The sequence below is a fragment of the Cupriavidus sp. USMAA2-4 genome, from assembly GCF_001854305.1.
Taxonomy (GTDB): domain Bacteria; phylum Pseudomonadota; class Gammaproteobacteria; order Burkholderiales; family Burkholderiaceae; genus Cupriavidus; species Cupriavidus malaysiensis.
This window is the reverse complement of the sequence record NZ_CP017748.1, coordinates 443,874-501,544: the sequence shown is the minus strand read 5'-3', so window position 1 is coordinate 501,544 and position 57,671 is coordinate 443,874. Positions and strand designations below refer to the sequence as shown.

Here is a 57,671-nt window from a genome sequence, read left to right as displayed (position 1 = left end):
CGGCGACGAACTCAAGGCGCGCGAGATCAGCGTGTCGGTGGACGGTGGCAAGCTCACCGTGGCCGGCACCATCGACGCCAGCGGCGAGCAGGTCGGCAGCATCCGCCTGGCCGCGCGCGACGGTGTCACCATCGGCGGCGGCGCGCTGCTCGACGCGCATGGCACGGTGCTGCGCGTGGACAGCTACGGACAGGTCATCGAAGCGCCCAACCGTGCCACCATCGAGATCAATGCCGGCGCGGGGCGGCTTACGCTGGAGAGCGGGGCGCGCATGGACCTGCGCGCCGGCACCGGCGCCGGCGCCGCGCCGTTCGGCACGGTCGAGCTCAATGCGCCGCGCCTGGGCGGCGCGACCGGCAACGATATCGATATCGACGCCGGCGGCGCGCTGCGTATCGACGGCGTGCGTTCGCTCACGGTCAACGGCTTCTGGTCCTACAAGGATGCGGCCTGGGGCACCGACCCGGCCGTGGACGGCCGTCCCTACCAGGTCGTCAACCAGGCCTACCTGGATGCCAAGCACGCCGACAGCCTGGTGTTCATGGACCGCGCGCTGGCCAACGGCGATCTGATGAACCGCAAGCTCGCCGGGCTGCGCCGCTTCACGGACGCCTTCCACCTGCGCCCCGGCGTGGAGATCCTCAGCGCCACGCCCGACGGCGACCTGCATATCGATGGCGACATCGACCTGTCGCGCTACCGCTATGCCAGCGTCAATCCGCACACGCAGCGCAGCGGCGTCTATGGCTCCGGCGAAGCCGGTGCGCTGGTGCTGCGCGCGGGCGGCAACCTCAACGTCCTCGGCAGCCTGAGCGACGGCTTCGACGCCTCGGCGCTGCCCGCCACCCCGGACGACCAGGGCTGGGTGCTGGTCAAGGGCAGGGTGCCCTGGGGTGGCGACGTCGTCATCCCGCAGGGCCGACTGGTCACGCTGGCGGAAGGCACCTTCTTCGTGTCGGGGCGGACCCTCAACTACGACCTGCCGATCCAGGCAGTGAGCCTGCGGTCCGGCACGGTGCTGCCCGCACGCGCCACGCTGGCGGCGGAACTGGTGCTGCCTGCCGGCACGGTGCTGGGCGGCGCGGTGCGCGACGCGCAAGGCCAGGTGGTGCTGGCGGCCGGCACGCTGCTGTCGCGGCCGCTCACGCTGGCCAGCGGCATGCAGCTCGACGCCGGCAACCGGCTGGCCGGCGGGGCCAGCGTGGCGGCCATGACCTGGCCGGCCGGCGTGCCGTTGCCGCAGACCGACACGCGCGTGGAAACCGTGCCCGGTGTCTACCTGGCGGGCGCGCTCGCCTTGCGCAAGGGCGCGGTGATCCCGAGCGAAACGGTGGTCAGGCTGCCGGGCGACGCGCTCATGGTGTCGCTGCGGCCTGGCGACGCCAGCGGGAACCAGGGCCGCAACTGGGCGCTGGCGCCGATGCTGGCCGAAGGCTCGCAATCGTGGTCAGTGCGGCTGGCGAGCGGCGCGGACACGCAGGCCGCGGACACCCGCGCGCTGCAGGCGCGCAGCAAGCAGGCCGGCCTGCTGCTGGCCGATACGCACTACGGCCTGGTCTCGGTCAACGTCGTGTTGCCCGGCACCGGCCTGCCAGGCGAATACGTATGGACGGGCAACTCGCTGGAAGTGATCGGGGAAGCGCCCGGCACGCCGATCAACCTCGCGGATTGGGGCGGGGAAGAAGAGGTCAAGAACTTCAACGAGCTGGGCTATGGCGAGCTGGTGCGCAAGGTCAAGGATGGCATCCCCCCGGTGTACCGGGCGGAGCTGCAGCCGGCCCGCCAGCAGCTCTTCAGCGTGCTGCGCACCGGCACCGGCGACCTGGACCTGGTTGCCGGCGGTGATTTCACCATGAGCTCGCCCTTCGGCGTCTACACCGCCGGGACGCAGTCGGCAGGCGTGGGTGCGGCCTACAACCTGCCGCGTGCCACGGCGCGCGACGGCACGCTGCTGGGCCCGGATGGCACTGCGTTCACGCCTTACATCGACGGCGGCGGCCAGAGCCTGTACCGCGCCTGGTATCCGGAGCACGGCGGCAATGTGCTGGTGCGCGCCCAGGGCGATGTCAAGGGCGACCTGATCGGCGCCGGGGGCGGACGGGTCGATGCGATCGGGACCCTGCGTCCCCAGCCCGCTTCCACGGCCGTCGGCAACTGGCTGTGGCGCCAGGGCACCGGCACTGCGGTGACGGGCGCCGAAGGCGTGCCTGCCGCCTGGTGGATCAACTTCGGCAGCTATGTGGCCGGCCCGAAGGATGGCTACGCGCTGTTCTCGGGCGCTCCGTTCCTGGTCGGCTTCACCGGCATCGGCACGCTCGGCGGTGGCAACCTGGTGCTGGAGGCGGGTGGCGACGCCGGCATGCTGTCGTCGCGCATGAGCGCGTCGGGCAACGCGGTGTCCCACAGCCAGGGCCTGAACCTGGTGGTGGCCAGCACGGGCCGGGTTTCCACCGACGGCAGGCAGCTCGCCCTGGCCGGCGGCGGCGACCTCGACATCCGCATCGGCGGCGGGCTCAATCCGGTGGCGGAAGTGCGCGCGCCCAGCTCGCAGGCAGGCGATGTCACGCCGGCGACCCGCTACGCGGGCGTCTACAGCGATATCAACAGCACCGTTGTCAACCTGCGCGGGGCGCTGCGCATGGAGGCCGCATCAGTGGGCGGCATCGAGCTGCGTTTCGACCGCGCCGATCCCGCCGAATCGCGCGCCTACGAGGTGTACAAGGCCACCTCCTCCATCGCCAGCGGCGGCCCGGTGCTGGTACCCGGCGATGCCGGCGTGCGCATCGACACGCGCGGCGACCTGGTGCTCGGCGGCGTGGGCGACGCCGGCCGCGTGGCGCTGCCCAACAACGGCACGCCATTCCGTGCCAACGGCGCCCGCTACGGCGGCGACGGCTGGACCTGGTTCTCGCTGTGGACGCCGGGCACCGCCATCGACCTGTTCAGCGCGGGCGGCAACCTGACGCCCTCCACGGCGGCGGCCGATGACCGCGCCGGCCTCAACCACTCGGCCACCGACGGGCGCTTCATGATGCCGTCGGTGCTGCGCGCGGTGGCTGGCAGCGGCAGCTTCTACTACGGCAATTCCAGTACGGGCGCCATGGATGAGACGAACCGGCCGGTCCGGTCCAGCACCACGCTGATGCTGGCCCCGTCGCCGGTGGGGCCGCAATACGCCCGCCCGGGCGCGGGCCAGCTGGAGCTGCTGGCGGCCGATTCGATCTACGCCGGCGGCTATGGCATCACGCAGTCGGGCGCCGATCCGAGCGCGTTGCCGAATCCGTTCAACCCCGCTTTCAGCGGCAGCACCGTGAAGATCAACTACGGCACGCTGAAACTGAGCAATATCAGTCCGGACGGGCTGGCTGCCAGCGTGTTCCTGGCGAACAACGACGGCGCGGCCACGTTCCAGGCCTACCCCCTGTTCAGCTTCACGCCGCCCACGGCGTCGGGCCACACGGCCCCCGGCAGCCAGCCGGCGCGCTTCTATGCGGTCGATGGCGATATCGTCGGCCTGCGCACGGGGTCCATCATTTCCCGTGCCAACGGCGTCGGCTCGAGCCTGACCTTCGGCAACTGGTACGAAGGCAGCGGCCCGGTGGCGATCCGCGCGGGGCGCGACCTGGTCAATGCCGGCACCGCGCTGGGTGAAGCCGAGAACGTGCCGGAAGGCGGCCACGGCTGGTACCTGCCGCCGCGTCGCGGCGATGGCACGCTCGCCGAGAAGCCGACGTCGGTGCTGAATGCCAGCGCGCGCGGCAACCTGATCGTGCACAACAACGCGGACGATGTCTCGGTGGTCTCCGCCGGCCGCGACATCCGCTTCAGCAACTTCTATGTGGCCGGCCCCGGCTTGCTGGAAGTGACCGCCGGGCGCGACCTGTACATGGCAGACCGGGCCGAGCTGAAGAGCATCGGGCCGGTGGTCAACGTGAGCCCCGGCGGCCGCGGCGGCGGCGCCAGCATCGCGGTGGCGGCGGGCGTGGGCCGCGAGGGGCCGGATTTCAACGCCTTTGCCCGGCGCTATCTGGATCCCGCCAACCTGGCCGATGCCGGCCGCGCCCTGGCCGACCAGCCGGGCAAGGTGGCGGCGGTCTATGGCGGCGAGCTGACGCTGTCCGGCTGGCTGCGCGCCCAGTTCGGCTATGCCGGTGACGAGACCGGTGCGCCGGCGTTCCTGCAACGCAAGCAGGCGAAACTCGACGCGGCGCGCCAGCAGGCGCCGGCTGCCGGCGCGGACGCCGCCAGGCGGGACCTGCAGCGCGAGTATGGGCTGGCCAGCCAGCTGTACCTGGTCAACTGGCTGAGCGGCCGCTTCGGCGGGCCCAACGGCTCGGGCCTGCATTTCGACGCGGCCGGCATGGACGCGCGGCAGTTCTTCACGGCGTTGCCGCCCGCGCAGCAGCGGGCCTACCTGCGCAATGTGTACTACGCCGAGCTCAAGGCCGCCGGGCGCGAGTACAACCAGGCGGGCGGCGCGCGCCAAGGCAGCTACCTGCGCGGCCGCGAGGCCATCGCCACGCTCTTCCCGACGCAGGACGCGCAGGGCAACGCGCGGGCCTACCAGGGCGACCTGACCATGTTCAGCAGCGCCAATTACTACGCTCCGGTGTCGGGCGCGCCGGCCACCAAGCGGCCGCTCAAGGGCGTCCCCTACCTGCGGCGCGATGAGCACAAGGCGGCCGGCAACCCGTACAACATCGGTGTGTACGACCTGCTGGACGCCGGCATCCACACTGACTTCGGCGGCGACATCGACATCATGACGCCGGGCGGGCGCACGCTGGTCGGCGTGGACGGCGGCTTCATTCCCGGCGAGGGCTCGGGCGTGCTGACGCAGGGCGCGGGCGAGGTGCAGATCTACGCCAGGGACAGCATCCTGCTGGGGCAGAGCCGCATCTTCACCACCTTCGGCGGCAACATCCTGGCGTGGTCGGCGCAGGGTGACATCAACGCCGGGCGCGGCGCCAAGTCCACCGTGGTCTACACGCCGCAGCGGCGCGTGTACGACAACATCGGCCTGGTCACCTTGTCGCCGACCACGCCCAACACCGGCGCGGGCATCGCCACGCTCAACCCGATCCCGGAGGTGCCGCCGGGCGACATCGACCTGATCGCGCCGCTGGGCACCATCGACGCAGGCGAAGCGGGCATCCGCGTATCCGGCAACGTCAACCTGGCCGCGCTGCGGGTGGTCAACGCCGAGAACATCCAGGTGCAGGGCAAGGCCACCGGGATTCCGGTGGCGGCGACAGTCAACGTGGGGGCGCTGAGCAATGCCAGCGCGGTCGCCTCGCAGGCGGCCGGTGCCGCGCAGGAGGCGCTGCAGCGCGAGCGCAGCGCGGCCCGCCAGGGCCTGCCGTCGATCTTCACCGTGCGCGTGCTCGGCTTCGGCACGGACGGCGACGAAGGCGGGCGCAAGGCACGCGAAGGCGGCCGTGCCGCGTCGGCCGGCTACGATCCCGCCGGGGTGGTGCAGGTGCTCGGACAGGTGGAACTGAGCGAGGCGCAGCTCAGCCAGCTGACCGCCACGGAGCGGCGCAATCTCCGGCGCTGAACTCCCGGCCCGCGCCGAGGCGACCGCCGCGCGCCCGGGCGCGGGCCGCCGGCGCGCGGCGCCGCTGCAATGGCGCAGGCCGTGGTGGGCGTGGCAAGCCTTGTCCTGGGGGGTGGCGACGCTGGGGGCGCCCACCTTCCTGACCATCGGCCTGCTGCTGGCGCGCGATGCGCGCAGCGATCATCCGTTCTTCTGGCCATCGCTGCTGGGCATCGTGGCACTGTCCAATGCGGTGGCCATCCTGCGCGTCAACCAGTCGCACCGGCGCGCCGCCTTCGCGCGGCGCTCCGTGCTGGCGCTGTGCTACCTGCGCGCCGGCATGGCCGCGGGGTGCGCCATGTTCGTGGTGCTGGGCTGGAGCACCGGCGCGCTGCAGGAGATGGTGGCGACACTGGCCGAGATGCTCGATGCCTCCGCGCCCGCCATCGCCATCGTCATGGGCACATGGAGCCTGGCCTTGGCACTGGCACTGGCCTTCGGCCTGGCCTCGTTCGCGCATGCGGGGGCGCTGCACGCGTGGATCGCCTTCCGGCGGGGCGCGCCCGGTCCTCGTCCCGGCGCTTGATGGGGGCTCGAAGACACGGCAATTTGTTTGCGGGTTCCCTTTTCCACAATCGCCTTTTTCTGTGCGGTCTTGAAGGGTCGGGGCGCGGGCTCAATTCAAATGTCGGCACGAGCGTGCGCTTTGCGCGGGGTTGGTGTCTTTTGCCAGGTCGCCGTGGCGCGGTGGTGCTGGCCGGAGATGGCCAAGACCCGGGCAAGGTGGGGCGGTGGCCTCGCGGTAGGCCAAGTTCAACTGTCCGCATGCCGTCGGTGGCCCGCGGTCGCGTGATCAGAGAATCTTTTTCATCGACGGTGCAGGGTGCAGCGCGAAATCCCGACTCTCATAGAACGAAACGGCTTCTGGTCTCGCGTCGAGAAACACCGCACTCATGTCGCGTGCGCGTGCGTCAGCTTCGGCGTAATCCATCAGGGCGTGCCCTGCGCCGCTTCCTCGCGCTTCCGCCACGACGACTAAATCATCGACGTGCAGATACGCCCCGCGTGCCAACGTGTGGACCGGCCGCATGCCCAAGACGCCGATAAGTTCGCCGCCTCTGAACGCTCCGACCAGCTCGTAGCCGGAATACGATTGCCTGAGGGTTCGCCTGAGAAACTCAGCCTCGTCCAGCTTGCGCAACTGAGAGATAACAGGGAAGGCTTGCGGCCATTCGACTGGCAAAAGCCGTCGAATGGATATAGCGGCGCGGAGACTCGCATTCATGGATCAGTCGAGTTTGAATAGACGCGTAATTCTTACACATAACCGACCATTTTCGCTCCCGTCAAATGTCCGGTATCGAGTGGCGCGAGAGGGCGCTGTGGGTCGGTAGCCGCCCTTCGGCGTCGGGCGGGCCCGGCATCCGCTATCGTGCAGCCAGCGGCCAATCAGGGCCGGGGCGTGCCCTTGATTGCCCGCTCCGGGTCCAGCCGGTTGATCCGCCGCTGACTCACCAGGCGGTCCTGCAGCGTGCCGTTCATCCGTTCGACGCGACCCTTGGCGTGACTGGAGTTGGCACAGAAGATGTCGACATTCAGCTCGCACAATGCGCGCCCGAACTGCGCGGTGGAAGTGTGTCTTTGAAGAGGGCAAACGCATCCTGCAAGAGCCTGTTGAAGCGACTGGCGTCACGTCGCGGTTCCGCCTGCTGACCACCGGGAACCAGTGGCTGCGAGTCAGCTGCTCACAGGTCTGCGCCATACAGACTGTGTATGGTGCGATCTGGATTGCTACGCTGCGAACATTAGCGTAGACCGCCGCTGCATTTTGCACTGCAGCGCTTTTCCGGGAGTTCAGCTTGAAAGGAAAAGGATTCGCACTGGTCACGTTCGACCAATTCACCGAGATGAGATGACCATGTCCGACATCGACGCCCACCCGTTGTCCGGGTGGTGGAAGATCCTATCTTTTCAGGTCGAGTTCGAGGATACAGGCGAGCGCGCGGACACATACGGTGTCGAACCACTCGGCCATATGGTCATCGAACGCGACCGGATGATGTCGATACTCACATCCAGAGAGCGCCCGAATAGCGATCCGGCGGCCCTTTTCGAGACGATGATTGCTTATTCTGGTTTCTGTCGTGTCGAGGATGAGGACAAACTCATCATCAAGGTCGACACGGCTTGGCATCCAGCCTGGATTGGCACCGAGCAGGTTCGGTTCTTCAAAGTCGATCGCGGCGTCCTGGCGATGACAACTGCGTGGCAGATCCATCCATCGTTCCCGGGGCGAACGGCTCGCGGTGTGCTGATGGCACAGAGAAGCCATGTCTAGCGCAGGCTCGCGCTCTACCCAAACCATGGAGAGATTGGTTGATGATCAATGCCCATAAAGCTTATGCGATACCCATGCCATCCGACAGCATCCTGGCGCCGCTTTATCGGGGCGCGGACTTGCTGGATGCGTATGCGGTTCAGTTGCCGGCGGGAGCCAGCGATGATCTCGAAGTGTTGGCGCGCGCTGGATTCGAGCGGCAGGCGTGGTGGATTCGTGCGCTGACGCGGGTACGGGACACGATTATGGCGACAGTCGGCGTCAAATCGTCTCGTGCGGTCGGCGTTGCGGCGGCGGCGCGAGGGCCGGTGATCGGTTTCTTTCCGCTGCGGTCGAAGAGTGCAGGGGAGCTGGTGATGGGCGAGGACGATCGCCATCTCGACTTCCGGCTCGCGGTCCAGCTGCGCGCGGATGCGGCAGGCGGCAGGGAACTCGTCCTGGTGACCGTAGTGCATTGCCATAACTGGCTGGGACGGACGTACCTCGCGGTAATCACACCGTTCCACCGTGTCATCGCGCGGGCTAGTCTGGAACAGGCGGCAAGGAAGCAAACTACGGCACGGGCGTGCCCTTGATCGCCCGCTCCCAGGTGCAGCCGGTTGATCAGCCGCGAGCGCTTCACGTACCCCGGCGGGTGCTGCGGCCGCGGCGGCTCGCCCTGCAGCGTGCGCGCGCCCGAACTGCGTGTAGCCGCAGCCTTCGGCATTGGCCTTGGCGCTGACCCGGAACACGCTGAACTGATCCGAATAGAACGCCTGCGGCTTGCCGTGCCGCTCGAGGTGGGCCCGGGTGGCGATGAAATAGGCGGGATTCGTAAGGATGCGTTCGTTGACGCCAGTGCACTGCCGACCTTTCCGAGAAGCAGCGACGAACCGGCCATCTTGCAGGCGCGCGATGCCTTGTGCCGTGCCATGGCGACCGAGGTAGCTGTCTGCCCTGGCCCAGGGCATATCCGCCTGGAGGTTGATGCAAATCAAATCGCCTCGTCTCCGCAGGGAATGAGCACTAGATCATGAGATTTCCTCAGTCACAAATAGAAATCCTCTTTTACTATTGGCCAGGGATCAAAGGAGGGTCGCATCCCTTTGGCGCCGAACTCCTGCTTACCAACCGTGAGAGGCTGAACAGGTGTTCCCGTGCCATACGATGTTTGACTGTTTGAGCGCTGGAAGGCCTCATCGGGCCGCCAGCGCTGGTGATAAAGATCACGGAAGGCGGCAGCCGGATGGTGGTACCTGCCGAACAGATAGGTAATGTGCAGGCTGGCGAGATCCGAGGGATGCACCGATCAAAACCGCTACCGTCGCAGAACGATGCTGTGCGCAACGAGACCACAGGCTGTTGCGGCAGCCGCCCCTTCCGCCCCTAGGAGATAGATGATGTGTTTCGCCTGCGTAAATCTCTCATTGGTCCCGCTGTTGAACGTCGACCCCGATAGCGAAGCCGAACTCGATGGGCAACCGTTGCAGTTGTCACGGCGTCGCGCCATTGCGTTTGGACTAAGTGCTGTCGCTGGCACTCTCCTTGGCGTACCGTACCGCGCCAATGCAGCCGACCAGAGTCAAAACGATACGATAACTATCTTCCGCAACGGCAAGATCTATACGGTCGAACAATCGCAACCATGGGCTGAAGCGGTAGTCGTCAAAGGCGAGCACATTGTTTATGTTGGCGACAACCAGGGCGCGACGCAGTTTTCCGGAACGACAGCGACTGTTATCGATCTTGAAGGTCGCATGATGTTGCCTGGGTTCATCGAGTCTCACAGTCATTTGTCGACATTGGGTTTTGCTGCAGGGGTCTGGGTCAACCACGAAGACCCTGAAGAAATATATGCGGCAATACGCGAGTATGCAAAAAGCCATCCGGATCAGCAACTTATATCTGGCTTTGGCTGGATGGCCTCAAATTTTCCCGCCACAGGCCCGAAGAAGGAAGCACTTGATGCCATCGTGGCCGACCGCCCAGTCCTTTTAATCAGCAATGACCTGCATAATTATTGGGCAAATTCAAAATTTCTCGAAATGGCCGGAATTACCAAGGACACGCCACGTGATGTCGTACCTGGCCAGTCATGGTATGAGAAAGATGACAGAACCGGCGAACCAACTGGCTTTATAAGCGAGGTCCCGGCCCTATTTTCCGCACTAGGAAAACTAAAGCGAGAGCATGGTATTGATTTCCTCCCCACCGAAAGTGTGGCCAGTGCCATCGAGGACTGGCAGCTTCGGCTGGCCAGTGCAGGAATTACCACCGTTTTTGATGCTGGATTCGTCCTCTGGCCAGATAGTCAACATATCGGATACGAAATCTTCCAGAGTATCGAGCGACGGGGAAAACTGCGCCACCGGGTCATCGGTTCGTACTATCACAACAATCCGGATGTCGATCCATTCCCTATCCTGAGGAAACATCGCCAGCGCTATCAAAGTAAGCTTGTGCAGGCCAGCGTGTTAAAGCTACTGGCAGATGGGACAGAACTAACGCGTACCGCTTACTATCTACAACCTTATGCCAATCAACCGGACTGGCGGGGAGAGCCGATATTTCCACAGGCGACCTTAGATCGCCTGATTCGAGAAGCCGATGCCGAGGGAATCGACACGCACATCCATTGCACCGGCGACGCTGCAGTGCGGATGTCGCTGGACGCAATCGAAGCCGCGCAGAATACGCGTACTGGTAAAGGCTCGCGTCATACGATCTGCCATGCTTTCCTCACCGATCCCGCAGATATTCCACGCTTTAAGAAGCTCGGCGTCGTCGCTAACACTCAGATTCAGTGGGGTGTCTACGACCCCTACCAACTAAAGGTGCGCGATATTCTAGGCGAAGATCGCTGGCATCGCATGTATTCTTTTAAGTCATTCTTCAAGGCTGGTGCCACGGTTTCACTCGGCACCGATGCCTTGGCGACAGGCTACAAGGTGGTCTACAAGCCTCTTGAAGTCATCCAATCTGGCATGACTCGGCAAACAGTAGGTCGAGAAGATGGTCCATTTCTACCGCCAGCCACAGAGCGATTGAGCTTGGCTGAATTGATTCATGGCTATACCATCAATGGTGCTTATCAATTGCGACGAGAGCACGAATTGGGTTCGATCAAAGCGGGAAAGCTGGCGGATCTTATTGTGCTGGAGCGCAATCTTTTTGAGGTCTCCACCCAGGAGGTCAGTAAGGTTAAGATCCAATTAACCATGATGAATGGAGGGATTACACACCGTGACGGCGTCTGATCGGGTGGTCTGGAGGCTGGCCATGCGCTACAGAGGGCATGATGCGATCGGCTACTACCACGCCTCCGATATGTGGGGCGGTTTCAAGTGCGAAGTGCAACACCCCTCAGTTATTGAACAGGAAGCCGTCCGTGGGATTGACCAGAACCTGCGCGAGGACTTGTAGCGGGGAGTGCCAGTTCAGGGTTTTGCGCGGCCGGCGTTGGGCCGAAGTCGGTGTAGTGCTCCCGAATGAAGTCGAGCGCCGCAGCCTCTCGCTTCACCGGCAGTCGATTGTTGCTGGGCCGCCCGCGTCGGCGAGAAACCAATCCCGACGCGCCTTCCTGCCGGTAGCGATCCAGCAACCGCCGGAATTGCCGACCTGTGATCTCTAACCGCTCAGCGGCCACACTGGGCCGCAATTCGCCGTCTACGACCGCCTGGACGGTCTTGAGCCTGTCTAACTCGCGCATGCTTACCGCAATGACCTCAGATCTAGCCATCGCTTGGCGTCTCCATCGCATCTAACCGGGCAGGCTGGATACCATGAACGACAGGCTAGGCGGACATTTCTACTTAGCCAGATCCGGACATTACAACTTAGCCGTAACAGTTAGTGTCCAGGCGGTTCTCAGGTGTCGTGTGGCTGGCTACATTCAAATGTCGGCACGGGCGTGCGGTTTGTGCGGGCTTGGCGGGCTTGGCGGGCTTTGGCTGGGTTGCTGTGGGGCGGTGGGGCGGTGGGGCGGTGGGGCGGTGAGGCTGGCCTGACGCGACGGAGACCCGCGCCGGGTGGGGGGGTGGCCGCGCGGTGGGCTCAGTTCAACTGACCGCGTGCTGGCGGGGGGGGGCTGCGGGGCCGCGCGCTCAAGCCGGCGCTTCGAACCGGCCAGGGCGGTCAGCTGCGCTTCTTACCGGTCGGTGACAACCGTCCATGCCCGTCGTCGATCCTCGAACGCTGAGCTGATGGCCGAGATCAACCGTTAGCCGTCATTTAACGCCATGCCCCGGCTTCGCGTCACCTCGGGTTGAGCGGTGTCGCGCTATGGCGTTGGTCTGAATGTACTGTCTAGGTACCGACGAGGCGAAAGCCATAATCGACTGGGGGGTCCCAAGATCCCAAGCCAACCGTTCCCGCCGCAGCCCCAGTGAAACGCTCGAAAAGCTCGGAAGCATTCGCATGGAGACAAGGACCATCCGCTAGTCTAAACTTCGGACCCAGTTCTTGCGAAAATTTCAGAGTACGATCGCCGCAGGCAGCCGAAAGGGATGCAATTCTTCCCATCACTGCGATACATGCGAAATCGACTTCATCGTCATCCGCACAGATAGACAGGACCGCTTGATCTAGACCAGCTGAAAGAAGTTCTGCCAAATTTATGTAAGCGCGTTTTATACCATTGGCGGAGCCTCCAGCGCGCACCAGCTCATATGCATCGGTGAGCATGCGCAGATGATCGCCGAGGTCTAGCGACAGGTCGGTCACAGGAATGGCTTTGGTAAATGGATAGGCAGGCGGCTTGAATAAGGCGAACAGGTCAATGCCGTAGATGTTGGCCGTTTCGTTGTAGTAGATAGAGAAGCCAATGGAAGCGGGCAGTATAGTGCGAAGGACTGCATCATCTGGCCGCTGCTTAGTGATATGAGCACATATCAAATATCCCATTAAACGCTCCTTGGCGCCTTCCACAGGTCGGTGGCCACGAGGGGCCGACGACGTAGTATATCCGGTGCTCGCTGTGACCGCGATGGCACTGGCAGACTAGTCGCCATGAAGCCACCTGGATGACCAATCGCAGGAGCCGCGATTGCCCGCTTTGGGTTGGAATCGGAAACTGCAGTTGCGGCGAGCACGGCGACCGGCGAACGTCCGCATTCGGCCAATAGCGGTCGCTCCCGATGTCCGCATGCATAATGGGTAGCATCACAACGCAAGATCTATGGCGACGACGAGCGTGTGAGAAGCGGATTTTTCATATTGCGCCGACGATACCCCATTGGTGTCGTATCCCCAGGGCATTCGCTGTCGCATCGGCGCAAAGCCGGTGAGACGCATCCGAGGAGGGCCCCTTGTCGCGCGGGATGTCCGATCGCCCTATTTTGAAATACCCCTATGGTCGGCCAGAGACGGCTGCAGGTTCGCAGCGGGGATCCGGCCGCGGCCAGCCAAGAGGGGACATTCGGCCAAAGTTGCCCGGGAACGCGTGCCGTTCTAAGCTGTATCGAACCGGCAGCCATAACTTGCAGCCTGACATAGGAAGAAATGAAAAAATGCGGCGATTCTCGGCTACAGGCCAAGCCATCTGCTGGACTCGGATTGCCGCAGCGACGGCATTGGCCTGCTTTGCCAGGCACAGCGCAGCCGGAGATCCGAAAGCCGCGTGCCATTATTTCCGAGACCAGATTGCACGGTTCGAAAGGCAGCACCCGACCGAACACATCGCTAGGCGCGACAGCATCAACCTGTGTTTCGAACGCTTCCAACGCTGCTCCACGGGTGACATCGTTGCCGAACGATTTTGGGAGACGGCTCGGCCACGGGCGGCAGCAGAATCGATTAAGGGTGCACTGATGCAGTATATGGAGTTCGCCGGACGCGTAACGCGCATTTCCGTTACCGGGCATGCGGAGCCTATAGTGAGAGTCTCAGGATATGCCGGTGCCGCGAACTGCATCAGGGATGTCTACTTAGAGCGTGATGGGAAGGGTTATCAAATCGTACGCAATCAGTCTCTCGACAGGCTGTCGCAGGAGGCCTCCTATTGTAACGGTGATTACCTTTTTTACCGCAACTGGCGCGGCAATACGTACGCAATACTGTCGGAATTCTCCGCGCGTGACAGTTCGCTCACGGTCTTTCGGATGACCGCCAAGCTAGAGTTGGAGAGCGTATGCTCGGTGCGGTGGTCGGAATGACCCCTGTGGGTCGATACCCGCCATCTCATCGAGATGGCCTGGGGTCCGCTATCGGGACGCGACCGGCTTACCAGGGCAGGGGCGCCCTTGATCGCCGCGCCCGATGACGTCAAGAGCAGATCGCCTCGTCGCCGCCTTTAGCCAGGCAGCGACGGGGTGGGCGTGCAATGTTGTTGTAAGCAGTGCGGGAACCGTCGCTCAGGACGTGGCCTCTGGCACATTGGTGCCCATGCCTTCGGGTAGCAGCGGCACGATCTCGGCCATTTCGTCCGCGTCTAGGCGAAAGTCTGCCGCCCCAAGGAGCCCATTGATCTGCGCTGGTCGGCGCGCGCCAACGATGGCGCCGGTCACTGCCGATTGCCGCAATACCCATGCGATGGCGACGGCCGCGGGCGTCAGCCCGTGGCGCTCCCCGATCCGGCGGAAGGCTTCGACCAGCGCGAGATTCTTCGTCAGACGCGGCTCCTGGAAGTCCGGGCTGCGGGTCTTGCGCCATCCGGCATCTCCGGGAGGCACTTTTTCCAACGGCATCGCGAAACGATGAGTCTTCCGGGCATCGTCGAGGTCGATCCAGCGAGCTGGCCCGGTCACCGGCCGTTGGTGGAGATTGCATCTGCATCAGCAATCGTGGCCCTTGTCCAGCTGAACGTTGTGGAATTTCACACCGCCAATGCAGCGGCGGGGAATTTCGACAAGCCGGATCGCCTTGTCTTCGATCTCGATCCAGGCGAAGGCTTGCCATGGCGATCCATGATCGAAGGCGCGATATTGGTGAAGACGCTCCTGGATGAACTGGGCCTGGCCAGCTTCGTGAAGACAAGTGGGGGAAAGGGATTGCATCTCGTGGTGCCGCTGCTGGCGCGTCACTCGTCGGAAGAGGTCAAGGCGTTCGCTACCGCGGTCGCGCACCATATCGCCCGGACCATTCCAGAACGATTTGTCGCGACGAGCGGGCCGCGCAACCGAGTGGGGAAAATCTATATCGACTATCTGCGCAACAGCCACAGCGCTACGACCGTCGCGGCTTTCTCCGCTCGGGCACGGCCAGGACTCGGCGTGTCGATGCCCATTGCTTGGGAGGAGTTGCCCGAAGTGAAATCGGGTGCGTTCTGGACCGTGGCTACGGCGCCGGCGAGGATCGAGGAGGTCGGGAGGGCAGACCCGTGGGCGGCGTACGCGCGCGCACGGCGAAGCCTCGGAGCGGCAAGCCGGCGTCTTGGTAGGTGACGACGGCTCACCTGATCATTCGATCGGCGGAGTACCGCCGCCGGCGCGGCTGCCTACCCGAGGTGAGCGCGGGGCAATGGTCCTGCGAGGCCGGGCACCCTCAGCCTGGCCCCGGCATACGCCTGGAAGAATGTAATGCAGTGAATTAAGTCATATTTATCTCTGGAGTTAATCAAGAAGCCCAACTTTGGGAGGGTGGATTACTCGCAAGCGCCACATTTACCCTGCAAATCGTTAGCTAATCGTAAGAGTTAGCCACTTCACAGGGGGGGCCAATGAGAAATTGGCGCAAAGCAGCAATCTCGGCGGGAGTGGTCGCGCTTGGAGCCGCGACCGTATTCGTCACGACCAAGCTTGTGGCAGAGCCATCGACCAAAGAGGTCGGCCGTGCCGGGAACGGAAATCGGGCGACTACGGCATCCTCCGCCGAACGGCGGCCCGGAGAGCTCCTTCGCCGTGGAATGGTCAAGGTCGAGGACCAATCAGGGAGACCCGGCGTCAAGTCGAAGGATTTCACTGAGACGGTCGAAGGGATCGATGCCGACAAGAACGGTATTCGGGATGATATTCAGATTTATATTGAAGCGACATACAAAATCCTCCCGCAGCGAGCTGGGATGCTTCAATACACTCGTGCGGCGGAGAATTTCATGCTCCGCGCAAAAAATCTCGACGAACTGAAAGAGTATTGGCCGGCCTATGCGAAGAGCGCCGACTGTCTTAAGTCGCTGTTTGGTGATAGCTGGGTAAAAGAGGCGGGTGAGATTCAGGCGCAAATGATGAACACCCCACCGCGGATAGAGGCATACATCGAGACGCGGCGCATGTCGAAAAACAATATTTGGCGGCTCTATTCCGGAGATAAACCATGCGAATGAAGGATGGGCGGATTGTTAGGGTGCTGGCCGTTTTCTTGTTGTTCTTTCAGATCGCCATGTCGGCAGCGGCCCAAGCGAATCGGTACTGTAGCTCGGAATATCTGATTCTCTTTGGGAATGGAGTCAACACGATATTCCCGGATTGGGTGCAATCCGTGCAGGCGCTTCGGGATATCGCCGAAGATTCACATAATGAGGTGCCCGTTAATTACGGACTCGCAGAAAATCCATCCGATGGTGTCCTGTTAGATCTCTATCAAGTCTACCAACAGAAGGTAAGCGAGGATCCTTCGCTCTCGTGGGAACTGTTGATTCGCGTATTCGCGGGGGCGGTTGATGGCTTGACGTTCGGGACGATCTCGAAGGTGCAGGCGCTGATCACGGATACGGCGGCGGCGAGCTCGCAGCAGCTTCAAGCCAAATTTCAGGCTCAATACAACTACACCGACGCCGATGTGGTGGCGCAAAAGGCGCTGGTGATCGACGGGCTAAAGAACCAGGGGAACCGTGTCCTATTGGTGGCTCATTCCCAGGGGAATCTTTACGCTAATGCAGTGCACCGGGCGGTTTACAATGACCCTGACGTTACACCGGGCAGTTTCTCACTGGTGGCTGTCGCGACGCCGGCAAATTTCGTTCCGCAAGGCGTGCCCTATACCACCTCGGACAATGACGTGGTGATCAACTCCTTGCGTCAGTTGATTTCTTCAAACGTGCTTGCAGCGAATGTGTCGGTGCCGTTCCGTTTCGATGATGTGTCGGGACATTTCTTTACTGGCACGTACCTTAATGCGAGCTACGCAGCCAGAGCGAAGATCTCGACAGATATCTTTGCCTCGATGGACAAGCTTGTGCGTCCGGAAGACACGTACGAGTATGAGGTGCGCGCTATGTTAGTGGGGGCTGGCTCTGCGGATCCGATATTTGGGCCTTTGCCAACGGGAGTTTTTAATAGCTTAATTAATGCTTTCGATCAAATAAATCCTGGTCTTCGAGATAGGGTAATGTCGTCGCCCTTGGATTCGGTAAATATGTGGTCGGTCCGTGATTCAAGTAAGAGAAAGCTCGATCCATATTATGCGGGTGATGCGCAGTTAGCTCAGGTGGCGACGTCGGAGGTAAAAAGGCGCCTAGCAGTGTTCCGGCCGAATGCGAACGTATCAGGGAGCGCCTTGGCAGTGTTTCTCAGTGGAAAGGGTCCCTACTATAATGCTTGCTACAGTTATGCAAGTCCCCCTACTTGGCCGGTGGCAACGTTGACTCCTATGGGATATGATTTGAGCGGTCCGACGCTTCCACTAGACATTTCATTTAGTGGGGCCTGGAACTGTGGGTCGCCGAAGTATCCGTATGGCTCTATTCGACTACCGGGAGAGGTTTTTCGGGACTTCTATATGCAGCCGGTTCTTGATGAGCTCAAGCAAATTCCAAAGGAAGTTGCCCAACTTGAACTGACCCCTAACTCGATCAGTTTGAAAATTTGTCGGCAACCGATGATTTAATCGGCTGCGCGGTGGCACTGGAGATCGATCTCCCCTTCAGCAGAAATTTCGGCTGGTGGTCTCCAGCTCGCCCAGCATCCACGACAAGTCGACCACGCGCTGGGCGATCAAGTGCTTCACCTCGCCCTCGCATTGCCACCGCCCGTAGACCCCAACCATGCCGGAGCCCAGGATCTCCTTGCGAAAGCGCTCGAACACGTCGGGCCAGATGATCACGTTGACGACTCCGGCTTCGTCCTCCAGTGTCATGAAGACGACCCCATTCGCCGTGCCCGGGCGCTGGCGCACCGTCACAATGCCGGCGGCGCGCGCGGTCTGGCGCGCCTGGTAGCCAGCCAGAACGTCGGCTGGCACGAAGCGCCGCGCGGCCAGCAGCGGCCGGAGCAGGGCAAGCGGGTGGCGGCGCAGCGTCAACCCCATCGCGCGGTAGTCCCCCGCGATCTCCTCGCCTTCCGTGGGAGGCGCCAGGGCGGCAGCTTCCTCCTTCACGTCGGCCGGGCGCAGCAGATCCTTGTCGGGCACCGCCGCCGCGGCCTGCCACAGCGCCTGCCGCCGCCCGCCTGTGAGCGACGCCAGGGCATTCCCGCCGGCGAGCACCTGCAGGTCGTGGCGGTCGAGCGCGGCGCGGCGGGCCAGGTCCGCCGCGCTGGAGAAGGGCCGGATCGCGCGCGCGTCCTCGATGCGCTGGGCGGCTTCGCGGCGCATGCCCCGCAACAGCGACAGGCCGAGGCGCACCGCTGGCGTCGCGCCGTCGGCTGGCCGCTCGAGCGCGGAATCCCAGCCGCTCGTGGCCACGTCGGCGGCCAGCACCGTGACCCCATGCCGCTTAGCGTCCTGCACCAGCTGCGACGGTGTGTAGAAGCCCATCGGCTGACTGTTGAGCAGCGCGCACAGGAAAGCAGCCGGCTCATGGCGCTTCAGCCAAGCCGAGGCGTAGACGAGGAGGGCGAAGCTGGCCGCGTGGCTCTCGGGGAAGCCGTACTCCCCGAACCCCTGGATCTGCCGGAAGATACTTTCGGCGAACTCGAGATCGTAGCCGCGGGAAAGCATGCCGGTGACGATGCGCTCGTGGTACTTGCCCAGGCCCCCCTTGCGCTTCCACGCCGCCATGGCGCGACGCAGCTGGTCGGCCTCGCCGGCGGAGAAGCCGGCCGCCAACATAGCCACTTGCATCACCTGCTCCTGGAAGATCGGCACGCCGAGCGTGCGCGAGAGCGCCTTCTCCATGTCCGGGCTGGGGTAGGAGACCGGCTCAAAGCCCTGCCGGCGGCGCAGGTAGGGGTGCACCATGCCGCCCTGTACCGGGCCTGGCCGCACGATCGCCACCTCGATCACCAGGTCGTAGAATGTGCGCGGCCGCAGGCGAGGCAGCATCGACATCTGCGCGCGCGACTCCACCTGGAACACGCCCATGCTGTCCGCGCGGCACAGCATGTCGTAGGTCGCCGGGTCTTCGGGCGGGATGTCTTGCAGCTCAAAGGCCTCGCCGCGCTGCTCGGCCACCAGGTCGAGCGCCCGGTGGATGGCCGACAGCATGCCCAGGGCCAGCACGTCGACCTTGAGCAGGCCGAGTGCGTCGAGGTCGTCCTTGTCCCACTGGATCACGCTGCGGTCCGCCATCGCGGCATTCTCGATCGGTACCAGGCGCGACAGCTTGTCCTTGGCGAAGACCAAGCCTCCCGAATGCTGCGACAGATGGCGAGGAAAACCCAGCAGCTGCGTGGCCATGCTGGCCCAGCGCTGCGTGAGTTCCGCTTTCGTGTCGAGCCCGCATTCGGCGAAGCGCCGCATCAGGTCGGCCTTGCCATCGAACCAATGCTGCGCCTTGGCGACCAGGTCGACGATCGCCGGGTCCACGCCCAGGGCCTTGCCGGATTCGCGCAGCGCGCCGCGCGGCCGGTACGTGGACACTGCGGCGGTTAGTGCTGCGCGATCGCGCCCGTATTTGCGATACAGGTACTGGATCACCTCCTCGCGCCGCTGGTGCTCGAAATCGACGTCGATATCCGGCGGCTCGCCGCGCTCCTTGGAAATGAAGCGTTCGAACAGCAGGTTGCCGCGCGCGGGATCGACCTCGGTGATGCCCAGGCAGTAGCAGACTGCTGAGTTGGCGGCGGATCCCCGGCCCTGGCACAGGATGCCTTGCGAGCGCGCGAACTTGACGCAATCGTAGACCGTGAGGAAGTAGGGCTCGTATTGAAGATCAGCGATCAGCGCCAGCTCGTGCTCCAGTTGCTGCTGGACGGCCAGAGGGATGCCTTGAGGGAACCGGCGGTGGGCGCCCACGTACGCCTCGTCGCGAAGGTAGTCGGTGGGCGAGCGGCCGTCCGGTACCAGTTCCTCGGGATACTCGTAGCGCAACTCGTCCAGCGAGAAGTTGCACAGATTGGCAATATGGACCGACTCGGTCAGCAGCCGATGCGGGTAGAGGTTGGCGAGGCGCAACCGCGAGCGCAGGTGCTGCTCGGCATTCGGCGTCAGGTCGTAGCCGCACTGCGCGATCGGCCGCCCTAAGCGAATGGCACCCAGCACATCCAGCAGCGGCTTGCGCGAGCGCACGTGCATGAGCACGTTGCCGGCCGCCACCAGGCGCAGGCGATGGCGGGCCGCAGCCGCCTCGACGCCGGCGCGGTGGATGTCGTCGAGCGGGCGGTAGAGCAGGTGGAGCGCCATCCAGGCGCGACCGGCGAAGGTCGCGGAGATCCAGGCGGCCTGTGCGTCCAGCTGGTCGGCCGGCGCGCAGTAATCGGGCGTGAACAGCACCAGGCAGTCGGGCAGGCCCCGCAAGTGGGAGTAGGGCGCCTCGGGCGCGGCCAGGTCCCGCATGGTCAGGTGGTAGCTGCCCTTGGCGGCCCGGGTGCGCGCCAGCGTGATCAGTTCGCACAGGTTGCCGTAGCCGGCGCGGTTGCGCGCGAGCGCGACGAAGGCGAGGGCCGGGCTGCCGTCGGCATTCTTGAGACGGAAGCTGGCGCCGACCACCAGCTTCAGGCCGTGCTGCTTGGCGACCGTATGGGCGCGCACGATGCCGGCCAGCGAGCACTCGTCGGTGATCGCGAGCGCTTGATAGCCCAGCGCCACGGCGCGCTCGGCCAGCTCTTCCGCCCGCGAGGCGCCATGCAGGAAGGAAAAGTTCGAGAGGCAGTGCAGCTCGGCGTAGTCGGGTAGGCCGACGCCGGAAGGTTGGGGAAGCATGGCGAAGCCTCAGCCAAAGAGCCCGTGCAAGTACCAGCGCGCGGCGTCGCCCTCGCGGCTGCCCATGCGCTCCTGGAACACCCAGTAGCAGGTGTGGTCCTGGCCCTCGGCAACATAGTAGTCCCGCGTTACCACTTCGCCGGCCCACCAGCCGGCCTCGATGCGTTCGGGCGGCGAGACCATGCGCAGCGGCGAGCCGTAGTACGGGCGGTGGTCGCGCTCCAGCAACGGAATCGGCTTATCGAGCAGCCAAGCCGGGCGGGGCAATGCCGGCGCAGGCCCGCCCGCGGCCACCCTGGTGCCGGCGGGCACCCAGGTGTTGGCGACCTCGGGCCGGTAGTCTGCCTGCAGGGCGGGCTGCAGCACGCGCTCGGCGCCCAGCCGCGCGGTGAGCAGCTCCAACAGCCGGGCATGGTCCTAGGGCGTTCCGCCTGGCTCCGGGAACAAGCTTTCGCTCGGCGGCGCCAGCGGTTGCGTGTCGACGGCGGCCAGGGCGACCGCAATCATCGGTGCGTCGACAGCCAGCCGCGCGAGGCGCTCGCGCAGCAGGCGGTTCAGGTGAGCGGCGTGCCAGCTCCGCTCGGCCAGCGCTACCTCGACCACGGTCGGCGGGATGGCCTCGCGGCCGCGCTCGTGCTGCAGCGACACGGCGAAGCGGGTCACGGCCAGGTGCCGCGCCGTGAGCCATCCCACTAGCTGCTCGATCAGGCCGCCGGCGTAGGCGAGGGTGGCCTCGGCGTGTTCGATGCGGTCGGGCAGTTCCACGCGCGCGGCGAACGTTGGCGGCGCCTCCAGCCAGTCGAATACCTCGGCGGCCTCGCCCAGGGCGCGGTCCAAGGCCTCATTGATCGCCGCGCCGCAGCGGCGCTGCAGGCCGGCCCGCGGCAGGCGGCGCAGGTCGCCCAGCGTGCGGCAGCCCAGACTGTCCAGCCAGTCGGCGTGAGGCCGTGCCTCAGATAGCACCGCGGCGGGAAGGGTCGCCAGCTGGCGGCCGAGACCGGCCGGCTTGAGCGCGACGCCGCCGCCGGCGCGCGCGAGCAGCCAAGCGCCTTGGGCAGTCGGCGCGCAGCCAACCGCCACCGTGTACCCGAGCGCTTCGGCCGTGGAGCGCATGCGCGCGCGCAGCCGGCGCGCGCCGCCGAACAGACGCAGGCTGGCCGACACGTCGACCAGGACGGCATCTTCCTCAGCTTCGACCACGGACGGTGAGAACTGGAGGAGGGCGAGCGCGAAGGCGCGAAGGCCTTCCGCCTCGCGTGTGGGTGCCCGTTCGAGGAGCACGGTCTGCGGGGCGATGGTCTGCACGCCGCCGCGGCGCATCTGCGACCGCACGCCGGCGGCGGCAGCCAGCGCGGAGGCCAGATGGACCCGATCCTTGTCGAGGACCGCGACGGCCAGCTCAGTGGACCAGCGTGGCCGGAAGACTTCCAGGCACAGGCGCGGTAGGCGCAGGCAGATCCAAAGGCGATACATGGCGGCGAAGCAGGATGGGCGAGGGTTCGAGCGGGACTAAGACGGGCTTGTCCTGCTGCGGCCCGCGCCGCTTGAAGAAGGTCAGCTCGGCGCCGCCGGCAGCCGGTGCTATGCCGATGCGTAGCGGTGCCGGCGACGCGTCGCGCGCACAGGTGGCCGGCCGCATCAGGTAGAACAGCGTATCGCCAGCTTGGGCGGCCAGATTGAGACGGCGCAGCGCATCGTTGCGCAGATGCTGCGACCAGAACAGCAGGGCGCCGCACGTGCCGGCGCGCAGAATCTGCTCGGCCGACCACAGGGCGTCGGCGGCGCGCTCGCTGCGCAGCCACAGCAGCTGAGCGGGCGGCAGTCCCCAGTTGGCCAGGGCCAGCCCCTGCGGCGCGTGGGGCGGATCCAGGAGTACGATCGGGCGCGGAGCTAGGCTAAATACTGTTCAGATACGAAGCACCGGCACTGGCTGATGCCGCAAATGGAGCGCTGCGCCGCGATGCCGAACATTGAAGTTGCTCATCTTGCGCTTGACGCCGCGCGGGTTCAGGCGCCCACGACTGCTCACGCAGCGCCCGCGCGCGATCTCGGCCAGCAGGGCCTCGCGCCAGGCAGGCAAACGCTCAGGGGGAAACGGCCGCAGCTTGCGGCATCTTGCGCTTGATCACGCGCACGGCGTGCATGAAGCTCAGGCGATCCGGATCGAGTTCGCGCGCCCAGGCCGCCTGCGCCATCAACTGGCGAATCGCAAAGTGCGCCAGCAGCAGCCCCCACAGCTCCTGCTGCACCAGCTCGGGCGTCTTGCTGCGCAGCACCGTGCTGTTGGCGCGCAAATGCGTCTTGAACTCATCGAACACCCCCTCGATCTCCCAGCGCTCGTGGTACAGCGCGGCCAGCTCCAGGGCCGGCGCCGCATCGGGGTCCAGGAGGTTGGTCAGCAGCCGGTAGCTGCCCTGCGCCGGCGTGGCCGAGCCCTCGAGCGCGTAGTCGATCACACGCACCGTTTGCCCTGCGCGCCGCGCGCGGTCGTCGCTGTCGAACACGCGGCTCAGGTACGAGCCATCGGGCAACATCTGCTCTACCGGCAGCTTGAGGTTGGATTTGACCCGCCAGGCCAGCTTGGCGCCCGTAGCGCAGGCGGTCTGCCAGAGCTTGAAGCCGTAGAAGTTGCGGTCGGCCAGCACCAGCATCTCGGGCGTGAGCTTGGCGGGCAGCAACTGGGCGGCCATGACCTGCTCGCTGTGGCCGTAGGGTGCGATGCCGGCTGCCACCACCGCGTGCGTGCCGCATTCCACCAGGCCCAGAACGCGCGCCTGCGGGAAGGCGCTTTGGCCGCGCGAGGCGCCCGGGTAGCCGAAGAACTTGGCGTTGGCCGCCTCGTCGGCCACGTCCATGCAGCTGCCGTCCAGGGCCATCACGCGCAATCCCCGGTACCACGCCCCTGGCGCCCCCGGCGCGGCCAGCGGGCGCAGCACCCGATCGGCCAATTGGCGCATGACCTCGGGGCCCAGCCGGCTGCGCGCCTGCGAGATCGCGGACTTGCTGGCCTGCACCGCCTCAGTGTGGCCGCCGCCGAGCCATTGCAGGCCTTCGCACACCACGCGCAGCACTTCCTCCAGCGGCGCTTCGCGCCACAGCGCCAGCGCCATCACGTAATACACCACTGCCGGCGCGGGCAGCAGCCGCTCCCGCTGGCTGGCCTTGCCGGTCTCGGCCAACACTTCTTCGATCAACGTCCGTGGACACACGCTGGCCAGCACCCCGGCGCTGATCAAATGCGCAACGTCAACTCTCGACGGCAGCGTCTTGCGTGTTCTGGCCATCACCCTCATCCATTGAAGCTTCGATGGATGAGGATTATGGCTTTAAAAATACTATCTGAACAGTATTGGAGCTAGGCTGGCCAGCGCTGGGCGCAGCAGGCGCAACTCACCCACGCCCGCTTGGCGCACCAGCAATTCCACCAGCGTGCCCGTCGGCCAGCCCCCGCCCGGCAACTCGCCGGCCAACGCGGCGTAGCCGGTGGGCACGGTGCGGCCGGCTGCCCGCGCCAGTTGCGAGGCGAGCCAAAGTGTTCTTCCCCCCAAGTCGGAATGCATAGTTCCGTCGAGTAACGCCTCAATGGACCGAGCCCGTTCATCGGGGGCGCGTATCTGACAGGGAGAAGCGGGGACGGTGCGACTCATGCGACACGCTCACTTTATACTGTATAAATATACAGTATTCTAGCGCAGGATCACGAAATCGCTAGGGGCGTCTCAGCGGGGCTTCTGCAGGAAATGGCGTGCGGCATGGCGAGGCGGAGCAGCCACGCCGGACCGCTGCGGGTCATCCTCGGCGGATCCCCTGGCCTCCTGGCTAACGCGCATGGAGTGCTGCGTCGTTCACGACGTTTGTGCCTATAGTGCGGCGTGCGGCGCGGATCATGTTGCATCGTCCAACATCGAGCGAAGTTGCCAAGCCGTCGCAGTTCGCCGTCCCAGCCATCAGGACCCCGAGAGACTTTTAAGAAACTCAATTAGGTCCATCTTCTCATCGGGGGTCAGAATAATCGGCCTCATGGTCTGTGCCGACCGGTAGTAGACCTCTTGCTCCACAGCTTGCTGCAACGAACCGACACTGCCATCGTGCATGTAGGGGGCAGTCAATGCGACGTTGCGTAGGCTCGGCGTACGGAACTGTCCAATCTCGGCCGGATTGAGCGTTATGAAGAAGCGCCCGAGTTCCGAGATGTCTTCCTCGCTGAGGACCGTCGCATCGGGACGGGGATTGCCGCTCTTGGCGGCAACAGCGCGCATCGATAGCTCTGGGAGTCGTCCCTCAATTTGGTCCATTCCAATGTGTAGGCTATGGAACTTCTGATCCGTGAAGGTGGCTGCCGTCGCCCCGACTTCGTGACATGTCACGCACTGCGCGCGCCCCATGAATAGCTTGAACCCGCGCTGAGCGGGCGGTGCCAAGGCGGTTTGGTCACCGGCAAAATAGAAGCGATCGAACGGTGAATTGCCTCTGGCGAGGCTTCGCACATAGGTCGCGAGCGCGTTCGCGACGTTCCGCGCGGTGACAGATGGCGATCGCGTACCGAATGTTGAGTCGAAAAGCTCTTGGTACGCGTCGTCGGCCTTAATTACTGACAGTAGTTGGGCTAAGTCCGTGAGTCCCTGTTCTGCCGGATTCACGAAGGGATCCAACACCTGCTCCTCCAAGCTGGTCCTTCTGCCATCCCAAAACAGGGTCGTCATCAGCGCGGCATTCAGGAGTGTCGGAGCGTTACGAGTACCCAGTCGCCCCCCGATTCCTCTCGACCTGGCCATGCCATCGGAGAACGCCAGATCGGGCTGGTGACAACTTGCACAGCTGACAGTGCCGTCGGCGCTCAGTCTCTTATCGAAAAACACCTTCTTCCCGAGATCAATCTTCTCTCTCGTTGTCGGGTTGTCAGTGGGGACCTGAACAGCCGGCAAGCCAAGCAGGGCGCCGTCCTGCGCGGCCACGAAGACTGCTGGATTCACGGCGCGACAAGCTAGAGCGACCACTAGGGCAGCAACCGCCCTCGATCTGTGTCGAGACTTGCCTTCTAGTTGAAGGCAGTCTTGGGCAGGGGAACGACTAAGATAAGCCATCACCGTCCTCCGACTGCGCAGACATGGTGCACTGCGCTAGTACGTTGAGAGCTTCGATAGTTGTCGCCTGGATGACGACCGCTACTGACCTTGGCCTCGGGAATCCGCGGGCAATGGGATGGAGGCCGGGCCAGGCCCCACAGAATAGAAGAACTCCCAGTCGGCATATGACTCCTTCCCTTCGAAAATCTGAAAGGGCTGAGGGAAGTTCTCGATCTTGATGGGAACGCTGGTTGATGCACTATGTACTCCCATAATGCCGCCCTCTGGCGCCTGTATCAGCACCCAATCCACCTTGCCAGTCAAAGGGTCTGCGTATAGCCGCCTCAGATGGCGGATCACGCTCGGATACCGCGGATCTCGAAGGAGATCCTGAAGCAAGACCGGGTACCTTGGAAAGCCGGCTGGCGTTGCCCGGTAGTAGCTCTCTATTGCAGCACGATACTGTCGACCAACAAAGAGCAATTCCTCTTCATTCAACCGCCGCTGCACGATAGACCCGAGGACCAGCGCGGCCGCAGTCGTTACACCTAGGATCGCAATCAGTATCAAGGCACCGAAATAGGTAAAGCCGACCTGCTTCGGCACATTGGACCTAGAAGTCCGCATAAGGTGTACCGTCCTGCGCCTGACCTATCGCGGGGCTCTTGATGGAGAACACACCACCTTTCCCCGGATCCTCGGGTGGCACGATGACCCACGTCGTGTTGCTCTGCGTTATCGGATCCATCGGCAGAGCGCGAAGATAGTGACGATCCACCAGTTCTTGCAGACTGTCTGGATACCGCCCTCGGTCATCGAAGTACTTATCGATAGTCTCTCTTGTGATGCGAAGATTCTCCCGAAGAATGGTCTCCTTGGATTTGTCGATGCTCTGAAAGTACCTAGGCAAGGAGAGCGTAAGGAGAAGCGCCACGATTGCCAGTACCACCAGCAGCTCAATGAGCGTGAAGCCTCTACAGGGCGACTGCGAACGACGCAATTTTCGCGGTGACATGCTGTGATCTACCAGCGCCGATAGGGAATGCCATTCAGACCTTTCCCCTCAGACTTGGAGTAAACATCATAGACATCGTCGCCCGCCTGCGGCTCTGACGCGTCGCTAGCGTAGCAGCGGAGTCCCCATGCTTCCGCATCAGAGACCTGGATGTCCCGGGCCATCGGATCGCGTGGGATTCTCCGTAGAAAGTACATCTTCGCCTTCTTCGGGTCTTTCAGATCGTCTACACCATCGACCAGCGCATTGAGTGACGGGGGGTAACCAGAACTGTCGATCGATCGACGGATTCTGCCTTCATCCGCGGCATGCTTGTAAGCGTCAATCGCGGTCCGAATCTCTCGCAGCGCGCGTCGAAGGTCCTGCTCTCGCTGGCGCTGTACCGTCACCTCCGCGAGCGGGACCACTATCGTGGCAAGGAGGCCCATGATAGCCAGCGTAATCAGCAGCTCGACCAGCGTAAAGCCGGGCTGAATCCTGGATGCCGAACGCAGGGTGCGGAAAGCCATAATCTACGGGTCAATCTTGATCGCCTGCGGTGGAGGCGGAGTGATACTCACGGTGGCTCCGTTCAGACCAACGGGAGCGATCGTGATCAACTGCAGTTGAGTGTCATCTGTTGGTGTCAAGGCCCGCAGCGAAAGCGTGACCAGAACACCTGGTCCCGACGCACCAGAGTCGTCTCCTTGGCTCCCTTGGCTGCGTGTGTTGGTAACGAGCACTTGCCCGGCCTTCTGATCCACGCGTTGGTTGAAAACCGAGGCACCGCCTGCTTGCTTCATGAGATCTCCCTCAGCGACGGATAGGATCTGTAAGGACTTCGGATCAAACGAGAGCACATATGGAACGCTCGTGAGCGGCTGTGCCGGTTGCATCCATAGCTGCGCGGAGAAGCTCTCGCCGACCTTGACACTTGACGGCGCCTGCCACCGCATCACACCAGCGCCAGTATCACCGTTGGCGCTTGTTCCCCCGTCGGCAAGTGCTACTGGAAGGGCACCTGAAGCCGCCCTGGGCAACCCTTGCTGTGGCTGACCTTTGACCTTTTCATTCTCGTTCGATGTCGCCACCGCCAACGTGGCCGTTGAGGATGGCAGGCCTCCACCACTTATGGGGGCCTCATTCGTACCTCGCGAGGAAAGACCGCGAAGACTTGATTCCGTGCCAGCGGCGAACTCCATCTTTGTCAGATCGGGGCGCGGCATACTTCGAACCAGGCGCGGCGTGATCGAGAGCACGATCTCGTTCTTTGCTGTCTGGCTCAGGCTGCTCGAGAACAGCTTCCCAACTAGGGGAATGTCGCCGAATCCAGGCAGCTTGTTTGTCGTACGCCTGTCTTCATCATTGATTAGGCCTGCCAGCACCTGATTTTCCCCATCCTTCAGTCGCAGCACGGTGGATGCCGTGCGCGTGCCAATTTGGTACGCCAGCGTCCCTGATGAGGTTGTTACTTGGTTGGAGATGCTGCTGACCTCTAGCGCGACTTTGATGGCGATCTCATTGTCAATCGATATCACAGGAGTGACCTCGAGCTTGAGTCCGACATCCAGATACTGAACACTCTGAGCGACGAATCCCGTTGCCGTCGAAGTGGTAGTGATGTTCGGAACGCGATCACCGATGAGGATTTTGGCGGTCTCTCTGTTCCGGGCGCGGATCCTCGGATTCGCGAGGAGATTGATATCGCCATCAACGCCGCGGGCATTGACGTTCGTGGGCGAAAGCGTTGCGCTAACCCCCTGTGGTGTCAGGTGCAGGATATCGCTGAGGGTAACGCTGCCTCCAGAGGTAGCCGGCAACGGAACCAGCGATAGTTGCTCAGGGAACTTAATGCCAAGTTCGGTCAGTCTCGTGCGATTGACCTCTAGGATCTCCACTTCCAACATGACCTCTGGTTCCGGAAGATCATGAAGCGCGACGATCTTCTCTGCCGCCCGAATCGCCTCCGACGTGTCTCGCATGAGGACCATGTTCTGTTTCTTGTCGACGACGACATCGCGCGATCGCAGCAAGGCCTTCAAGGTTCCAGCGACCTGCTCGGCGTCCGCGTTTGCCAGGAAGAAGGAGCGGACGGCGAGTGGCTGATAGTCCTTCGTCTTGGCGGGCGTGTTCGGATAGATCAGAAGCGTGTTTCCGTCGAGAACCCTACGCTCCAGCTGGTTGGTCAGAAGAACGACCTCCATGGCATCCTTGACGGTTGTCCCTCTCAGGAAGACAGTCGTCTTTTGATCGCCCTTGACGTCCCGGTCAAAGACGAAATTGATGCCGCTCGTACGCGAAAACACTTCGAACACTTGTTTGAGCGGTGCATCCTTGAAGTCAATTGAGAGGGGTCTTTTCAAGGATGCTGAGAGTTGCGGATCCGCGGAGTTCTTCGTCGCCTTGTCCTCCAGTCCGCTCCAGAGGCGTAGCGCGACAGCGTTACCCGGATCCTCGGACAACACCGTTCGCAGGGCGGAACGGGCTCCCTCTTCGTCTTGCTTCCGAATGAAGGCCTCCGCATCCTGCAGCAACCGAGCGTGCTTCTCGGCTCGCTCTAGCGCCCTTATGCCGCTTCTTGCCACGGTATTCTCCGGATCAACGGAGAGTACGCGTCGATAGTAGCTTGTAGCAGTGCGTGGATCCCCGTTCTCCCTAGCGGCGGTGCCATGATTGAGCCATGTCACGATGGCCTGCTCCCGATACGTCAGATACATCACACGCAGCTCGGGGTTCGTTGGCTTGTCTGCGAGCGCCCCCTTCAAGCGAGTGAGGCTCTCTTCGATTTTGCCTTCGCGATATAGCCGTCGCGCATCCACTTGAGCGGGATCCACGGTCGAACAGGCCATGAGTATGCCGCAGGGTATCCACGCAAGACAGGAGAGTGTTCGCCAGCGCATTGGATCCGCCTGTAGCTATTCGATCGTCAATGATTGAGCTTCATTCAAGGGCACTGACCTTGCCCCTGTTCCACGAATCCCATAACCGAGGGAATTAGGCAGCCCGGTGTTGCTGAGCTGCGGACCAGTTTTTCTCGAACGTCATGGGGCTGACGTAGCCCAGCGTCGAGTGGAGTCGGCTGGCATTATAAAAGCCAAGCCAGTCAATTACCTCGTCCATTGCGGCGCGGCGGGTAGCGAACTGGCGACCGTGCAGGCGAGCGACCTTCAACGACCCCCACAGACTCTCAGTCGGCGCGTTGTCCCAGCAATCGCCCCTGCGGCTCATTGACGAGCGCATGCCATACGCCTTCAGGGCGTCTTGAAACAGATGGCTGCAATACTGGCTTCCCCGGTCGGTGTGCACAATCACACCGGCTTCCGGGCGGCGCCGGAACCAGGCCATGCGCAGCGCGTCCGTGACCAATTCGGCCTTCATGTGTGGTTGCATCGACCAGCCAACCACCTGCCGGCTGAACAGGTCGATGATGACCACCAGGTAGAGCCAGCCTTCGGCGGTCGCCACATAGGTTATGTCGCTCGTCCAGACTTGATTGGGTGCTGCTGGGCTAAAGTCGCGTTGCAGCAGATTGGGGGCCACCGGCAAATCGTGGTTCGAGTTGGTTGTCGCGATGTACTTGCGCTTGTGGCGGGCACGGATGCCGTGCAGCGCCATCAGCTTGCGAACACGCTCCTTGCCCACCCGCACCCCACGCGCCAGCAGTTCCTTCCACATGCGCGGCCAGCCGTACTCCCCCTTGACCCCGGCGTGAATCGCCTTGATGTGGGCCAACAAGGCATCGTCACTGAGTCGGCCTCTATCTGGCCTGTCGGTGCTTACTGTGCGTTGCTTGCGCTGGTGATAGCCGCTGGGGCTGACCCCTAACAGCTCACACAGGACCGAGACCGGCCAGTAACGTCGGTTTCGCTCGATGAACGCATACCTCACACCGACTCCTTCGCAAAGTATGCTGCGGCTTTTTTTAAAATATCGCGCTCCATCTTCAAGCGCGCCACCTCCGCCCGAAGCCGGGCCAGCTCCATCTGCTCCGGGCTGACCGGCTTCATACCCGCACCAGTCAGCTTGCCTTCCCGCTCCGCCTTGACCCAGTTATGCAGCGTCTGCGCTCTGATGCCCAGGGTCGCGCTAACCACTGCCATGCTCTGCCCGCTCTTCACCAGCCGTACCGCTTCCAGCTTGAATTCCAGCGTGTACTGCGCCCGCTTTGTCTTGCTTGTCATCACATCTCTCCTTGCTTCAGTTTAACCTCAGCAAGGGATTCGTTTTGCGGGGGCAAGCTCACACATACCGGAACGTCATGGTCGGAGGGGTGATGGCTACCACCTGATAATCGGCTTCAACTAGGTCGCCCTCCTTGACGACGAAGGTGTTCCCATCTCGATTCAGAAACACCGTCCAGACGCCACGCTCCTGCTGCTTTCCCAGAAAGCTAAAGGGCAAAGGAGGTGCCGTCGGCTTTTCCGGCGGGGGCGGTGGAGGAGGGGGAGGAACCCACGTTTGACTGATGAAGAGCGATCCAGGCGCGCCTTCGGCTGCCGAAGCGTCTGCCTTCTCGCGTGGAGCAATCTGTAGGACTAGTACTTCGGATGATGGCCGATGCTGGGCGGAACCTGGTGAGGGGGCAGGTGGGACCAGGTGAGCGGTTGATGAGCTATTGGATACGTCGGAGCGGGAAGTGTTTGATCCCACGCGCTTCGGTCCGCGCGACGCCGATTCGACCACGGCACTGACAGGAGTCTGGTCTCCGAACACTACGAGTCCAGTAGTAAAAATTAGACCTCCAATGAGAATGATGAGGCGTCGTGTCACGTCGTCTCCTTGGACCCGGCCGCCGGCGACGCTGGGGCGGGACCTGCAGATGGCGCATCGCTGAGATAGAACGTGAACTGCAGCTTGGCGTCGATCGTGACGTCGCTGATGGCGCCCCGCTTGAACTGAATCGCGTCCAGTGAGGCATAGGGAATCGCGCTCAGCGTGCCTTCGCAAAACTGGCGAATGCTGCGATAAGATCCATGGACTGGCAGTGCGACATGGTAGGTATAGTAGCGACCACTACGCTCATAGGTAACGGCGTACTCCCCTTGTTTCGTAAGCACCCGGTGAACCCGTCTTGCCAGCTAGGTGGCGCTGGGCGTCCAGCGATGCGGGAGCAGTTCGGCGATGTCGGCCGCCTTGTGGGTCGGCAGTCGCGTGAGGACGTCTTTCAGATAGGCGTAGGGATCGTGCCCGTTGAGCTTGGCCGATTGGATCAGGCTCATGACGGCAGCCGCGCGTTGACCGGCGCGCAGTGAGCCTGCAAACAACCAATTGGAGCGACCCAGGGCAACCGGCCGGATCTGTCGCTCGACGTGGTTGTTGTCGATGGGCACCGTCGGGTCGTCGAGGTAACGCACGAGAGCCGGCCACCGCTTGAGGCTGTAGTCAATGGCCCGCGCGATCGCCGAGCCGTCTGGGACGCGGCGTCGCTGTTCCTCGAGCCAGGCGTGCAGCCGCTCTAGAATCGGGCCAGCCCTTTGTTGCCGCGCTGCCAGGCGCTGGTCTGGCTCAGCATCCCGCACTTGCGCCTCGATCTCGTACAAGCTCACCATGTAGCGCAGTGCCTGGCCCGCCAATTCGCTCTTGTGCTTGTCGTGCAGTTCAAAGAACTTGCGCCGCGAATGGGCCATGCAACCGATCTCAGTGACGCCACCGTCGAAGCTGGCCTTGTAGCCGGCGAAGTCATCACATACCAGCTTGCCTTGCCACTGCCCCAGGAACGCGCGAGCGTGCTCGCCGCTGCGGCTGGGCGCAAACTGGTAAATCACCGCGCGCATCTTCTCGAACTCGCTCGGCGCATAGGCCCACAGGTAGGCGCGGTGCGTCTTGCCATTGCCGGGCGCGAGCATCTGCACTGGCGTTTCGTCGGCGTGCAGAACACCGTGGCTCAGAACCTCTTCTTGCAGGGCGTCCACCAGCGGTTGCAGACGCACGCCACAGATGCCCACCCACGCGCCCAGTGTCGATTGCGGGATGGCCAGACCGGCGCGCGCATAGATGCGCTCCTGCCGATACAGGGGAAGGTGGTCGCCGAACTTGGACACCAGCGTATGTGCCAGCAGTCCGGCCGTCGGGATGCCTTTGTCGATGACGTGGGGTGGCACCGGCGTCTGCACCAGCGTCTCACACTGATCGCACACCCATTTGCCGCGGATGTGACGCTCCACGGTGAACGTGCCCGGCGTGTAGTCCAGCTTCTCGCTGATGTCTTCGCCAATGCGCTTGAGCGCACACCCACAGGTGCAGGTCTCTGCGTCCGGCTCGTGGTGGATGTCGGTGCGCGGCAACTGCGGCGGCAATGCCTGGCGCTTGGGCTTGCTCTTGGCTTCAGATTTGGACGACGGCAGGAGCGCTTCCAGTTCGGTCTCAATCGCCTCGAGGTCTGCGTCAATGGCTTCGTCCAGCAGACTCGCCTGTTCAGATGTCAGTTGCTCGCTGCGCTTGCCGAACTTCCAGCGCTTGTGGATGGCCAGCTCGTGTGTGAGCTGGTCGATCTTGGCTTGCCGGTACCGCAACTCCCGGTCCTTCTCGCCGACCTGGGCCATCAACTGCGCAGCCAGTGTGCGCAGTTCGTCCGGGCTCAGGGCATCGAGGTTGGTGGGTAGGTTCATGCGGCGAGTCTGCCAGAACCCCAAGTCCTCTGGAAGGAAGCCAGTTTACGGCTTTGGGGGTATTACACGACCGTGATCGCGTGGTCGTGGGTGAGCGTCTGCCAAGGCAGCCCCGTCACCAGCGCACGCAATTGCTCGGGATTGAGCGCCGTGGCGATCGCCTGGTCGCCGTTCGTCCAGATGAAGCGCCCCTTGTTGAGGCGCCGCGCGGCCAGCCAGATGCCGAAGCCGTCGTAGACCAGCACCTTCATGCGCGTCGAACTCTTATTGGCAAACAGGTAGGCGTGGTGGGGGCGTGCCGCGCCGAACACCTTGACGACCCGCGCGAGGATCGTTTCGGTACCGGCGCGCATGTCCAGCGGCTCCACGGCCAACCAGATCGCGTCCACCCGAATCAACGCAACCACCCTTGCAGCCACTGGGCGCACTGCGCTGCGGCCGATCCCGGCCAGCGAAGACTGATCGTCGTCGCGCCACGGCGGACTTCGATCTGGATGTCCGGCACGGCAGTGGTCGGCTCGCCGATCCGCAACGGGATGAACTCGCCTTGCGGCACCCTCATCAACTCGCGGTCCTCAGGCGCGCCATTCTTTGCTTCCTGCTCGGCGACCCAGCGCCGCAGCAGATTCGCATTGAGGCGATGGTGCAGGGCTATCGCCGCGATCGAAACACCCGGCTGCATGCACTCCTGCACTGCCTTGGCCTTGAACTCGGCGCTATGCCGACGTCGGCGCCGTATTGGCGCGCTCTCTTCGATAGTGTCCACGTGTCCACCTAGAACTAGATGGACACGATGCTCCTTGCTACGCGGGTCCCCTTCAAGACGGGTTCACCGGGTGCTTACCTTGTTTCAGCACCAGGCCCGCACTGGACGCCATTCTGAACAGCGTGCCAACGGGCTCCTCTATAGAGGGATAGCGACCAAGGGATCGATAGAACGCCGACAGATCGCGCACGGCTGTGGCCTGCGGGGAGAGCGGGGGCTTTGCCGGTTGCGAAAGCTGAGCGTTGGTCTTCTGGATTTCCACCTTGGCTTTGGCGATTGCCAGGCGTTCCGAGGTCGCTCCCCAAACCAACAGCACGAAGGCGATGCCAAGACTGACGAGCATCGCCGGCAGCGCCCAGCCGACCCGGGCCAGCCAGACATGAAAGTGGAGGAGACATCGTCTCATTCTGGCACCTCGTCCCACCTTACTTCGAACTGGAAGCGGATAGGGTGCATGGGGTCTTGCTCGTTCATCTCATGGCGGGTGAGAAACACCGTGCCGAAATGACCAACTCCCTTCAATTGCGTCAGGTAATCAAGCATACCGATCGCGTTTGGCGCTTCAGCGGTCCCTCTTACGGATGCGTGCTTGGCGTCCGGCTCTATTGAGAGAAGCGCAATCTCCTGGGGTGTCGATGCCTCAAACTCGGAAAGCAACCGATGCCAGGGTAAGTTGAGCTGACGGATGGCGCGGTTGACCGATATCACTTGATCGGCATTGAGGGCAGCGCTGGGCTGATCGACATGCGAGGCTTGGTTCGCAGCAACGCGGTGTAGCAGCGCAGAAAGTTGGTGACTCAGATCTCGCCTCTGGGTCTCCAGCTGCTCGAACTGAAAGACGCCTAGCGCCAGGATTGCGGTGGCAACCATACCCAGGACCATCGATCCCGCGGTCGGCTTCGCACTCACCGTCGAGCGCTCAATCAGGTTTAGGTCAAGAGCTTGGGAGCGCCCGTTCAGTTGAAGCGGGGATGGCGTACTGTCCTGTTGTAGAACAAGATAAGAGTCCGCGTTCGCGGATATCCAGATTGGGATATCGCCGACCCCATGGACATGATCCGGTGGCGACCGATCGAGTTTTAGGGCCTCCAGTGCAATAGCCTCCCTCAGGCTTTTTGAGCACTCCCATATTTCCTCTCCCCACCTGACCTGGCGAATCGCTTGTATCTGATTCTTCCTACCTACAAGCAAAGTCGTCAGCGCTCCTTCCTTGCTAACGATCCACGTTTCAGGAGCACGCACCGTTCGTCGGACGAAATTCCATTGGTCGACTATGCTCGGTGCTACACGGCGCAACACAAGCTGGCGTTCGGAGGCGAACTTGGCTAATGCACCCAGCAAGTCATCGGCGACTGCAGCAGCGAGAAAGGGAGCGGAAAGGCTCCACGCGGCGGCGATGCGCCAGCGATCTGGAGCCGTACCATAGAGCGTTGTGAACCGGAGCGTTGCAGAGGCTCGGAGGTCCTCTAGCCTGGTGGCATTGGGGGGCGGTGTGGCAAGGAATAGTCGGGCGAACGTTCCAGCCAGTGTCAGTGAAAGAGAGGATCCTCGGGGAAGGGCGTCCTCGGAGATTGAGTTGAATGCGGCGGCTACCGCGTCAGACGAGGGACCTGGTTGTACTTGGGCGAGCTGCGTGCGCTGGGTTGTGCCATCACGCCGGCGGGAGGGGGGCACGAGCTCGATCGCCGTTGGACTCACGACCAGCGACAGCGTTCTACGCGTGAAGGGTGACACGCTTAACCTCTTCGAGGGTCGTTTCTCCATGCCGTGCCAACGTCAGTGCTGCCTCCCTCAGACTGCGGGTTCCAGTCTGACGCGCAGCCTCTTTGATCTGTCGGATGGGCGCCTTGGCAACAACGAGTTCTCGCAACTCGTCATTCAGGACTAGAATCTCTGCGATCGACTTGCGCCCGTGGTAGCCCGTGCCTCGGCAATCCTCACAACCGCGCCCGGAGCGAAGCGCGTACGCTTCAAGGTCGTCCGCACGCAGCCCAAGGCCATCGAGTGTCTCGGCGCTCGGGGACGTACGCTGAGCGCAGTGTGGGCAAATGATACGGATCAATCGCTGCGCCCAGACCCCATTGAGCGCTGACACAAAGGCATAGGGATCCACCCCCATATGTGTGAAGCGCCCGAAGACGTCGAACACATTGTTGGCATGCAAGGTTGTCAAGACCAGGTGACCAGTTAGCGCCGACTGAACTGCGATTTCCGCAGTTTCTCGGTCGCGTATTTCGCCGACCATGATTTTGTCGGGATCATGTCGTAGTATCGACCGAAGGCCTTTGGCAAACGTGAGGCCCTTCTTGTCATTGACTGGGATCTGCAGCACACCAGGGAGCTGATACTCGACCGGGTCCTCGATCGTGATGATCTTGTCTCGCCCATTGTGAATCTCAGAGATGGTTGCATACAATGTGGTGGTTTTTCCTGATCCCGTCGGGCCAGTGACTAGCAGCATCCCGTACGGCTCAACCGCTAGACGACGAAGCAGCAACAAGGAACTCTGGTCAAAACCCAGCGCTTCAAGTGTCAGCGCGCCATGCGTTTCAATCATGCGGCGCTTATCAAGAATCCGAATGACGGCATCTTCCCCGTGAATGCTCGGCATGATCGACACCCGCAGGTCAATCTCGCGACCGCGAGACTCAACGCGAAAGCTGCCGTCCTGGGGAATGCGGCGCTCGGCGATGTCGAGCTCCGCCAGTACCTTCAGTCTCGAGATGACCTGTTCGGCCAATTCCTCGCCTCCGAGAGAGGTCGCGTGGTCCAGCACGCCGTCGATACGGTACTTGACATCTAAAAAGCCCTAACAAAATGAATTTACAGGGCTGTTAACTTCGAGTGATCTTTGTTAATCTTTGCGTTGTTTCGTCAGCGCAAAGGACATGGCCAAACTCATACTCGACGACGACCTGTGGGCACTCATCGAGCCACTACTGCCGCCACCGAAAGCTCGGCGCACCCGCTATCCCGGGCGCAAGCCGCTAGACGATCGGGCCGTGCTCACCGGCATCCTTTTCGTCCTGCAGTCCGGCATTCCTTGGGAGATGCTTCCCAAGGAAATGGGCTGTGGCTCCGGAATGAGTTGCTGGCGACGACTGCACGCTTGGCAGGAGGCCGGTGTTTGGGACCGCCTGCACGAGGTGCTGTTGGCCAAGCTGCGTGCGGCCGACCGCATCGATTGGTCACGTGTCATCGTCGATTCCTCTTCCATTCGTGCTGTGGGGTCGGGTCAAAAACAGGACCCAACCCCACCGATCGCGCGCGACCCGGTTCAAAGCATCACCTCCTGACAGAGGCCCAAGGCATACCGTTGGCGCTGATACTGACCGGCGCCAATCGCAACGACGTCACTCAACTGCTGCCGCTGGTCGAAGCGATTCCGCCTATCCGCGGCAAACGCGGCCGTCCATTGTCCAAGCCCCGCATCGTCCAGGGTGATCGTGGGTACGACCACGACAAATATCGCAAGCCGCTTCACGCCGCCGGCATCGCCACCGAGATCGCCCGTCGTGGTGAACCGCACGGCAGTGGTCTTGGCAAAACCCGTTGGGTCGTCGAACGAACGATTGCCTGGCTGCACAACTTCAAGAGATTGCGCGTGCGCTTCGAGCGCCTCGCCACCATCCACGAAGCCTTCCTGAAAATCGCCTGTTGCATCATCTGCTGGCGTCATCTCAGGAATTCATTTTGTTAGGCCTTCTAAGCCTGTTGGGGTGCTTTCCAAATGAACGTCGGAAGCGCCGGCTCGAAGCGCGTCGTACAGCGTCGAGCTGACGACTCTAACTATAGGGCTTGACGTATCGTTGACCGCCGCATACGAAAGAACCTCGGCCGTCCGAGTGGACCGCGGCCCCTGTTTTGTGGTTGAGGCAAGTTCGTCAACAGCGCGCACCGAGTCTTCCTGTCGAGCCAGATAGGATTCAATATCGGCCTGTAGCGCGAGATGAAGGCAAACTGGCCGATCCGCTTGAGCCTCGAGCCACGTTTGTAGATCCAGGTCGAGAGGATCCCTGATAGCGCCCAGTAATGCGCCACTACCGTCCCTAACGAGCAACACGCAGCGTTGCATGGCGCGCACAAGTGGCAAACGATCGAAGGCCGGCGAATACTGCTCAAGGTCTAGCGAGGTCAGCACGGGCATATCGAACGCGGCAGCGACCCTTTCCAAGGCCTCGTAGGGTGTCAAATTGGCAATGACCTCGAGTTCGCTCGAGATTGGCCTGCCTGACACGCGGGCGGCCGCGCGCGCAGCGTCGATGGCACTCGCTTGGTTTCCCTCGGCCGGAAGCGACCTATTCATTGGATGCTCCCCGCCAAGTCGAAGATCGGCATATACAGCAAGACGACGATGACTCCTACGACGGCTCCGATCGCCACCATGAGAATCGGTTCAAAGGCCCGTGTGAACCGGTCTACGAAGCGGGTGATGTCGCGATCGTAGAATTCCGCGGCCTGTGTCAGCATGGCGCCGAGCTGGCCAGATTGCTCGCCGACCCGGAGCATGCGCAGGGAGATGGTCGTGGTCAGTCCATGGACGGCGAACGCGGACGAAAGAGGCTGTCCGTCACGAATCTGACTCGCGGCGGACGCGAGGCTCTTACGAGTGGAGGCCGAGACAGTAGCGCTTGCAGTATCCAAGGCGCTGGTCGCCGGAATACCACCCTCGAGCAACATGCCAAGCGTGATGTAGAGGCGCGATAGCTCATAGATGCGTGCTTGGTTTCCTAGCGCGGGTAAGCGTGACACGACTTCCGCGACGCCACCCTTGCGCACCAGGTGGCGTAAGGCGCCGACTATACCGGCAACGAGCACTAGCAATCCGCAGAGCACCTCCAGAGCGTGATCGGCGGCATACTGTCCCCACCCCAGCATCATCTTAGAAAGCCAAGGAAGCTCACGGCCGCTATCGTGGTAGACGAGGGAGAACTTGGGAACGACGTAACCGAGCAGGAAGCAGGTAACCGAGACTCCCACTACCATCAGGATCAATGGGTAGACTGACGCGCTGATGACTTTCGAGCGGATACCATCAATCTGCCTTTGGTAGTCAACGAATCGGCCTAGCGAGTGAGGCAGCTCGCTGGTACCTTCCGCCGCTTGCATTAGGCCGATATAGAGAGGTGTGAAATGCTCGGGCTGCTCCGAGAGCGCCGCAGAGAATCGCCGGCCCTCGCGCAGCGCGGTCAGCAGTCGATCCAAGATCGAGCACACGTCCGGCGTTGCTTCTTTCTCGCGAAGCGCTTCAATTGCCTCGAAGAGGCTCAGACCCGCCTTGACCAGTGCAAGCAATTCCTGGCTGAACAATAGTAGCGAGAATCGCTTTGCATGGAGAAGTCGAACTCCTCGCGTGGCCGATGCGTTTCGGATCGAGATTGCTGACAGGGCTCGATCGGCGCACTGTCGACGTACATCGTCCTCATCACGCGCGTCAATTGCAATGGTCGTCACCACGTTGGCGGCAGTAAGGGTTCGAACTTCGTAGCGCATCGCCGGTCACCCGATGGGTCACTGGTTTGTGACGTCGGCATTCTCGCCAGAGCCGCCTGGCTGGCCGTCTTTGCCGAACGAGACGATTTCGAACTCGCCCTTCGCTCCGGGCGCCCGATAGGTGTATGGGTGACCCCATGGGTCTGGCGGAACTTCCTTCTTGAGATAGGGACCATTCCATGCCGTCGCATTGGCAGGGCGACGGAGTAGGGCGTCCAGTCCCTCCTCTGTTGTGGGATAGCGGCCGACATCGAGTCGAAAGCTATCAAGCGCGCGCTCGAACGCTTCGATCTGGCTGCGTGCGACAGTTACCTCCGATTTCCCGATCTGTGCGAAGTATCTCGGTGCGACATACGAGGCAAGCAGCCCGATGATCACGACCACAACGAGAAGCTCAAGCAACGTAAATCCAGATATGATCCAGGACCCCGAGAGCCGGATCTTGACGCTGTAGGTTGGGCCGCTTTCTCGTGCGGAACGCAGGCTGCGCTTCGGCATATCAGTTCCCTTCGTGCTGCTGGTACCAGACATATCGAGCAAGGACGGTCGGTACGAAGTCCATTGTTTCTTGATAAGGAGGAATGCGCTTTCCGTTCCTGCGCACCGCGCCAACACCAGCGTTGTAAGCGGACAGAGCAAGCGCGAGATTTCCATTGTGTTGAGCGAGGAGCATCTTGAGGTACTGCACGCCGGCATCAATATTCTGGGCGGGGTCGAAAGGGTCCCTTGCTCCGAATTGCCTCGCTGTGTCCGGCATCAATTGCATGACGCCCATCGCGCCCTTCGGGGATAGGCTGCGCGCACGAAATCCGGACTCGACTTCAATGACTGCCTTCACTAGTGAAGGATCCACGCCATGACGGATGCAGGTATCACTAATGATCGAACTGATCTCGACGTACGTCCGAGGAGGGGAACTGCGGCGGACGTCGACCGAAGTATCCGGTGCTCTGTGAGGGTCTCGCAGGATGGGGACTTGAGAGCGCCGAAATGGACTTGTCGAGTACTGCGGCGTTCCATCTGCTGAGTAGCTCGCATAGATATCCGCCGTGCAGGGGTGTGATATGACGAGCGTGCAAGCCGCAATGCAATAGATTCGACACCCGCCGTACATGACCCGGCCTCCCCGTACACCTGCAGGTCGAGGACCGTTCAAATGACGGCTTGTCGACGATACTGGCGTCTAAAAGTAGTCGTTGCTAGCTCTCTCTATCGTCTTGATAGCACAGCGATATGTTGGCGGCTCCTCAGGAGGATCGCCTTCTCGCGATAGAAATCGACGTGCTGTACGGACATCACGGCACGCTAGCCGAATGATCTTGCGTGCGCCGACCTGCTCCCAGTCCTACTTCTTGTGGCGGCGAGCCGCGGTCCGGTGTGACCGCCGCTGACATGTCGATCGATCGCTTGACCAGTAGGCTTCAATAGTTAGTACAGGTCGGTCCGAATAGCAAACTCCGCGTGGAGGGGTTTCCGTTCCGTGGCGAAGGATTGAGGGCATGTGGACGGTTGGGGAAACGACTTTCTTGAATGGCGAATTTCCGTCTGCTATGCTCCCCGGACAACTCTCGCCACCAGGCGATCAAGAAGAACGAGAAGAGGGGAGTGGGTCATGAGACAAGTTCGAAGAAGAACAATAAGTCCTCCATATCTTCGCGCGGCCTCACGCCCGTCGTAGCGAGCTAACTCGCTTCTTTTTCCTCCGCAGACTATCGATGCAGCGTCCTAGTTAGGCAGCTGAGTTTTTGCTCGCCTATGGAGAATCGCATGTACGCTCGGATTGTGAGCGGTGTGCGCGTGCTCGCACGCATTATCGCCGCGGATTTCCTGGGGCTCGTACTTGTCGCGGGAGCGCTTTGCAATAGCGCTCCAGTGATGGCCGCTGTCTTCAACTTTGGCTACGACAATCTCGGGCGTCTGACGGGTGTCAGTGACTCATCGGGGAACGTCGCTACGTACGCGTATGACGCCGCGGGAAACATCACATCGATAGCACGGGGGGTTTCCGCAGTCACCATCTTGGGATTCTCGCCTCAGGGCGGAGTGGCGGGTACCTCGGTGACAATTTCGGGTTCCGGCTTCTCGACTACCGCAAGCCAGAATACCGTCCAGTTCAGCGGCACGACAGCGACGGTACTGTCTGCTTCGGCAACCCAGTTGGTCGTGCAGGTACCTGTCGGCGCGACGACAGGTCCGATCTCCGTTGCTTCACCAAACGGTAGTGTCACGAGCTCAAGCTCATTCACGATCTCTCCCGGCGCGGCGCCGACAATCAGCGGATTCACGCCCACCATCGGTATTGCTGGCACGGCCGTCAGTGTTAGCGGCACGAACTTCCAGCCGACGCTCAATGAGAATAGTCTGATCTTCAATACGCGAGCCGCTGTGGTTAGTGGCGCGACCACCACCGCGCTATCGACCGCAGTGCCTGCTAGTTCGATGTCGGGGCGAGTCACCATTACTACGCCCTATGGTAGGGCGACCAGTACGCAAGACTTCTTCATTCCGCCGCCGCCGCATATCACAGCAGATGTGGTCTCTACCGGTCGCACGGCGATTGGGGCGACACAAACTGTCACGGTAGGAACCGCTGGCAAGATTGGATTGATGTTGTTTGACGGCTCCTCTGGACAACGAATGAGCCTCATGATCAGCAGTTCAAGTTTCAGTTCGTGTGGATCAGGATCAATCCAACTGCTCAATCCCGACGGCTCATCAGGTGGGGGAGTCAATCTCTGCAGCGGCGCATTCTTGGACACCGTTACGCTACCAACGACGGGAACGTACACGCTTATGATTGCTCCTTCCGGCGCAGACACAGGTAGTGTTTCCGTGGCGCTATACAACGTAAGCGACGTCAGCGGGACGATTGCCGTCGACGGTGCCTCCGTCGCGCTCACTACCACCGTACCAGGACAGAACGGGAGCCTCACTTTCAGCGGCACGGTTGGCAAAAAGATCAGCCTGACGACATCCCAGATCTCGATGTCGGGATGCTACTACCTGGCAGTCGTGAATCCCGACAACTCGAATCTCTACGGTCCGGCTATCCAGTGTGGTAGTGCCTTCTTGGAACCGATGACGCTGCCGGCGACTGGTACCTATACGATTCGGCTCCTGCATTACTATGGCGCGACGGGAGGTGTCACTTTCAATCTGTACAACGTCCCGCCGGATGCCTCGAGCGCGATTTCGATAGGTGGATCGTCGGTGACGCTCACTACCACGGCACCCGGACAGAACGGGAGTCTCACTTTCAGCGGCACAGCCGGCCAGAAGGTCAGTCTGACGACATCCCAGATCTCGATGTCGGGATGCTACTACCTGGCAGTCGTGAATCCCGACAACTCGAATCTCTACGGGCCGGCAATCCAGTGCGGTAGTGCCTTTTTGGAACCGATGACGCTGCCGGCGACAGGAAGTTTTACGATTCGGCTGTTGCATTACTATGGGGCGACAGGCAGCGTCACCTTTAATCTGTACGACGTATCGTCGGATGCATCAAGCGCGATATCGATTGGCGGATCGTCGGTGACGCTCACGACGCTGCCGGGGCAGAACGGACGGCTCACCTTCAGTGGTACGGCCGGACAGGTGGTTAGTCTAACGACGTCCCAGATCTCGATGTCGGGATGCTATTACCTTGCGGTCGTAAATCCCGACAACTCGAATCTCTACGGACCGGCACTGCAGTGCGGTGGCGCCTTCTTGGAACCGATGACGCTGCCGGCGACCGGTACTTATACGGTTCGGCTCCTGCATTACTATGGGGCCACAGGCAGCGTCACTTTCAATCTGTACAACGTACCGCCGGATGCCTCGAGTGCGATATCGATTGGAGGGTCATCGGTGACGCTCACCACCGCGGTACCGGGACAGAACGGGAGTCTTACCTTTAGCGGTACGGCTGGCCAGAAGATCAGTTTGACGACATCTCAGAGCTCGATGTCGGGATGCTACTACCTAGCGGTCGTGAATCCCGACAACTCGAATCTCTACGGGCCCGCACTACAGTGCGGTGGTGCCTCAATTGGGCCCCTTACGCTGCCGACGACCGGTAGCTACACCATTCGATTGCTGCACTATGGCAGTGGGACAGGAAGTCTCACATTCACGCTCACTTCCTCGTCGTGATGCTGGGGGGCGAAATGATGGCTAATGCGTGCATCCCATCTCTGGGAAGGCCGGGGAGCGCCTTTGGGGTACGTTGGGCATGGCTTACTCTGCTGCTGGCATTGATATCTTGCTTGTGGATGTTGCCGGGCATAGCAGCGGTGCCGGCTGTCGCGCCAGGGCAGAGTGCCACCCTGATGCCGGACGGCCGTTGGCTACTGCTGGGTGGCGAGGGCAAGGCCGCCACAACGGCAACACTCTTTGACGCAACGACGCAGAAGGCGTCACCGCTTCCGTCAGGCTTGCTGACGCCGCGCAGTCGGCACAGTGCCACGCTGCTCCCGGATGGGCAGGTCCTAGTGTTCGGAGGATACGCGCAAGACGGAAACATTGTGCGAAGTGCCGAACTGCTGAACCCGTCAACTCTGTCATTCAAGGCAATTGGCGACATCGGACTCATTGCTCGGGCCGGGCATACTGCAACTGTCATGATGGACGGTACAGTGTTGATCGCCGGCGGAGTGTCGGAGCAGGGCGGTCTGGTCGCACCTGCTGACGTATGGGACCCGGTTGGGCTCCAACCACTCGGTATGCATGCCCAGATGGTCTATCCACGTGCGGGGCATTCAGCTCGGATCTTGGCAGACTCTCCCGTCCTGCTGTCGGGTGGAGTCGATACCGCAGGGAAAAGCATTGCTGCTGCTGAGCTCTACTTCCCTCAGCAGCAGCGGTTCGACTTGCAAGACGCGTCGATGACAGGCAGCGGCGCGGCTTCTGATTTGCAGCCACCTCAGGTCCAGGAGTCGGTGCCCACGGCGAATGCTGTTGACGTCCCTGTGACCGCGAAGCTCTCCGTTCGTTTCTCAAAAGCGATGGCGGTAACCAGCTTGAACGCCCAGAGCGTGACCCTGCTAGGGCCGACGGGTTCGGTAGCCGTCAACGTGGTGCCGGTGGAAGGAGGGCGGCTCTTGTTCATTACACCGCAGTCGGACCTGCGGCCCGGAGCGCGCTATACCTTATTCATTAATGCTGCCGTCGACGAGTCAGGAGCTGCGCTGCCGTTTACTGCAATCGGCTTCACAGCCGCCAGTTTATCGAGCACAAGTGCCGCCGGGGCACCGACGACAGGACGTGCGTTGGCCGCCGGTACGGCGATTGGCGCACCGAGTGCAACGACGCGATTGGCGGCGGACACCAGCAGTGCGACGGCCGCCCCCACTCAATCGCTCCCGGTAACAGCCGCAGTGGCTCAAGCTGCCGCCGCTCAAGCCGCCGCAGTGCAAGGCGAGGAAGCCTGGATTCCGGGGCCGACGCATCTGCGTGGGGACTGGCGGATCAAGCGCTCGGCGTCTCCCTTACAGCAGATGCCGCCCCTTGCCGCTCCAGCGGGGGCCACCGCACTGGCTGGACAGGTGCTGTTGATGAATGGCGCAGCGGCCGTCGGGGTCACGCTCCGGCTCGATGGCCAAACCACGAGGACGGACACTACGGGGCGGTTTCTACTGCAGGGCGTCAACGCGGGCTCAAAGACTCTGGTCATTGATGGCACCACGGCGAACCGGCCAGGCAAGACCTATGGCTACTTCGAGGTCTTGGTATCGATCGAGGCTGGAAAGACGACTGCGCTGCCTTACACCAGTTGGATGCCATTGATTGATACGGCACACCGCGTCAAGTTTGACTCGCCGACCAGCAGTGAGGTGGTCATCACCACCCCATACATTCCCCAGCTTGAGGTTCATATCCCCAAGGGCACGGTGCTACGCGACCGCAGCGGCCACGTGATCAATGAACTGTCGATCACTCCCATCCCAGTGGACAGATCACCCTTTCCACTGCCGACACGCTATGTACCGGTGTACTTTACGCTGCAGCCAGGCGGGGCTCACCTCGAGGGGGTCGACGCTGCCAGCGCACAGGGCGCAAGGGTTATCTATCCGAATTACCACCACGGCGCACCTGGTAGCGTACTGGATTTCTGGAACTACGACCCAGTGGAGAAGGGCTGGTACGTCTATGGGCAGGGCAAGATCAATCCGGATGGCCAGCAGATCGTTCCCAACCCTGGTGTAGCGATCTATGAGCTGACAGGGGCCATGGTCTCGTTGCCGAGCAATGCGCCGGCAAAGGGGCCGGCGCCGGGAGGGTGTCCGAGGGGACGTGCGGGAGGGACCGGAGGGACGCCGGCCCCCGCAGCGCCCCCGGGGCCCGATCCGGATCCTGGGTGTTCGGACGGGGATCCGCCGGGGCCCGGATCACCGCCGAGCTCGGGAGGTGGATCTGGAGGTTCAAAGAAGGCTAGCGGATGCGCCGGCGATCCGGTGGACTGCTATACCGGCCTGTTCCTGCACACCCGGACGGACCTAGCGGTGGCGGGCACGGTGCCGATCCATATCACTCGCACCTATCGTCAACAGGACAGCGTCTCGCGCGCCTTCGGGATCGGCACCAGTCATCCTTACGATATCTTCACGATCGGGGACACGAATCCGTATACCTATCAGGATCTGATCCTGCCAGACGGAGGGAGGATTCACTTTGTGCGGACGTCACCGGGCACCAGTTATCCCGACGCGGTCTACACTCATTCGGCAACCCCGACGGAGTACTACGGTGCCGTCATTACCTACGTCGGTGGCAAGTGGAAGCTTAAGATGCGAGACGGCCGGGTCATGTACTTTTATGACTGCCCTGGCTGCTCCAACAGCCGCGGCGCCGCACTGCGGGAATTCTACGATCGGCTGGGAAATAGCCTAACTCTGACCCGGGACAGCAATGCCAACCTGACGCAGATTCTCAATCCTGATGGGCGCTACATCAACCTGAGCTACGATAGTGCCAACCGCGTGACGCAGGCAACCGACAACCTCGGCCGGTCCGTGACTTATCAGTACGATACCGGAGGGCGCCTGGCGCAGGTGACCGACCCGGACGGCGGGGTCGAGCAGTACACCTACGACGCGGCGAACAACCTGCTCACGGTCAGGAAGCCGGGTGGACAGTTGATGGTGACCAACCAGTACGATGCCAACAACCGGGTCAGCCAGCAGACCCTGGCCGATGGCGGTGTCTACCAGTTTGCCTACACGCTCGATGCCAATGGTAACGCCACCCAGACCGATGTGACCGACCCGCGCGGCAACGTGCGACGGATGGCGTTCAACGGCAGCGGCTACGTCACCAGCGCAACCAACGCGCTGGGCAAGCCGGAGGCGCAGGCCACCACTTTCGAGCGGCAGGCGGGCACCAACCTGCTGCTGTCGGTCACTGATGCGTTGGGGCGCAAGACCGCCTACACCTACGATGCTGCGGGCAACCTCACCAGCATCACCCGCTTGGCCGGCACTGCGCAGGCGGTCTCCGAGGCTTACACCTACGAACCGACATACAACCGGGTCACCTCGTACACCGATGGCCTGGGGCACACCAGCACGTTTGCCTATGACAGTGCGGGCAACCTGGTGTCGGCCAAGGACGCACTCGGCAACACGTCCACTTTCAGCTACAGTGCGCGTGGGCAGGTGGTCAGCGCGACGGATGCGCTGAGCCATGCCACGACGTTCAGTTACACGGAGGGCGACCTAGCGGCGATCACGGATCCGCTCGGGCGTACGGTTAACCGCTACACCGACGGCGTGGGCCGGCTGCTATCTGTGGCGGATCCGATGGGCAACCTGACCCGGGTCGAGTACAACGGGCGCGGCCTGCCTACGCGACGCGTCGATGCACAGGGCAATACGGTCAACCTGGCCTATGACGCAAACGGCAACCTGACCAGCCTGACCGACGCGCGGGGAGGCCAAACCAGCTTCGGCTACGATGCCAAGGATCGCCTCACCAGCAAAACCGACCCGCTGCTGCAAGTTTCGAGCTACAGCTACGACGGCTCGGACAACCTGACCCGGCTCACCGATCGCAACGGCAAGATCGCCACCTTCACGTACGATGGGCTGAACCGGCGCAGCGCGGCCGCTTATGGTCAGACGCTGGTGGGAGGCAACCCTGCCTCTCCCGACGCCACCGTCAGCTACACCTTCGATGCGGGCAACCGGCTCACACAGTTGGCCGACAGCGTTGGCGGGACCCTCACGCGCAGCTACGACGGGCTGGATCGGCTCAGCAGTGAGACTACGCCGCAGGGCAGCGTCAGCTACGGCTACGATACGGCCGACCGGCGCACCAGTTTGACGGTGGCCGGGCAGACTGCTGTCAGCTATGCCTATGACAACGCGAATCGGCTCACGGGGATCACGCAGGGCAGCGCCCAGGTCGGCTTCACCTATGACGCAGCCGGTCGACGAACCACGCTGACGCTGCCCAACGGGGTGGTGGGTGCCTACAGCTACGACATCGGGGACCAGCTTACCGGCATCGCCTACTCGAACGGCGGGACGCTGGTGGGCGATCTGACCTATGCCTACGATGCGGCTGGGCGCCGCATCCAGATGGGCGGCAGCTTGGCCAGCATGGTGCTACCCGCGGCGATGAGTAGCGCGACGTACGACGCAGCGAACCGGCTGACGAACTGGGCCGGCGCCAGCCTCACCTATGATGCCAACGGCAACCTGACCAGCGACGGTGGTCTGACCTACAGCTGGGATTCGCGCAACCGACTCAGCGCGCTCAGTGGCGGCGCGACGGCGAGTTTCAACTACGATGGCCTGGGGCGGCGCAGCGGCAAGACGGTGGGCGGCTCCGCGACAAGCTTTGCCTACGATGGGGTGAACGTGGTGCAGGAGCTCGCCGGCGGCACGCCGAGCGCAAACCTGCTAACCGGGCTCGGTGTGGATGAGACCTTCAGCCGCACCGACACCACTGGCACACGGAGCTTCGTCACCGATGCACTGGGCAGTACGCTGGCCCTGACAGATGGCACGGCCACGATCAAGACCAGCTACGCCTACGAGCCATACGGTGCGGTCACCGCCAGCGGAGAGGTCAGCAGCAATGCGTTCCAGTACACCGGTCGCGAGAATGACGGTGCCGGCCTGTACTACTACCGCGCGCGGTATTACCACCCGGGATTCGGACGGTTCATCGCGGAGGACCCCATTGAATTGGCGGGCGGACTAAATCTCTATGCATATGTAAACGGCAGCCCAACATCAAAGATTGATCCACTTGGTCGTTGGACAATGTCCCTCGGTGCCGGGGGCGGGATGTATATCGGGGGTGGTGGCGAGGGATGGACCGGCGGATATTACTCCCCCGATGCTAATTGCGGGAAAGGGAAGGCAGGCGCCTATACATCCACATCTATCGGCGGTGGTGTTGGTCTGGGCCTCGGCATACAAGGGGGGATATTTTTTGGGGATGGCACAAAAACATTTGATGGAAGTTCTGGGTATTATTCTGTCACAATTTTTGATTTCTTTATTGGTGTGAGCTTTGGTGAGGGTGGATTTGGAGGGGTTACCGGCGTTACAGGCGGCTTTGCTGCCGGGTTGCCATTCGGCGCTTCCGCAGGGTGGAGTACTACAAGAGCCTACTAAAGGAGCAGGGATGTCGTCGCCAAGGAAAAGATTCTACATCGCAGTGGTGATATTTATTTTTATTATTGTTTTTAGTGTGTACCAGCTTGTGGTGCCAAAGAGAGGGATCTTTGTCATTGTACTGCTCGCAACGTTAATAACGTTTGGCTTCTGGAATATGCTGTTCTCATGTCCAAAGTGTGGTACACCATATCTTTATGCGTTCAGGGGGCCATTTGTTTATCCTAAATTCTTTCCAAGAAAGTGCAGAAAATGTGGCTGGCCTACCAATCAGGAATACGGAAATAAAAACTCTTAGTTAGTGTCATGGTGGGCGTTGTCGCATAAATCCACCGCAGCCTGGCGTGCTACGTTTACGTGCAACAGTTGGGCAGATAGGTGGTGTACGACGACCGGAGAGTGGCGTTGCCGTTCACATCATTTGGGTTTCACGGCCCGAAATCTGCGAGGCCGCGAGGCCGCGCCGCCGTAACTGCTGCGTCCACGACCAGTAGTGTCAGGTGTGTCAGCCACTGACACGCGCCACCACTTCATCTCCGACGCGGCGAGCAGCTGACTGATGGCACGCGGGGCGATCATGACCACGCCTACGAGCCATACGGTGCGGTCACCGCCAGCGGAGAGGTCAGCGGCAATGCGTTCCAGTACACCGGTCGCGAGAATGACGGTGCCGGCCTGTACTACTATCGTGCACGGTACTACCACCCGGGATTCGGGCGGTTTATCTCGGAGGATCCCATTGGGTTGGCGGGCGGCATAAATCTCTACGGATATGTCGGCGGTGACACAATTTCGCGCATTGATCCGTTCGGGCTCGATTGGGTGTACTCGCAATCTACAGGGCAACTCACCCATGTCGACTCGAATGGCAACAGCACGAATGTCGGTAACGGTTATGCGGGGCATGGTGAGGGCGTGAACAATCCAGATATGCAGAGTGCTACCAATGTCGGACCGATCCCACAGGGAACATACTCGATCGGCCAACAACAAAACAATACGACTGGTAGTGGCACAAATCTTCCCGGATCAATGAGATTGACGCCTGATCCGAGTAATACGATGTATGGCCGCGGCGGTTTTCTAATTCATGGTGATAACAGCCGGGGAGATCGAAGCGCCTCGGAAGGGTGCATCATTATGAATCGGGGCGTTCGAAATCAAATTGGTGGTAGCGGTGACAACGTACTCAGGGTGACTCCATGAAAAATCTCCTCCGCGAAGTCTTTGGTATCTTCCTTTGTGCGGCCATATTCAGTAGCGAAGCATCATCGGTCGGTAATAGGATTAACGTTGCTACGCAAGGTGTCACTGATGTTTCTGCGACGCTTGGAAAAAATCAAATATCAGCAAAGATCACAACTCACGAGATAGACATTGGAAAGGCTAGCGATACTTTGCCGAAAAAGAGGCTGACAAGCTGCACATACAGCCGGTTTCCTTGCAGTCCAGTTGATAGCGTGGAGATTTCTGTTAATGGAAATTCCTTGTTTGTGGCTCGATCAGTATATGCCGACTTGGCAGATCTGATTGATGCGAGTCTTCGTCAAAATGGGAATGGGAATTTTTTGCTGACATTGCGTGGCGGAGATGCTTCGGAAAGCTATACCATAGAAATTATGTTCGATAAAGGATTGGTAAGGCAAAGGAGGCTTATAGATAATTTGAATAAGCAAGTATTGCAGAGAACTACATATTTTACGTCTCAAACTATGGATGAATAGAGTGCGGTGTGGATTGGGTTTTTCAGAAGAAGGGTCGCGTGGGTGGACCTTCGCCTAATCCATGTTCGTCGGCGAGGTGAGTCCAGAACGAACGACACCGATCGGTGGAATTGGGCGAAAACGCGGATGCGACAAAAATTCGCGGTGACCGTGCCGAGTTGAAGGCGGGGATGTGCGGTGCGCATGCGCGGGTTCAACAGCGCAATCGAGCGCGTGGCGAGGCTGCTAGCCCCCGCCTGGCAACTCACCGGCCACCGGGGCGTAGCCCGTGGGCACGGAGGGCCTTGCTGCTCGCGCCAACTGCGAGGCGAACCAAAGTGCAGAATGGATGGTTTCTGGGGCGGGCACGGTCATGGCGGGTTCCTGCCAAACAGTGTACTGTATATTTATACAGTTATCGAGCCAATTACCTCACCGACTGGCTCGGTGCATAGTGCTCCACACTAGGACGCCGCCAAATTGAAATGAGCGACTCGAACGAATCCCGCCTGCGCGCCGCGCTGCAGGCCGGCCCCATGCCAATGCGCCTCGCCCCCCGGAGCACACGCTGCAGACGAAGTTTGCCTCGTGCGCAAACGTCAAAATCTCCGCTCCGCACAGCTTGCACTCCTGAACGGCGATCTTTTCCCCGTGGCTAGTCGGGGAATTGCCATAGAGGTCCTTGGCTCGCCGAATCAGATAGAACGCACGCTCGGTATTGATGATCCGCTGCGATGCCGTGCCGGGCGCTTCCTTCTTACCTCGATACAGCCAGTAATACGTGTGGTATGTCCAGACAAAGGCCTGGCTATGTGCGATACCGTTTTGCAACGCGAGTTTATAGAGCGAAAGCAACAAACTCGCATGAAACTGCCGAGAGGGCCGTTCGATATACCACTCCAGCGAATGAGGGGTCTGCCCGGATGGTGACGGCTGGTTATCGTTCAGTTGCTTATAGAGCGTTCTTGCATCGGACGTGCGAATGTCCGTTGCCGATACCATCGTGATTGCCCGCGCGCCCATCTCGCCGAGTACTCCTCCAAGGTACAAGCTGCCGTGCAGAGTTGGGTTGGCAGCGTCCGATAGACGCGGTGTTGGCACCAGCCTTGACTAGGTGCGCGACATGTCCCGTCGGTCAGGGCAGGGCTGAGTGAATTCTTGCGGCCCGACTATCGGTATATTCTGATGACCTGAACGTTGCAAAGTGAATCGAACATGCTTGCCTGATCCGTAATCTCCTCGCCCTTGTAAGGCGTTATAGAAGGTCGCCACCACGCGCTGTTCGGGCCAAGATCATATGTAAGCCGATATACCGCTCCGGCTTCTGCCATAAATCGCAACGTCGCAACTTCAGATTTTCGGCAGAGCAAGAAAAACTGCACATCGAGTTCATGCTCGCCAGGCAACATTTCGACAATCTCCCGACGTTTCCCAGCGGAGTGGACCAAAGCCCTTTCGCCAGGCTGCTCGACTTTTGCGTCGAAGCGACGCACCACTATGTGTGGATCAACGTAAAGCTGTGCTATCCGATCAGAAGTTACCTCCGGACCGTCATATAGCTTTACCTTTGAATAAACAGTACACCCAGAGAGCGCAATTGCTGCAAGAGTAGCTAAAATTGCCCGCATTATTTTTTGCTTTACTGAGGTTTGCGAACCCACGATTCTAGACGGTCGGCACATAGTCATTACCCCACCTGGGGGGTATGGGATGATCCAGAATCGGAAGCGCGCTCGTCGGGGCACAATGCCCGTTCAATGGACAGCGTTTTTGAAACGCGCCAAGGCGCTCACCTGCCATCGACGAACGTATCGTCTGAAGAATGCTGGCCTCCCGCCCGACATAGGTCATTTGGGCGCACGGGCGGCGCTCCCTCCCCGCCCTGAAGGACCGGGTATGCCGCGCATCCAGATCAAGAGCATACCGGATGTCCACCGAGACCAAGGAATGCCGTCATTCATAGCCTCCCATAGAGGGGCTATTTTATGGATTGCAATGGCCTACCATGCCACGCTTAGACTGTTGACTCGATGCTAACTGCCATGCCCCTTCGCCGATTAATTGCCACCGCACTGTCGGTGATGGTCCTTGGGGCCTGCGCTGTGAAGCCGCCTGAGCCATTGACTGACTCGCAGGTCGCAGACGTTGCGACAGCCTTCTTTTCCGAGCAGGTCCGCTCCCTCTTAGTGCACCGCTACTGGAACTCTGAGAGCCATGGCCAGCGCGCGATCTACTGCGTTAGCAGTCGCGATGCGGAGAAGATTGGGAGCGAGCTGGTACCTGACCTCCGACGAAATCTGACGACTTCCGAGCTCGAGCAAGCGCGGGACTTCCTGGCCACACCAGTCGGTCGCGCATTCATGGACCGGCAAGTCTACAACACGCCACGCACCGCCTTGAGTGCGAGCGAGATGGCTGCCATGCGCGATTTCTCGAACACACCGGTTGGATTCAAACTCCTCGAGCCCGCTACCGCGGCTCGGTACGCTGATGCGTACGACGCGAAGGTCGCAGAACGCTTGGGTCAATGCGGGAAAACGTACCAGTCGATCGACGTCGATCTCGCTGTAGGGCAGGCAGTTTCGCGCGCGCTCGAAGATATCAGATGCACCCGACTGCGCCCGCTTTATCCGGCCGAGGCGAGGCGGAAGGGGCAATTCGGAAAGGCGGTGGTACGCTTCTGGGTCAATACTAAGGGCATCGTGTACCTGACACTTATCACCCAGTCGACGGGTGTACCGTCGCTCGATGAGGCGGCCGACAAGGCCATACGCGAAATGCACTGCGTCCCGTACGACCATGAGGGCGAACTATTCACGTTCACCGCATCGCAGCCAATCTCGTTCGAGTTGCACTGAACGCCCGGCCCGCGGCGCCGCATCACGCAGGCACAGTTGACGCATCGTGGACCAATGTCGCCCAGGCCGCGGTTCCGATCTTCGAAGAAGCACGCGTGCGGCAGAAGTCCCCGAATTAACGCCAATCGCGCCCACCTCAAACCTTGGGAGCCGTTGCGGCCCCGCTCCTTCTATACACTGCAGTCGATCCAAAACCGACTAGAGGCGATGGAAAGGCAGATGGAGGCCGAGAGCGCTCTACATCTGCTGCTGTTCAGGAGAGACAGTGGTCAACTTATCGGAGACTGCAACTTTACCAATATCGTCCGGGGGCCGTTCCAGGCATGTCATCTAGGCTTCTCGATTGCGCGAGACTGTGAAGGGCAGGGCTTGATGCGCGAATGCTTGGCGACCGCCATCGAGTATGTGTTCGGTGAGCTTGGGCTGCATCGCATCATGGCGAACTACCGACCTGAGAACGAGCGCAGCGCTCGGCTACTCACTGGACTTCGCTTTGAGCGGGAAGGTATCGCCCGGGCATATCTGAAGCTTAATGGCGCGTGGGCAGACCACGTACTGACATCCTTGATCAATCCGGCTGACTGTTAATTTTGATGGCCAGCAAGAGTCGCCGGACAATCAAGATGGGTTCACCGGTTGCTTACGATTGATCCGGCGGAGATTGACGAAGACCGCATAGCGAGACTGCTCGAGGAGTTGCGCGTGCTCCTGCACAACGCGTTCGGGCGTGACGGGATGGAAAGCCGTCGCTTCTGATCGGATCGGTTGGTGGTTGGTAGTAGCTGGTGGCCGTCCAGCCGTCGGGCGGCTTGTAGCGCTCGTTGATGCTGCCTGTCAGGCGCGGGACCGCTTCTAAGTCAGAATGGTCGATCGCTATGTCCGGATTCGTTGGATTCCGGTTGCAACACACCACGAGCTTGGGATCTTAGTGATCTTTGGCGGTTCGCGGTGTTGCCAGATTTGACGAGCCAAGGAAACGCGTGTCCGCAACGCACCATGGGCCGGCAGAATGCCAAAACGGCGTTTTGTACTCTCTCTTGATGAGTGGGACTCGCGTTTCATTGCCACCTTCGATTTCGACCGCAGTTGTCACGCATCCCCCCGGCACTCGCTCGAAATCGAATCTGTACTCCGCGTCAGGCTTAGTTTCAATCGTGTAGACCGCCCTACATGAGTGCACCGTGACGGCGTTGACGCCAAGGTAGGAAAAGGCGACGCTCTGATAGCGCTTGCTTGCCAAGTCGAAGACGTGGTTGCGTTCGTGGTCGCCAACCGGAACGAGGTTTCGTCCAGCGTAGCAGTCATAGTCGTCTTCGTATGTGAAGGCGGCAAACATTGCCGCCGGCGTATTGTTCGTGACTGTGACTCTCGTTGTCCTTGTGTTGTCAGACGTTAGCGCAGCATGAGTGACGCAACCACTTAGCACAAGTGCGGCTCCGAGCGATATCAGGTAGTTCTTCACGTTGCGTAGTCTATGTGGAGTGTAGGTGCGGATGGCGATCTGCCGGCGGGCTTACGCGATTCTACCGTCGACTATGTTTGGGGGATCTTTCTCGTTTCGTGGAAACTGTCAAGTGTGAAAGCACGAAAACTGGGGTTCCTCGTCAGTCCACGTTACGGATTAGCCTTCGATCCCGCTTTCGAGTCGTTTGTAACATTCATGTCCGAGTCTCGCCTCATTACTTGGATGGCCCTCCGGCAACGGGCTGGCCCGGCATCCGCTATCGGGCAGCAAGAGGCCAACTAGGGCAGGAGCGCGCCCTTGATCGCCCGCGCCATGTCCATCCGGTTGATCTGCCGCTGACGCTTCACGTACAACTGCGCGTGCTGGGGCAGCGGCTCGCCCTGCAGCGTCCGCGACGGGCCGGCCTGATGCCGGTTGTCGCGCAGCGCTTGTACCTGGGCGGCGATATCCAGCACGCGCCCCAGCCGCTTGTTTTCCACGATGGCGCCCTGGTCGATCTCCGAGAGCCGGTGGTAGGTGGTGTAGGGCAGGGCAGCGCCGTCGGCCCACAGCTCCACGTGCCCGTCCGGATAGTCGGCCACCTCGATGTAGCGGTGGATCAGGCGGCGGTGCTCGGGCCGGTCCTCCAGCAGGTACATCACCTTGTCGTATTGCAGCGTGAGGCTGGCCGACACCTTGCGCCACTCGCGCCAGCTGAAGATTCGTTCCAGATCCTCGTCGCCACGCAGCGGCCGGTGCGCGTTGAAGTCGCTCTTTGGCACCTTGGCAAAGCGCGCATTGAAGTCCGCGATAAACGTCGGCGCATAGGCGTTGGCGGCGTCCATCGAGCTGATGCCGCGCAGGCGCAATTCCTTGACCAGCCGGTCCTGCAGCGTGCCGTTCATCCGCTCCACGCGGCCCTTGGCCTGGCTGAAATTGGCGCACAGGATGTCGATATTCAGCTCGAACAACGCCCGTCCGAACTGCGTATAGCCGCAGCCTTCGGCATTGGACTTGGCGCTGACCCGGAACACGCTGAACTTGTCCGAATAGAACGCCTGCGGCTTGCCGTGCCGCTCCAGATAGGCCCGGGTGGCGGTGAAATAGGCGGGGGTCGACTCGGTCGGCACGAACAGCAGCTGCATCAGCCGGCCGGTGGCGTCGTCGACATAGACCAGCAGCGTGCACGCCGGCGCGCGGTCCTCGAACCAGGCGTGGTCGCTGCCGTCGATCTGGACCAGCTCGCCCAGGCACGCCCGGCGGTTCCTCGGCTGGTGGACCTTGGGCGGGCGCTGCCTGCGCGGCACCCAGAAGCCCGCGTCGACCATGATCCGGCGCACCGTTTCCTTGGCCAGGTCGATGCCATGACGCTCGCGCAGCTTCTCGGCCGCCAGGGTCGGGCCAAAGTCGGCGTAGCTGTCGCGGATCAGTCCGCGCACGCGAGCCTCCAGGCCGGGCGGCAACTGGCGGTTGCCGGGGCGGCCGCGCTTGCGCGAAGCGAGGCCGCTCGGCCCATCCGCCCGGTACCGCTGCGCCAAGCGCTCCACCTGCCGGCGCGACAAGCCCAGCTTCTCGGCGGCGCGCCAGACCGCCAGGCCGTGCTCCACCACGGCCTGTATCACCTTGAGTCGGTCCAGTTCGCGCATCGTCACGGTCAGGATCTCGGGCTTGCCCATGGCGGCCTCCAGTCTCGGACGGACGGAAAGCCGCCAGCTTGCCAGGACTGGCAAGCACTGCGACAGTTCTAATTGGCCCAAGTAAGACAATACTATTTGGCCCAAGTACGACAATACTATTTGGCCGTAACATCCTTGTTGCGCATAATGTATATTATGTTAAATACTATTCGTTGCGTCGATGCTCGTGCCGCTCCCGGAGGTGCAACCACACCCCAATGCCAATGGCGCCCAGCAACAGAGCGAGGTCCGTGTTGCCTACCCCGGCAACGAGCCCCTTCAGACAGGCCATTACCAGTGCGTCGTTACTCGATGCCTTCCCGGTCAAGTTGTTGTCGACGACTAGCCCGGTTCCGACGATCAGAAACGGGCCGGTCGCCATCTGTAGCCTTCCTGGCTGCCAGAGCCGCCAAAGCGCCCACCGCCAGCGCTGACGCTTGAAGTGCTCCGGTGGCATGATCACCGAAATCGACGATCACCTGGTCCACCAGTGTTCGGACACGGCGCAGCAATTGGCGGCGATGCGGATAGATAGGTTGGCCGTATCGACGAATTCGTGCTCGAGCCACCAGCCCGTCAGGAGCGGTAGATCTCGCTGCTATTCTCACGGTGAATGAGCCTCTTGGATCGGGTGCAAAGTGGCCGAACGCTCTG

General features: G+C 61.6%; 42 protein-coding genes and 7 pseudogenes (2 of these 49 cut by a window edge). 17 read left to right on the top strand and 32 right to left on the bottom strand.

Annotated elements, in window-relative coordinates:
• Both BKK79_RS02255 and BKK79_RS02250 read left to right on the top strand, forming a co-directional pair.
• Positions 1-5,557 carry the 3' portion of a filamentous haemagglutinin family protein gene (locus BKK79_RS02255; protein ID WP_198173308.1) on the top strand. 7,880 nt of this gene lie to the left of the window's left edge, so the window shows 5,557 of its 13,437 coding nt (coding positions 7,881-13,437); the start codon falls outside the window, past its left edge; the stop codon is at positions 5,555-5,557.
• Positions 5,558-5,657: 100 nt separating this feature from the next.
• Positions 5,658-6,122 carry a hypothetical protein gene (locus BKK79_RS02250; protein WP_157128372.1) on the top strand — a complete coding sequence of 155 codons (465 nt, stop codon included), beginning with the start codon at positions 5,658-5,660 and terminating at the stop codon, positions 6,120-6,122.
• Between the two features lie 267 nt (positions 6,123-6,389).
• On the opposite strand, the gene BKK79_RS02245 is transcribed toward BKK79_RS02250, so the two are convergent.
• A complete protein-coding gene (locus BKK79_RS02245; protein ID WP_071012651.1) occupies positions 6,390-6,821 on the bottom strand; it encodes a GNAT family N-acetyltransferase in 432 nt (143 codons plus the stop codon).
• 212 nt (positions 6,822-7,033) lie between these two features.
• Positions 7,034-7,159 (bottom strand): annotated as a pseudogene (locus BKK79_RS40165) (ISNCY-like element ISCARN63 family transposase); the annotation flags it as partial.
• Between the two features lie 295 nt (positions 7,160-7,454).
• Between BKK79_RS40165 and BKK79_RS02240 the strand changes: the two are divergent.
• From BKK79_RS02240 to BKK79_RS40160, 3 genes are read left to right on the top strand one after another with little or no spacing between them, the layout of a single operon-like run.
• A complete protein-coding gene (locus tag BKK79_RS02240; protein ID WP_198173307.1) occupies positions 7,455-7,874 on the top strand; it encodes a lipocalin-like domain-containing protein in 420 nt (139 codons plus the stop codon).
• A 41-nt stretch (positions 7,875-7,915) separates the two neighbouring features.
• Complete coding sequence (locus BKK79_RS02235; protein ID WP_071036987.1) at positions 7,916-8,449, top strand: DUF2867 domain-containing protein; 534 nt, start codon at positions 7,916-7,918, stop codon at positions 8,447-8,449.
• A gap of 24 nt (positions 8,450-8,473) precedes the next feature.
• Positions 8,474-8,890: a hypothetical protein gene (locus tag BKK79_RS40160; RefSeq protein WP_157128370.1), complete on the top strand. Its 417-nt coding sequence runs from the start codon at positions 8,474-8,476 to the stop codon at positions 8,888-8,890.
• Positions 8,891-8,901: 11 nt separating this feature from the next.
• Here BKK79_RS40160 and BKK79_RS40155 read toward each other — a convergent pair whose 3' ends face one another.
• Entirely contained in the window at positions 8,902-9,159 is a 258-nt protein-coding gene (locus tag BKK79_RS40155; RefSeq protein ID WP_157128368.1) for a hypothetical protein, read from the bottom strand.
• 91 nt (positions 9,160-9,250) lie between these two features.
• On the opposite strand from BKK79_RS40155, the gene BKK79_RS38750 reads away from it, so the two are divergent.
• Positions 9,251-11,110, top strand: coding sequence for an amidohydrolase (locus BKK79_RS38750; protein ID WP_084084430.1), 1,860 nt, complete (start codon positions 9,251-9,253; stop codon positions 11,108-11,110).
• 275 nt (positions 11,111-11,385) lie between these two features.
• Here the strand turns inward: BKK79_RS38750 and BKK79_RS42255 are convergent.
• The 3 genes and pseudogenes from BKK79_RS42255 to BKK79_RS41435 all read right to left on the bottom strand — a co-directional run.
• A pseudogene (locus BKK79_RS42255) lies at positions 11,386-11,562 on the bottom strand (helix-turn-helix domain-containing protein); the annotation flags it as partial.
• A 596-nt stretch (positions 11,563-12,158) separates the two neighbouring features.
• Positions 12,159-12,779, bottom strand: a complete 621-nt coding sequence (locus BKK79_RS40150) for a hypothetical protein (protein ID WP_157128366.1) — start codon at positions 12,777-12,779, stop codon at positions 12,159-12,161.
• 1,424 nt (positions 12,780-14,203) lie between these two features.
• Complete coding sequence (locus BKK79_RS41435; RefSeq protein WP_335582916.1) at positions 14,204-14,521, bottom strand: aldo/keto reductase; 318 nt, start codon at positions 14,519-14,521, stop codon at positions 14,204-14,206.
• A 24-nt stretch (positions 14,522-14,545) separates the two neighbouring features.
• On the opposite strand from BKK79_RS41435, the gene ligD reads away from it, so the two are divergent.
• The 3 genes from ligD (at position 14,546) to BKK79_RS40145 (ending at position 17,612) form a co-directional block, all read left to right on the top strand.
• Positions 14,546-15,232: a non-homologous end-joining DNA ligase LigD gene (gene ligD, locus BKK79_RS38740; protein ID WP_335582910.1), complete on the top strand. Its 687-nt coding sequence runs from the start codon at positions 14,546-14,548 to the stop codon at positions 15,230-15,232.
• Positions 15,233-15,507: 275 nt separating this feature from the next.
• A complete protein-coding gene (locus BKK79_RS02205) occupies positions 15,508-16,110 on the top strand; it encodes a hypothetical protein (RefSeq protein WP_157128364.1) in 603 nt (200 codons plus the stop codon).
• Positions 16,101-17,612 (top strand): hypothetical protein, encoded by a 1,512-nt coding sequence (locus tag BKK79_RS40145; protein WP_157128362.1) that lies wholly within the window; start codon positions 16,101-16,103, stop codon positions 17,610-17,612. Before BKK79_RS02205 ends, BKK79_RS40145 begins: the two co-directional genes overlap by 10 nt.
• 36 nt (positions 17,613-17,648) lie before the next feature.
• Here the strand turns inward: BKK79_RS40145 and BKK79_RS02200 are convergent, their stop codons facing one another.
• From BKK79_RS02200 to BKK79_RS02115, 17 genes and pseudogenes are all read right to left on the bottom strand, one after another.
• Complete coding sequence (locus tag BKK79_RS02200; RefSeq protein ID WP_071036980.1) at positions 17,649-20,804, bottom strand: error-prone DNA polymerase; 3,156 nt, start codon at positions 20,802-20,804, stop codon at positions 17,649-17,651.
• 9 nt (positions 20,805-20,813) lie between these two features.
• A pseudogene (locus BKK79_RS02195) lies at positions 20,814-22,277 on the bottom strand (Y-family DNA polymerase).
• Positions 22,204-22,689: pseudogene (locus tag BKK79_RS41430) on the bottom strand (translesion DNA synthesis-associated protein ImuA); the annotation flags it as partial. The pseudogenes BKK79_RS41430 and BKK79_RS02195, both read right to left, overlap by 74 nt.
• Positions 22,690-22,888: 199 nt before the next feature.
• Complete coding sequence (locus BKK79_RS02185) at positions 22,889-24,097, bottom strand: IS4-like element ISBvi1 family transposase (RefSeq protein ID WP_011517431.1); 1,209 nt, start codon at positions 24,095-24,097, stop codon at positions 22,889-22,891.
• 60 nt (positions 24,098-24,157) lie between these two features.
• Positions 24,158-24,364: pseudogene (locus BKK79_RS02180) on the bottom strand (translesion DNA synthesis-associated protein ImuA); the annotation flags it as partial.
• A 387-nt stretch (positions 24,365-24,751) separates the two neighbouring features.
• Entirely contained in the window at positions 24,752-25,759 is a 1,008-nt protein-coding gene (locus BKK79_RS02175) for a cytochrome-c peroxidase (protein WP_198173306.1), read from the bottom strand.
• Positions 25,760-26,483: 724 nt separating this feature from the next.
• Complete coding sequence (locus tag BKK79_RS02170) at positions 26,484-26,885, bottom strand: type II secretion system protein (protein ID WP_071036977.1); 402 nt, start codon at positions 26,883-26,885, stop codon at positions 26,484-26,486.
• An 8-nt stretch (positions 26,886-26,893) separates the two neighbouring features.
• Complete coding sequence (locus BKK79_RS02165; protein ID WP_071036976.1) at positions 26,894-27,394, bottom strand: type II secretion system protein; 501 nt, start codon at positions 27,392-27,394, stop codon at positions 26,894-26,896.
• Positions 27,395-27,397: 3 nt separating this feature from the next.
• Positions 27,398-29,713, bottom strand: coding sequence for a secretin and TonB N-terminal domain-containing protein (locus BKK79_RS02160; protein WP_157128359.1), 2,316 nt, complete (start codon positions 29,711-29,713; stop codon positions 27,398-27,400).
• A 145-nt stretch (positions 29,714-29,858) separates the two neighbouring features.
• Positions 29,859-31,045, bottom strand: a protein-coding gene (locus BKK79_RS02155) for an IS3-like element ISRme13 family transposase (RefSeq protein WP_085960481.1) whose coding sequence is annotated in 2 segments (ribosomal slippage) — positions 29,859-30,790 and positions 30,790-31,045 — 1,188 coding nt in all. Because the reading frame shifts where the segments join, the coding sequence is not laid out codon by codon here.
• 585 nt (positions 31,046-31,630) lie between these two features.
• Positions 31,631-31,921 (bottom strand): hypothetical protein, encoded by a 291-nt coding sequence (locus BKK79_RS02145; protein WP_071036974.1) that lies wholly within the window; start codon positions 31,919-31,921, stop codon positions 31,631-31,633.
• Between the two features lie 21 nt (positions 31,922-31,942).
• Positions 31,943-33,472 carry an IS66 family transposase gene (gene tnpC / locus BKK79_RS02140; RefSeq protein WP_009238807.1) on the bottom strand — a complete coding sequence of 510 codons (1,530 nt, stop codon included), beginning with the start codon at positions 33,470-33,472 and terminating at the stop codon, positions 31,943-31,945.
• Between the two features lie 62 nt (positions 33,473-33,534).
• Positions 33,535-33,861, bottom strand: a complete 327-nt coding sequence (gene tnpB / locus BKK79_RS02135) for an IS66 family insertion sequence element accessory protein TnpB (RefSeq protein WP_131807846.1) — start codon at positions 33,859-33,861, stop codon at positions 33,535-33,537.
• A gap of 5 nt (positions 33,862-33,866) precedes the next feature.
• Positions 33,867-34,238 carry an IS66-like element accessory protein TnpA gene (gene tnpA / locus BKK79_RS02130; protein ID WP_004633552.1) on the bottom strand — a complete coding sequence of 124 codons (372 nt, stop codon included), beginning with the start codon at positions 34,236-34,238 and terminating at the stop codon, positions 33,867-33,869.
• Between the two features lie 52 nt (positions 34,239-34,290).
• Entirely contained in the window at positions 34,291-34,644 is a 354-nt protein-coding gene (locus BKK79_RS02125; RefSeq protein WP_071036973.1) for a hypothetical protein, read from the bottom strand.
• Positions 34,641-36,002, bottom strand: coding sequence for a hypothetical protein (locus BKK79_RS40140; protein ID WP_157128358.1), 1,362 nt, complete (start codon positions 36,000-36,002; stop codon positions 34,641-34,643). Before BKK79_RS40140 ends, BKK79_RS02125 begins: the two co-directional genes overlap by 4 nt.
• Positions 35,953-37,047 (bottom strand): annotated as a pseudogene (locus BKK79_RS02115) (GspE/PulE family protein); the annotation flags it as partial. The pseudogene BKK79_RS02115 and the gene BKK79_RS40140, both read right to left, overlap by 50 nt.
• Before the next feature lie 79 nt (positions 37,048-37,126).
• Between BKK79_RS02115 and BKK79_RS38720 the strand changes: the two are divergent.
• A protein-coding gene (locus BKK79_RS38720) for an IS5 family transposase (RefSeq protein WP_198173305.1) occupies positions 37,127-37,938 on the top strand; the annotation gives its coding sequence in 2 pieces (ribosomal slippage) (positions 37,127-37,475 and positions 37,475-37,938; 813 coding nt in all).
• Here BKK79_RS38720 and BKK79_RS38715 read toward each other — a convergent pair.
• The 4 genes from BKK79_RS38715 to BKK79_RS41925 are packed head-to-tail and all read right to left on the bottom strand — an operon-like array spanning position 37,927 to position 40,845.
• Positions 37,927-38,544: a hypothetical protein gene (locus tag BKK79_RS38715; RefSeq protein ID WP_084084420.1), complete on the bottom strand. Its 618-nt coding sequence runs from the start codon at positions 38,542-38,544 to the stop codon at positions 37,927-37,929. The two genes, BKK79_RS38720 and BKK79_RS38715, sit on opposite strands and share 12 nt — an antisense overlap.
• Entirely contained in the window at positions 38,541-39,731 is a 1,191-nt protein-coding gene (locus BKK79_RS02100) for a type II secretion system F family protein (RefSeq protein ID WP_071036970.1), read from the bottom strand. Before BKK79_RS02100 ends, BKK79_RS38715 begins: the two co-directional genes overlap by 4 nt.
• An 18-nt stretch (positions 39,732-39,749) precedes the next feature.
• Positions 39,750-40,229, bottom strand: a complete 480-nt coding sequence (gspG, locus tag BKK79_RS02095) for a type II secretion system major pseudopilin GspG (RefSeq protein ID WP_071036969.1) — start codon at positions 40,227-40,229, stop codon at positions 39,750-39,752.
• Position 40,230: 1 nt separating this feature from the next.
• On the bottom strand, positions 40,231-40,845 hold the full coding sequence (locus BKK79_RS41925) for a lytic transglycosylase domain-containing protein (RefSeq protein ID WP_071036968.1): 615 nt from the start codon (positions 40,843-40,845) through the stop codon (positions 40,231-40,233).
• A gap of 653 nt (positions 40,846-41,498) precedes the next feature.
• Between BKK79_RS41925 and BKK79_RS38710 the strand changes: the two genes are divergently transcribed.
• The 5 genes and pseudogenes from BKK79_RS38710 to BKK79_RS40135 all read left to right on the top strand — a co-directional run bounded on the left by BKK79_RS38710 (position 41,499) and on the right by BKK79_RS40135 (position 51,060).
• The gene (locus BKK79_RS38710; RefSeq protein WP_232346258.1) at positions 41,499-43,865 is read left to right on the top strand and encodes an IPT/TIG domain-containing protein; all 2,367 of its coding nucleotides are present in this window, start codon (positions 41,499-41,501) and stop codon (positions 43,863-43,865) included.
• Positions 43,865-44,278 (top strand): annotated as a pseudogene (locus BKK79_RS42250) (kelch repeat-containing protein); the annotation flags it as partial. The gene BKK79_RS38710 and the pseudogene BKK79_RS42250, both read left to right, overlap by 1 nt.
• A gap of 54 nt (positions 44,279-44,332) precedes the next feature.
• Positions 44,333-49,336 carry an RHS repeat-associated core domain-containing protein gene (locus BKK79_RS38705; protein WP_232346257.1) on the top strand — a complete coding sequence of 1,668 codons (5,004 nt, stop codon included), beginning with the start codon at positions 44,333-44,335 and terminating at the stop codon, positions 49,334-49,336.
• A gap of 552 nt (positions 49,337-49,888) precedes the next feature.
• Positions 49,889-50,542: an RHS repeat-associated core domain-containing protein gene (locus tag BKK79_RS42245; RefSeq protein WP_084084416.1), complete on the top strand. Its 654-nt coding sequence runs from the start codon at positions 49,889-49,891 to the stop codon at positions 50,540-50,542.
• On the top strand, positions 50,539-51,060 hold the full coding sequence (locus BKK79_RS40135) for a hypothetical protein (protein WP_157128350.1): 522 nt from the start codon (positions 50,539-50,541) through the stop codon (positions 51,058-51,060). The genes BKK79_RS42245 and BKK79_RS40135 overlap by 4 nt, the downstream gene beginning before the upstream one ends.
• 411 nt (positions 51,061-51,471) lie before the next feature.
• Here BKK79_RS40135 and BKK79_RS38695 read toward each other — a convergent pair whose 3' ends face one another.
• Positions 51,472-52,062: a FlhC family transcriptional regulator gene (locus tag BKK79_RS38695; protein ID WP_084084414.1), complete on the bottom strand. Its 591-nt coding sequence runs from the start codon at positions 52,060-52,062 to the stop codon at positions 51,472-51,474.
• Between the two features lie 146 nt (positions 52,063-52,208).
• Entirely contained in the window at positions 52,209-52,700 is a 492-nt protein-coding gene (locus tag BKK79_RS40130; RefSeq protein ID WP_157128348.1) for a hypothetical protein, read from the bottom strand.
• A gap of 381 nt (positions 52,701-53,081) precedes the next feature.
• Here BKK79_RS40130 and BKK79_RS02080 point away from each other — a divergent pair, with 381 nt between their 5' ends.
• Together BKK79_RS02080 and BKK79_RS02075 are read left to right on the top strand one after the other, a co-directional pair.
• Positions 53,082-53,897, top strand: coding sequence for an energy transducer TonB (locus BKK79_RS02080; RefSeq protein ID WP_198173302.1), 816 nt, complete (start codon positions 53,082-53,084; stop codon positions 53,895-53,897).
• Positions 53,898-53,951: 54 nt separating this feature from the next.
• Complete coding sequence (locus BKK79_RS02075) at positions 53,952-54,485, top strand: GNAT family N-acetyltransferase (protein ID WP_071036965.1); 534 nt, start codon at positions 53,952-53,954, stop codon at positions 54,483-54,485.
• 1,155 nt (positions 54,486-55,640) lie between these two features.
• On the opposite strand, the gene BKK79_RS02070 is transcribed toward BKK79_RS02075, so the two are convergent.
• From BKK79_RS02070 to BKK79_RS02060, 3 genes are all read right to left on the bottom strand, one after another.
• On the bottom strand, positions 55,641-57,017 hold the full coding sequence (locus BKK79_RS02070) for an ISNCY family transposase (RefSeq protein ID WP_071036964.1): 1,377 nt from the start codon (positions 57,015-57,017) through the stop codon (positions 55,641-55,643).
• A 166-nt stretch (positions 57,018-57,183) separates the two neighbouring features.
• A complete protein-coding gene (locus tag BKK79_RS02065) occupies positions 57,184-57,399 on the bottom strand; it encodes a hypothetical protein (RefSeq protein ID WP_071036963.1) in 216 nt (71 codons plus the stop codon).
• 222 nt (positions 57,400-57,621) lie between these two features.
• Positions 57,622-57,671, bottom strand: partial view of an ABC transporter ATP-binding protein gene (locus BKK79_RS02060; protein WP_084084412.1) — the 3' end only. Its footprint extends 814 nt past the window's final position; only the last 50 of its 864 coding nucleotides appear in the window; the start codon falls outside the window, past its right edge; the stop codon is at positions 57,622-57,624.

What these genes read in the sequence shown, in the direction of transcription:
- ligD (WP_335582910.1), top strand. Translation starts at nt 14,546, where the DNA reads ATGAGTCTTCCGGGCATCGTCGAGGTCGATCCAGCGAGCTGGCCCGGT.
- BKK79_RS38715 (WP_084084420.1), bottom strand. Translation starts at nt 38,544, where the DNA reads ATGAATAGGTCGCTTCCGGCCGAGGGAAACCAAGCGAGTGCCATCGAC.
- BKK79_RS02200 (WP_071036980.1), bottom strand. Translation starts at nt 20,804, where the DNA reads ATGCTTCCCCAACCTTCCGGCGTCGGCCTACCCGACTACGCCGAGCTG.
- gspG (WP_071036969.1), bottom strand. Translation starts at nt 40,229, where the DNA reads ATGCCGAAGCGCAGCCTGCGTTCCGCACGAGAAAGCGGCCCAACCTAC.
- BKK79_RS02245 (WP_071012651.1), bottom strand. Translation starts at nt 6,821, where the DNA reads ATGAATGCGAGTCTCCGCGCCGCTATATCCATTCGACGGCTTTTGCCA.
- BKK79_RS02240 (WP_198173307.1), top strand. Translation starts at nt 7,455, where the DNA reads ATGTCCGACATCGACGCCCACCCGTTGTCCGGGTGGTGGAAGATCCTA.
- BKK79_RS38705 (WP_232346257.1), top strand. Translation starts at nt 44,333, where the DNA reads ATGATGGACGGTACAGTGTTGATCGCCGGCGGAGTGTCGGAGCAGGGC.
- BKK79_RS41925 (WP_071036968.1), bottom strand. Translation starts at nt 40,845, where the DNA reads ATGTACGGCGGGTGTCGAATCTATTGCATTGCGGCTTGCACGCTCGTC.
- tnpC (WP_009238807.1), bottom strand. Translation starts at nt 33,472, where the DNA reads ATGAACCTACCCACCAACCTCGATGCCCTGAGCCCGGACGAACTGCGC.
- BKK79_RS02160 (WP_157128359.1), bottom strand. Translation starts at nt 29,713, where the DNA reads ATGGCCTGTTCGACCGTGGATCCCGCTCAAGTGGATGCGCGACGGCTA.
- BKK79_RS40135 (WP_157128350.1), top strand. Translation starts at nt 50,539, where the DNA reads ATGAAAAATCTCCTCCGCGAAGTCTTTGGTATCTTCCTTTGTGCGGCC.
- BKK79_RS02185 (WP_011517431.1), bottom strand. Translation starts at nt 24,097, where the DNA reads ATGAGGGTGATGGCCAGAACACGCAAGACGCTGCCGTCGAGAGTTGAC.
- BKK79_RS02170 (WP_071036977.1), bottom strand. Translation starts at nt 26,885, where the DNA reads ATGTCACCGCGAAAATTGCGTCGTTCGCAGTCGCCCTGTAGAGGCTTC.
- BKK79_RS02070 (WP_071036964.1), bottom strand. Translation starts at nt 57,017, where the DNA reads ATGGGCAAGCCCGAGATCCTGACCGTGACGATGCGCGAACTGGACCGA.
- BKK79_RS38695 (WP_084084414.1), bottom strand. Translation starts at nt 52,062, where the DNA reads ATGGGCGCGCGGGCAATCACGATGGTATCGGCAACGGACATTCGCACG.
- BKK79_RS38710 (WP_232346258.1), top strand. Translation starts at nt 41,499, where the DNA reads ATGTACGCTCGGATTGTGAGCGGTGTGCGCGTGCTCGCACGCATTATC.
- BKK79_RS02125 (WP_071036973.1), bottom strand. Translation starts at nt 34,644, where the DNA reads ATGAGACGATGTCTCCTCCACTTTCATGTCTGGCTGGCCCGGGTCGGC.
- BKK79_RS02065 (WP_071036963.1), bottom strand. Translation starts at nt 57,399, where the DNA reads ATGGCGACCGGCCCGTTTCTGATCGTCGGAACCGGGCTAGTCGTCGAC.
- BKK79_RS40140 (WP_157128358.1), bottom strand. Translation starts at nt 36,002, where the DNA reads ATGGAGAAACGACCCTCGAAGAGGTTAAGCGTGTCACCCTTCACGCGT.
- BKK79_RS40145 (WP_157128362.1), top strand. Translation starts at nt 16,101, where the DNA reads ATGCGAATGAAGGATGGGCGGATTGTTAGGGTGCTGGCCGTTTTCTTG.
- BKK79_RS02205 (WP_157128364.1), top strand. Translation starts at nt 15,508, where the DNA reads ATGAGAAATTGGCGCAAAGCAGCAATCTCGGCGGGAGTGGTCGCGCTT.
- BKK79_RS02075 (WP_071036965.1), top strand. Translation starts at nt 53,952, where the DNA reads ATGTCGCCCAGGCCGCGGTTCCGATCTTCGAAGAAGCACGCGTGCGGC.
- BKK79_RS02100 (WP_071036970.1), bottom strand. Translation starts at nt 39,731, where the DNA reads ATGCGCTACGAAGTTCGAACCCTTACTGCCGCCAACGTGGTGACGACC.
- BKK79_RS38750 (WP_084084430.1), top strand. Translation starts at nt 9,251, where the DNA reads ATGATGTGTTTCGCCTGCGTAAATCTCTCATTGGTCCCGCTGTTGAAC.
- BKK79_RS02165 (WP_071036976.1), bottom strand. Translation starts at nt 27,394, where the DNA reads ATGGCTTTCCGCACCCTGCGTTCGGCATCCAGGATTCAGCCCGGCTTT.
- BKK79_RS02235 (WP_071036987.1), top strand. Translation starts at nt 7,916, where the DNA reads ATGATCAATGCCCATAAAGCTTATGCGATACCCATGCCATCCGACAGC.
- BKK79_RS02080 (WP_198173302.1), top strand. Translation starts at nt 53,082, where the DNA reads ATGCCCCTTCGCCGATTAATTGCCACCGCACTGTCGGTGATGGTCCTT.